Here is a 55,437-nt window from a genome sequence, read left to right on the forward strand (position 1 = left end):
GCTGTGTGGAACCACCCGATCCCATCCCGAACTCGGAAGTGAAACGCACATGCGCCGATGGTAGTGTGGCCTAAGCCATGCAAGAGTAGGTCATCGCCAGGGGCTTTACCCTAAAACGCCGCAACCATCAGGTTGCGGCGTTTTTCTTTGCGCGCGTTTTAACCCCGCAGTAAGCCGGCACTTAATCCCAGGCCATTAACTCCAGCGCCTGTTTCGATTCCGGACCTTAATCGCCGCCGCCGCCTCCGTAGGAGCGACGTCAGTCGCGACCGCGAGACCCGCCGAAACAACAACGCCGACACCGTCCATCCAAGCGGCGTCCTGTCGCAGGCATGCCGACATCCGCGGCTTCGCATTTCCGGACTCGAACCACCACACAGGCTTATCTCGTATTCTCCGAGCATTGAGGAGGTGCTGTTGCGCCATCTGCGACGCATCGATGCGAACATCGAATTTCCAGGCCGCCGTAACGGTCTCTTGCGGGAATATATGGATGGAGCGGTTAAGGTTTGTATCGCTAGATAGGCGTCTGATTCCGACGACTTTTCTATTCGGAATGTCGGTTGTGCTGTTGGGCATGAGCCTTTCGGTCCAAGCTGCGGCGGCCGTTGGTCAAGCTCCTGCCGTGACTTTGGCGCCTCTGGATTGCATGGCGCGCGGCCTGACACCGCCCGATGCTCAGAATCGCTTGGCGGTTTCCTTGCCGTTCTATCAGCCAAGCCTCGATCGTTCGCAGGTCGACAGTGTCGTTCGCAATTGGCAGCAAAACGCCATTGTTCCTCCCGAAAATGGCTTAACTCTTTGGAGCTATTGGAACGATCAGCCCGGCGCAGAAGGCCCTCTGTCGCCGGTCGGCTGGAACATCAGTGATTTCACTGGATTCGCTCCGCAAGGCCCTTTAGTCCAGGTGCAGCGAGGACGCCAGAATTCTTACGGAAAATCGGGCGTGCAGTTCGACGGCCGCCGCGCCGGAATGTGGATGAGCTCGCAAGATCCCGATTTCCGTTTGTTCAATGGGGCAGGGTCGATAAACGTCGGCTGCTGGTATTACTCCGCGCCGCTTCCTCGGTTATTTGCTTCTCCCGATCACCAACTCGATGTGTCTTTCGACATCGGCATAGGTTTCGATGATTCGACCCCAAATGAAGTAGCTCAGGCGTACTTCGCACTGATCGCACGCAACCGGCAGGCAGATTGCCAAGCGCCGAGGCAGTGCGAGTTCACCCTCGCAGTCGAGGTCTATACGCGCGATCCAAAGTACGCCACGGAGGAGAGGGTGCATTCCGATCACACCGGCACGCTGCAGAACCTAATCGCACAGACGGGGCTGGATTCGGCGAACTGGCTGACCCTCATGGGAGACTCGATCCATCATCAGACCCAGCCATTCGACTCCAATCGGGTGCATTTCAGGATTTCCCCGGCGCAATTTCGCAGAGTGTTGCAATCGGTCGCCACATCCGTGCACAACGATCCGAACCTGGTGCCTTCGCTGGAGCCGGCCGATTACGATCTGACCCTGTTGAACGTCATTGGCGAAATCAATGTTGTCTCTACGGCCGGCCATTCCCGGCTCGGTATGAACGTCAGCAATCTCCGCGTTACCTCAGTGATCGGACATCAAGCCATGGGTGCACCATGGGGGCATGTCGGTGAGGGTTCAGGGGTCGTATTCCGCAATAGCGACAACTCGATCCAACTGTTCAAGGGCGAGATCGGTCAAGGCGCAGCGAATAAGACCGTACTCTCGGCAGGCCCGGCGCTGGGCGATCCAGTGGGGCACTTCGCGGCCGCCGCACCGCGCGTGGTCTATCGCGATAACAATCGCGCTATCCGAGAAATCTTTCGCTACAACGGTCAATGGACTGAGTGGAATCTCTCGGCCGCGCTCGGCGCAGCGCAGGCCTATTCCGATCCGCGGACCTTCGTAGATAGCGAGGGCCTGCCGCATGTCGTCTATCGCGATATGGCTGGGGACATTCACGAGTTTTATATGGATGCCGGCGGCTGGCACCGGACGAATCTTTCGACCGAGAGCGTGCCTGCTCGGCCGCGGCCTGCATTGGGCGCGATGGCCTACGTCGCCAACGGAGCACCTCGAATCGTGTTTCGCACGGTCGACAATGGCATAGGTGAGCTCTATTACCAGAATGGACAATGGCGACAATGGGACATGACGGCGCTGGCCGGCCCAGGCGCATTCGTACAGTCCGATCCACAGGGTTTTGCCGATATTGGTGGTCTACCGCGTATCGTGTATCTGGATTCGGCGGGGCATCTGCACGAACTGAGAGGCGGCAGCGGTGGATGGACCCATACCGATATCTCTCAGTTGACCGGAGCTCCGAAAGGCATGGGCAACCCGATGGGGTTTGTCGCCGGTAATGCAGCGCGTGTGGTATATCGAGGCGAGGATGGTCGCATTCTCGAACTGGTCGACTGGAATGGCCAATGGTTGCTCAACGATCTCAGCGCCACCCGCGGTGCATTGAAAGCGAATGCGGATCCGATGGGCTTTGTCGACGCGAAAGGGGTCGCCCGGATCGTATATCGCGGCTATGACGACACGCGAAAAGTGCAGGACGATGAGAACATGCTGCATGAGCTGTTCTATAGCGGTCAATGGCTGCATCGTGATTTATAAAGGGGGCGGGCGCTTTGCGGATGGCGGCGCCCTCATGCACACGAGTACGCGATAGCCCACCGACTTTGGGCGGATGTCGCCGGCAACAAAAGCGCGTTAGACTTCGGCCGGGTCACCCATCAGCGATTCGCGCGTCGAGCCACACGTGCCCGGCGACGCCTCTGGATCGCAAGGAGAAGCACGATGAAGTTCACAATCACCGGCAAGGTCCGCCGCTAAGTCGGCGCTTGCGGTACCGGGCGATGCCCGGGCCGCCTCTGGCTGAACGACCGCCGTTCCGGGCCTTCATGGCCCTGGATCGCTCGCGTTCGTCCGCCGCCTAACTCCCGTCATCCGATCCGGCGCATCGGCGCCGCTCGTCCTCGCATCGCTGTTTCCGCGCCTGTCTCGGCTCGGAGAACGCGGCGCGCACGGGAGTCTTTCCAAGTTCAAACAAGGCTCAACGCCATGATGATTTTTCGTTGGTTCGAATCGTTGATCGACCCGTTCCGGCCGGCGCCGGAGACGATGCCGCCGAGCACCGTCACCGGGTTCTACCGGCATTTCATAAAACAGGCCTGGCCGGTGTTCGCAGTGCTGACGGTGGTCGGCTTCCTGGTCGCGATCGTCGAGGTCGCGATGTTCGACTACCTCGGTCGCGTCATCGACCTGGTCAACACCACGCCGAGCAAGGACCTGTTCGCGCAGCACGGCGGTGAGTTGCTGTGGATGGCCGTGGTAATGCTGTTGGCGCGGCCGCTGTTCCTCGGCTTGCACGATTTGCTGCTCAATCAGACCGTGCACCCGAGCATGACGAATCTGGTGCGTTGGCAGACCCACCGTTACATGCTCAAGCAAAGCCTCAGCTTCTTCCAGAACGACTTTGCCGGCCGTGTCGCGAATCGGATCATGCAGACCGGCCCGTCCTTGCGCGAGTCCACGACCCAGGCGTTCGACGCGATCTGGTACGTGATCGTGTACTCGGCGTCGGCGATCTACTTGTTCGCGCAGGCGGACGTTTGGCTGGTGTTGCCGTTGGCGGTGTGGATCGTGGCGTACATCGGTCTGCTGCGTTACTTCGTGCCTCGGGTGAAGCTGCGTTCGTGGCGGGCGTCGGATGCGCGTTCCAAGTTGATGGGGCGCATCGTCGACGGCTACTCGAACATCGCCACGCTCAAGCTGTTCGCACACTCGCGGCGCGAAGAGGAATACGTGGCCGAAGCGATGATCGAGCAGACCCAGCGGTCACGCGACATGACTCGCATGACCACGCTGATGGGCGTGAGCATCACCACACTCAACGGTCTGCTGATCGTCGGCACCACCGGTCTGGCCCTGTGGCTGTGGCACCAAGGCGCGATCACGGTCGGTGCGATCGCTTTGGCGACCGGTCTGGTGATCCGCATCCACAACATGTCGGGCTGGATCATGTGGACGATCAACGGCATCTTCGAAGACATCGGCACGGTACAGGACGGCATCGAGACGATCTCGCGGCCGCTGACCGTGGTCGATCGCAGCGATGCTGGCGCTCTGCAGGTTAGCGACGGCAGCGTGCGATTCGAGAACGTGCACTTCCACTACGGACAGAACAGCGGTTTGATCGCCGACCTGGACCTGATGGTGAAACCCGGCGAGAAGATCGGCCTGGTCGGGCCGTCGGGCGCGGGCAAGTCGACGTTGATGAATATCCTGCTGCGTCTGTACGACCTCGAAGGAGGCCGCATCCTGATCGATGGCCAGGACATCGCCGGCGTGACCCAGGAAAGCCTGCGTTCGCAGATCGGCGTGGTCACCCAGGACACCTCGCTGCTGCATCGTTCGATTCGCGACAACCTGCTGTACGGCCGTCCCGATGCGAGCGAAGCGGAGATGGCCGAGGCGGCGAGTCAGGCACGTGCGGACGAGTTCATTCCTCGCTTGGTCGATGGCGAGGGGCGGGTCGGTTACGAAGCCTTGGTCGGCGAACGCGGCGTCAAACTGTCGGGCGGTCAACGGCAGCGGATCGCGATCGCGCGCGTGCTGCTCAAGAACGCGCCGATCCTGATTCTCGATGAGGCGACTTCGGCGCTGGATTCCGAGGCCGAAGCGGCGATCCAGGACAGTCTGGACACCTTGATGACCGGCAAGACGGTGATAGCGATCGCCCATCGTTTGTCGACGATCGCGCGGATGGATCGGTTGGTGGTGATGGACAAGGGCCGCATCATCGAGACCGGTACGCATGAGGAACTGATTGCCCGCGACGGGTTGTATGCGCGCCTGTGGAAGCGGCAGACCGGCGGGTTCGTCGCGGTCGATTGATGATTGAGGTAAGAGGAGGCGCCCTCACCCCAAACCCTCTCCCGCTCGCGGGAGAGGGGCTGTCTTCGGCTGTACCTGCGCATTCGAGGCTTACGACGCACCCATGAACGTTCTAGCCGTTAGAACAACGATCCGGTGGTGCCTCGCCCGTCGTCGTCGCTCTGCTCGCGTGGTTTGCGGCCCCAGCCACCGACGCCGGAAGAGCGGTGCATCGGCGACGGGCCTGGCGGCGGCAAAGGTTTGCCGGGGTTTTCGCGCGCTTCGCGATGGGCGTGCTCGGCCATGACGTTGAACTCGCGCAGCCGTCGCAACCACAGCTCGTTCATGCTCGGATCGGGCACCAGGGCCGTGGCGCCGAGGTCGGCTTCGGCGGATTCTTCGGGAATATGGCTGAAGGGGATGCGCATCGGCGCCGCGCCCTGGGCGAGTGCGTCCTGCATCGCGCCGAAATACAGGCGGTTATTGCCGTAGCGCTGATTGACCTGGTCGAGCACGCGGGTCAGCGCCTGTCTGCGCCCGCGTTCGACGAACAGCGAGCCGCTGTCGGCGGCGTTGGGCTGCAGGTCGATCAAGGACACCGCGACCGACAAAGGCGGGAAACGTTTGACGTTCCACCGCCCGTTGGCGGCGCCGCGCATCAGCGGTTCCAGCGCTTCGGCCATGAGTTGCAGCAGGGTCGGGGTGTCGTCGAGCGCGGCGAACGACAGATTGCGGCTGAAGCGTTGTTCCCTGCCGGCGAAGCGCACGTGCAGGCTCATCCCGCGCGCCTGGCAACGCTCGCCGCGCATCCGCATCGCCGCCTTCGCGAGCAGTTTGAACAGCACCGAGCGCATGCTGTCGGCGCTGCGCATCTGCGGGTCCAGCACGTGCGAATGACCGACCGAACCGACCACCTTGCGCTGCCGCGACGTCGGTTCGATGCCGCGCAACTGCGCCCAGAAACGTTCGCCTTCGACCCCGCCCCAGACCGCGCGCAAATGTTCGCGCGGTGCGGCGGTCAGTTGCTCGACGGTGTCGATGCCGGCATCGCGCAGGCGCTGCAGCATCGACGGGCCGACACCGCACAGATCCTGCAGTTCCAGCCCGTGCAGCGCCTGCGGCAGATCGCCCAGCTCGACCACGGTCAGGCCGTCGACCTTCTGCATGTCGGAGGCGGTCTTGGCCAGGAAGGTGTTCGGGGCGATGCCGATCGAGCAGCGGATCGCCGGAGCGAGCCCGCGATCGATCAAGGTCTGCTTGATCCGGTGGGCGATCGCGATGGCGTTGTCGCGTTGGCGTTCGCGGCCGATCAGGCGGCAGGCGACTTCGTCGATCGACAGCGGTTCGCCGTCGATCGGAATGCAATCCTGGATCGCCGCGATCAAACGGTGATGCAGATCGACGTAGCGCGCCGGGCGCGCTTCGACGATGGCGATATCGGGGCAGCGCGCCATCGCTTCGTGCACCGGCGTGCCGGTCTTGATGCCGTGGACCTTGGCCTCGCGGCTGGCGGCGATGCAGCAGGTGGTGGCCGCCAATACCGGCACCACGCCGACCGGACGGCCGCGCAATTCCTCGCGGTCGAATTGCTCGACCGAGGCGAAGTAGGAATTGAAGTCGACGAACAGGCAGCGCAGGGTCATGGCGGCGGGCCGGCATGGGGGGCGGTATTGCGCCGCGCAAGCGACCGCCCGGGATGCGCCGGGCGGGCGGTGCGGACGACCTGCCGATTTTGGCGTCAGGTCGTCTCGTCTACTGAGAGACGTTCTAAATCAGTGATTTACAGAACGATCGGCGGCTCGCCGCCGACGATGACGATGTCGGCCGGGCGGCGCGCGAACAGGCCGACGCTGACCACGCCCGGGATCTGGTTGATCGCCGATTCCATCGCCACCGGGTCGGTGATCGCCAGGCCGTGGATGTCGAGGATGAGGTTGCCGTTGTCGGTGACCACGCCGGCGCCGTTGGCGTCCTGACGCCACACCGGCTGGCCGCGGGTCATCGCCAGGATCTCGCGCGCGACCAGGCTGCGTGCCATCGGCACGACCTCGACCGGCAGCGGGAACTTGCCGAGCACGTCGACGCGCTTGGCCGGATCGACGATGCAGACGAACTTCGCGCTGGCCTCGGCGATGATCTTCTCGCGGGTGAGCGCGGCGCCGCCGCCCTTGATCAGGCGTTTGTGCGGATCGCATTCGTCGGCGCCGTCGACGTACAACGACAGCGGGCCGGTCGCGTTGAGGTCGAGCACTTCGATGCCGAGCGCCTGCAGGCGCGCGGTGCTCTGTTCGGAGCTCGACACCGCGCCCTTGATGCGCTCCTTGTGCCGGCCCAGGGCCTCGATGAAAAAGGCGACGGTGGAACCGGTGCCTACGCCGACGATCATGCCGTCTTCGATGTAGTCGATGGCTTTTTCGCCGGCCAGGCGTTTGGCTTCAGTCATTGGGGTGGGAATCGGGAATGGGGAATAGGGAATCGGATAAGCAAGCAGTGCGAGGAGTCTGGGAGGAGCGAGGGACGCTTTTACGATTCCCTATTCTCCATTCCCGATTCCCGTCACTCCATCGACAACAACACCTTCCATTGCGCCGCCGTCACCGGCAGCACCGAGAGGCGGTTGCCGCGGCGGGTCAGGGCGAAGTCCTCGCCGAGGTCGTCGGCGCGGGCCTTGATTTCGTCGAGCGGGATGACCCGCTCGAACTTGCGTTCGAAGGCGACGTCGACCAGCAGCCAGCGCGGGTCTTCGCGCGAGCTCTTGCCGTCGTAGTAGTCGGACTTGGCGTCGAACTGGGTCGGGTCCGGGTAGGCTTCGCTGGCGATCGTGGCGAGGCCGGCGATGCCGGGCACGGCGGTGTTGGAGTGATAGAACAACACGCCATCGCCGACCTTCATGCCGTCGCGCATGAAATTGCGCGCCTGATAATTGCGCACGCCGTTCCAGGGTTCGGTACGGACGCGTTGCAGATCGTCGATGGAAAACGTGTCCGGTTCGGACTTCATCAGCCAGTAGCGGCGGCGTGCGGTCATGCGGTGCTCAACGGTCAGACGAACAGGGGGGAACGGCAGTCCAGAGTCTGGACTTCCGTACAGACCGCATCGAGCGCTACGTCCCAATCGGCGTTGTCGAGCGCATCGATGCGTTGCAGTTCGAACGCGGCGCCGGCCAGCCACGGCGGGGCCGGGCTGCGTTGGCGGAACGCGAAGCTGCGATCGTACCAGCCGCCTCCCATGCCGAGCCGGTGGCCGCGCGGATCGAAGCCGACCAGCGGCAGCACGACCAGACTCATCTGTTCAGGCTCGAGCAGCGAGCTGGGACTGACGTCGGGCTCGGGGATGCCGAAGCGGTTGCCGACCAGGGCATCGCCCGGGCGCCACGGGGCGAAGCGCAGGCGTTGGTCTTCGTGCAGCACCGGCAGGCAGTACACACAGCCCGGCGGCAGGCGCAGCTGCCAGGCATGCAGGGCGATTTCGCCGTCCATGGCCCAATAACCGGCGACATAGCCGGTGGCGGGCGCGAACGGCAGCGCCAACAGGCGGGCGGCCAGGGATTCGGCGGCGGCGATGCGCGCGGGGGCGGCGAGATTGCGGCGTTGCGCGCGCAGTTCGCGGCGCAGCGTCGTACGGTCAACCGTCATTCGGCGCGGGGTCCTGGGGGAAAACGGAAGCGCGGGCGCTCCGGACAAGGCAACGGGCGCGAATCACTTTCGTGACGTCGCGCCCGTTCCGGGATGAGTAGTCCTCCGCCAATGTCGATGCGTGCGAAACGACCTTGAACCCGGGGTTCAAGTGGGAACGCTTGGGGATCTTCGGGCTTCCCGCTGCGAGGCGGACTTGCACTCCGGATTCCCGTTGCGCCCCCGTGGTCGTAATTAAGGGACAAGGCGAATGTTTGCGCACGCCGTCGAGCACAGCAGAGGACGTGCGCGGAGTATAGCGCGCGCATCGCTCGCAGCGGGCCCGCTCGTCGGCGACGCTGCGTTGCGGTTCATGCGCTTGATCGATCCGCGAGCGCGGATGAACGGGGCTGGATGAGACAAACGCCAAGCGGCAACGCCCGATGCGACAATGCTCGAAGTCACAAAAAACCGCTTGCGCCAAGGCTTTTGCGGCGAAGGGCGAGCCGCCCAGATTCAGCGGTTCAGCGGATCGCGGCGTCGAACAGGCTGTCGAGCTTGCGATGCAGTTCGTCGAGGGTGCGCGAGATTTCGCGGTCGCGATGGTCGCCGTCGCCGCGCAGCTGTTGCAGTTCGTGGGCGAAGTTGAGCGCGGCGAGCACGGCGACGCGGTCGAGCGCGGCCATGCGGTTGCTGCCGCGGATTTCGCGCATCTTGCTGTCGAGCATGCGCGCGGCGGCGAGCAGGTCGTCGCGTTCGGACGGCTCGCAGCCGACGGTGTATTCGCGGTCGAGCAGGCGGATGCTGACGGCTTCGCTGGTCGTGCTCATCGGTTCGGATTCACGTGTGCTGCTCCAGCGACTTCAGTCGCGCGATCATGGCCTCGACGCGGGTGCGGGCCTGCTCGTTCTTGGCCAGCAGCGCCGAGCGCTCGCCGACCAGTTGTTCCTGCTGTTGACGCAGGCTGCGGTTCTCTTCGCTGAGACGACGCACGCGATCGCCGAGTTCGTCGACGCGGGTCAGCAGCGACTGCAATTCGGTGATGAGTTCGGTGCGATCCATCCCGGCACGATGGCAGGCCGGGGCGGGGGCGGTCAAGGCGCTACCGGGAATCGGCAATCGCGAGTCGGGAATCGGTCAGGCGTCGGGTCGATGGCGGCTCTGGGGGCGGGGTGAGGGCCTGCCGGGCGACGGCAGCGCGGAGGGGCGGTGCAGCGCGGTCGCGGCCTGCGCCGCCACTGCCCCACTGGCCAGGAAGCCCGCTCTTGCGCTCCCGCTCCCCGACTTCCGATTGCCGATTCCCGATTCCCGATTCCCGGCCGTCTCAGCGCGCCGCGCGCACGCTCAGCGGCGGCTGCCATTGCTGGATGAACGCCAGGCAGTCGTCGGCTTCGAGCGGCCGGGCCAGCCAATAGCCCTGGATCTCGTCGCAACCGTGGGCCAGCAGGAACTCCATCTGCTCTTCCAGCTCCACGCCCTCGGCGACCACGTTCAGGCCCAGCGAGTGGGCCATGGTGATGACCGTGCTGGTGATCGCCTCGTCGTCGGGGTCGCGGGTCAGGTCGCCGATGAATTCCTTGTCGATCTTCAAGGTATTGATCGGCAGGCGCTTGAGGTAGGCGAGCGAGGAGTAGCCGGTGCCGAAGTCGTCGACCGCCAGGGCCACGCCGAGCTCGCGCAGCGCCTGCATGGTGTTGGAGGTGTGCGCGGCGTTGGCCATGATCACGCTTTCGGTCAGCTCCAGCTCGAGCCGCCACGGCGGGATGCCGCTTTCGCTGAGGGCGCGCGCGACCATCTTGGGCAGGTCGCCGCGCAACAGCTGGATCGCCGAGACGTTGACCGAGATCGACAACTGGTCGAGCCCTTGCTGGCGCCACTGGCGCAGGCGGCTGCAGGCCTCGCGCATCGCCCATTCGCCGATTTCCAGGATCAGGCCGCTTTCCTCGGCCAGCGGAATGAACTGCGAGGGCGGGATGTTGCCGTACTCGGCGCTGTTCCAGCGCAGCAGGGCCTCGACCCCGGTGATGCGCGCCTCCGGCAGCGACAGGCGCGGCTGGAACACCAGGCGCAGTTCGTTGCGGTCCAGGACCTTGCGCAAGGCCGCCGAGATCGTCGCGCGTTGGCGGATCTCGATGTCCATCGCCTCGGTGTAGCGCATGAAGGTGCGCCGACCGGCGGCCTTGGCCTGATACATCGCGGTGTCGGCGTGCTTGAGCAGGTCGGTCGGGACCTGGGCGTGGTCCGGATAGAGGCTGATGCCGATCGACGGCGAGATCGCGACGTCGTGGCGTTCGTCGAAATCCAGCGGCGCCTCGAAGGCCTTGATCAGGCGGCGGGCGACGTCTTCGGCCTGTTCCGGCGTTTCCAGGTTTTCCAGCACGACGGTGAATTCGTCGCCGCCCAAGCGGGCGACGGTGTGCTCGGCGCCGACGGTTTCCTGCAGGCGCACCGCGGCGGCGCGCAGGATGCGGTCGCCGGCGGCGTGGCCGAGCGAGTCGTTGATGTCCTTGAAGCGGTCCAGATCGAGGAACAGCAAGGCGATGCGATGGCCGTGGCGGCGCGCCCGCACGATCGCCCGCGACAGCCGCTCCGACAGCAGGGTGCGGTTGGGCAGGCTGGTCAGGGTGTCGTAGTTGGCCAGGTAGCGCAGTTCCTGCTCGGCGCGCTTCTGGTCGGTGATGTCGGTCAGCACGGCGACGTAGTGGCCGCGCTGGCCGCTGCTGTCGAGCACGATGCTGGCCTGCAGCCAGCACAGGAATTCGTTGCCGTCCTTGCGCTGCTGCCAGATCTCGCCGGACCAGCGGCCGCTGCGCTGCAACTCGTCGCGCATGTCGCTGTAGAACTCGGGATCGTGCTGGCGGCTGTCGAGCAGGCCGGTGGTCTGGCCGATCACTTCGTTCTCGGGGTAGCCGGTCATGCGCGAGAACGCCGGGTTGATCGAGACGAACACGAAGTCGCGGTCGAACACCGCCACCGCCTCGGCCATCGAGCGCAGCACCTCGCTGGAAATGCGCCGTTCGCGTTCGGCGCTGCGCACCGCGGTGACGTCGCGGCCGGTGCCCGCGACGCGCACCGGCAGGCCCTCGGCGTCGCGTTCGACGACCCGGCCGCGGGCCCGGACCCAGCCCCACTCGCCCTTCGGCGTGCGCATGCGGTGTTCGGACAGGAACAGCGCGGCGTCGCCCTTGAGGTGCTTGCGCAGCAGTTCGGTGACGCGGCCGAGGTCGTCGGGATGGATCTCGTGGTCGTCGGCGATGTCGGCCTGCACGCCGATCTCCGGCGACTGCGGGTTGTGGTCGTCGACGCGCATGCGGTGCAGCTCGCGCCGCTTCAGGTCGTAGTCCCAGAACTGCTCGCCGGACGCCCACAGCGCCAGCTTGAGGCGTTCTTCGCGTTCGCGGATCTGGGCGAAGTAACCGCGTTCGCGCTGGCGGGCGACGTGCCAGCGCCAGCCGAAGCTCAGGGCCAGGCCGAGCGCGGCCAACGCCGCCAGTGCGATCGCCAGCGGATGCCGCCACAGCGGCGGCTCGACGTTGACCGGGATGCGCAGTTCCTGGGTATTCCAGACTCCGTCGCGGTTGGTCGATTGGGCGCGGAAGACATACCGGCCGGGCGGCAGGCGGGTGTAGGTGATGTCCTGGCGCGGGCCGTTGTCGATCCAGTCGCGGTCGAAACCGTCCATGCGGTAGCGATAGCGGATGCCGCTGTTCGGGCCGAAGTCGAGGGCGCCGATGCGCAGGCGCAGGATGCCGGCGTCGTTGGGAATCTCCAGCCGGGTCGACTGCCACAGCGTGCTCGAACCGGCGCTGGTGTCGGAACCGATCCAGGCCCCGAGCAGGCGCACCGGCGGGGTGTAGCGCGAGTCGGCGATGCGCGCCGGGTCGAACACGTTGAGGCCGCGCACGCCGCCGAAGGCGATGCGGCCGTCGGCGAGGATGTCGACCGCGCCGGCGTTGAACTCCAGGTCCTGCAGGCCGTCGGCCAGGCCGTAACGGCGCACCAGCGAGGCGCCGCTGTCGAAGCGCAGGATGCCGGCGTCGGTGCCGAGCCAGAGGCGGCCGGCCGGACGTTCGGCGATCGAGAACACCACCGGCACCGGGTGGTCGCCGAGCACTTCGGCCAGCGGGTGGTCGAAGCGGATGCGGCCGTCGCTGTGTTCGACCACCCGGCTCAGGCCGGCCTGGGTGCCGACCCAGATCGAGCCGTCGGCGGACTGGTGCACGGCACGGACGAAGTTGCCCGGCAGGCTGTCGGCCTCGTCGGTGGCATGGCGGTAGTGGCGCAGGTAGCCGGTGGCCGGGTCGAGCAAGTCCAGGCCGTCGCCGGTGCCGAACCAGACCCGGCCCTTGGTGTCTTCGAGCACGGCGTTGACGCGCGGATGGCTCAGGCCCTTTGAATCGCCTTCGCGATAGGCGTAGCGGACCAGGGCGCCGGTCTCGGGCAGGTAGTGCAGGGCGCCGATGTCGTCGCTGCCGAGCCAGAGGCTGCCGTCGCGGGCGAAGGCCAGCGAACGCAGGGCGACGTCGCGGTAGCCGCGCAGGTCGATGCTCTCGACCCGGCGGGTGGCCGGGTCCAGGCGCAGCAGGCCCTGGCCGGTGGCGAGCCAGAGCCGGGTCGGCGGCAGCGAGGCCGGCGGATTCGGGTTGTCGGCTTCGGGGCAGGGTTCGCGGGCGATCGCGGCGATGCGGCGGGCGCCGGCGTTGGCCGGCAGCAGCGCGGTCATGTCCTGGAAGCGGTCGGCGCCCAGGTCGTAGCGGCGCAGATGGCCGTTGTCGGTGCCGATCCAGATCGCGCCGAGGTCGTCCTGGGCCAGGCTGCGGATGCTGGCGTCGGAGGCGCCGGCGCCGGTGCGGTCCTCGTCGAGGTCGAGGACGTAGCTGAAGCGGGTGCCGCGCGGGTCGGCGACGGCGACGCCGCGGTATTGGCCGCCGGCCCAGAGCAGGCCGCCGTGGTCGATCATCAACGCTTCGATGGTGTCCTCGGGCAGGGTCGCCTCGACACCGGGCTCGGCATGCACACGCTGGGAGTGGCCGGTCTCGGGGTCGTGGCGGTACAGGCCGTTGCCGAAACCGGAGATCCAGATCCGCTGGTCCGGCGCTTCGATCAGGGCGCGCGCATCGCGCAGCGTCGCCAAGGCCTCGTCCTCGACCTTGACCAGGATGCCGGTGTGGCCGTCGAGCCGGTACAGGCCGTCGACGCCGCCGGCCCAAAGCCGGCCGCGCCGGTCGATCAACACGCTGCGCAGCACCTGGGCGGCGCCGATGCGTTCGATCTTGCCGCTCGGCAGGATCCGGTACAGGCCGGCCGCGCTGGCGAACCAGGCGGTGCCGTCGCGGGCGAGGGCGAGTTCCTGCCAGGGCGATTGCCGGCTTAGTTCGCCGGGCAGGGCCAGCAGCAGCTCGCGCGCGCCGCTGCGCGGGTCCATGCGCTCAAGGCCGGCCAGGGTGCCGATCAGCAGCGAGTCGCGCCATGGCAACAGCGAGACGATCTGGCGCCCGGCCTGCGAATCCGGCGGTTCGTAGCGGTGGATGGCGCCGCTGGCCAGGTCGAGCCGGGCCAGGTATTCGGAATGGGTGCCGATCCAGATCGCGCGCTGGCCGTCGAGGGCGAGCGCGGTGACGTAGCTGTCGGGCAGGCTGGCCGGATCGCGCGGGTCGTGCCGATAGGGCACGTAGCGCTGGCCGTCGTAGCGGTGCAGGCCGCCCTGGGTGCCGACCCAAATGAAGCCGTGCGCGTCCTGGGTGAAGGCGGTGACCGAGTTCTGGCTGAGCCCGAGCTCGCTGCCCAGGCGCGAGAAGTAGAAGTCGCGCGTGGCCGCATCGGCACGCTGGGGCAGCGCCGCCATGCACAGGAGCAGGGCGATCAGACCGGCAGTCAGCAGGGCGACAGGGGAAGAGGAACGCACGGACACCGTGGCGTGAAGCGCAACAGCCCGCAGTTTAGGCAGGCGCCCGTTGCGGCAACAAGCACTACGGACTCGAATCGCCAGACAGGACAGGATCCTGCGGGTTTCTTCACGCCGCCTGCATTCGCCCGGCATTGCTAAACTGCGGCAACCCTCACGACTTGATGCCTGTGGCCGCGATCGAACTGCCCCTGTTGTCCGATGTCGATGCCGAGAGCCGCACGCTCTCGCTCGGCGCTTCCGCTTCCGAACTGCACGGCGCCTTGTGCGGCTGGCTCGCCGGCGGCGGCGCCTCGGTGCGCGACTGGCCGGCGCGCGTGCTGGCCGACCCGACCGTCGCGACGCCGGCCGAGAACGGCGCGCTGGATCGCCTGCGCAGCGCCAGCGCCTCGCAGCTCGGCGATCGCAGCTTCGGTTTCGATCTGCTGCTGCCCGATAGCGAAGCGCCCTTGTCCGAGCGCAGCGGCGCCTTGTTCGACTGGTGCCGCGGTTTCCTCGGCGGTTTCGGCCTCGCCGCCGGCGAGGCCGCCTCGCTGTCGGAGGAAAGCCGCGAGGCGCTCGGCGACCTGGCCCGCCTGGCCGCGGCCTCGCCGCAGGACGACGGCGACGAGGACGACGAAGAGGCCTTGACCGAGATCGAGGAGTTCGTGCGCATCGTCGCGCTGTTGTTGCATGGCGACGTGGCGATGGCGGCGCAGCACCGCCACCGGTTGAACTGACATGAACGCCGCGTTGTCGATGCCGGCCAAGGCCTATGTGCGCCGGCGCAAGCAGTTGATGACGATGGCCGGCGACGACGCGATCGTGATCGTGCCGTCGGCCAACGAGCACATCCGCAGCCGCGATACCCACTACCCGTTCCGCCAGGACTCCGACCTCAGCTACCTGACCGGCTTCCCGGAACCCGAGTCGGTGCTGGTGCTGGTGCCGGGCCGGCGCCATGGCGAGACCTTGCTGTTCTGCCGCGAGCGCGACCGCGAACGCGAAGCCTGGGACGGCCCGCGCTACGGCCCGGAAGGCGCGGTCGAGGCCTTCGGTCTCGACGATGCCTATCCGATCGCCGACCTCGACGACATCCTGCCGGGCCTGCTCGAAGGGCGCTCGCGTGTGTATTACCACTTCGGCCGCGACGCCGAGTTCGATCTCAAGCTGATCGGCTGGCTCAACCGCGTGCGTGCGATGGTGCGCCAGGGCGCGCAGCCGCCGCACGAATTCCTCGAGCTGGGCCATCTGCTCGACGAGTTGCGTCTGTTCAAGGACCGCGACGAGGTGCGCTTCATGCAGCGCGCCGCCGACATCAGCGTGCTCGCCCACGAAGCGGCGATGCGCGCGGCGCAGCCCGGCGTGCGCGAGTACGAGCTGCAAGCCGAAATCGAATGCGTGTTCCGCCGCCACGACGCCGAGCCCGCCTATGGCAGCATCGTCGGCGCCGGCAGCAATGCCTGCGTGCTGCACTATCGCGCCAACAGTGCGGCTTCGCGGGACGGCGACCTGGTCTTGGTCGACGCCGGCGCCGAGTACCGCGGTTACGCCGCCGACATCACCCGTACGTTTCCGGTCAACGGCCGTTTCAGCGCGCCGCAACGCGCCTTGCACGATCTGGTCGGCGCCGCCCAGGCCGCGGCCCTGGCACAGGCGCGCCCCGGTGTGGCCTACGAGGCCGGGCACCTGGCTGCGGTCGAAACCCTGACCGAGGGCCTGCTGCAACTCGGCTTGCTCAAAGGCAAGCTGGAAAAGAACCTGGCCGAAGGTCATTACAAGCGCTTCTATCGGCACAAGACCGGGCACTGGCTGGGCATGGACGTGCACGACGTCGGCGAATACCGCCTCGACGGCGAGTCGCGCCTGCTCGAACCGGGCATGGTGTTCACCATCGAGCCCGGGCTGTACGTGTCGCCCGACGACAGCAGCGTCGACCCGAAGTGGCGCGGCATCGGCATCCGCACCGAAGACGACGTGCTGATCACCAAGGACGGCCATCAGGTGCTGACCGACCGGCTCGCGCGCAGCGCCGACGAGATCGAGGCCTTGATGGCGCGGTGAGCGCTGTCGCCACGAATCTATCCCTGTAGGAGCGACGTAAGTCGCGACAAGGGACGCGCAGAGATGACGTGGCCACCGTCATTCGTCGAAGCGGCGCTCGCTCGCCAGGGTAGGAGCGGCGCGAGACGCGACCGCCATGTCCCAATGTCGCGTCGTCTTCGGGTGTGCCCCTGTAGGGGCGACGTGAGTCGCAACCGCGACCTCGCACTATCGCGTCGATTCTGGCCGCACCCTGGTCAGGGTAGGAGCGGCGCAAGCCGCGACAACGTCGTGTCGGTCTCGCGACGCAATGCTCAAGCAGAATCAAGATCTGGATCAAACGCCAAAAGCTTCCGCCACTAAAGCGGCGGGTTACTTTCTTTTGTCATAAGCAACAAAAGTCCGTCTGGATTCCCTTCGGTCAAAGGTAACCAAAGAAGTTGCTTTGTTTTGAATCACGGGCCCGCACGATCGATGCATACGCAGGGCTCTACATGCGGGACATCCCTGTCCCGATGAAAAACGGCCCGCATCCATGCGGGCCGCCCTCCGGGTCTTCTGTTGCCTTCGCTAGTGCCAAGCTGCGCACAGCAATAGCAGCCACAGCTGGCTGTCGCGTGTTTTCAGTGCATCAGCCGCCGCCATACGCGCGGCATCGCAGTCGAAACGCCGGACGTTTGGTCAGCGGGCCCGGTCTTACGCCGCCGGGCCCATGCGCTCCAGCACCAGCTCGACGAAACGGCTGAGCTTGGGCAATGGCTGGCGGTCGCGCGGGTACAGCAGATGCACCGGACGCGGCGGCGGCAGCTGATCGGCGAACAGGGGCAGCAGCCGGCCCGCGGCGAGGTCGTCGGCCAGCAACACCTCGGGCTGCAGCAAGATGCCGCAGCCGGCCACCGCCGCGCGCCGCAGCGCCTCGCCGTTGTTGGAAGCGAAGCGCCCGCGCAGACGCAAGGGTTCGGCGGCGATGTGCTCGAAACGCCATCCGGCATCGTGATTCCACAGCAGATGGTTGAGGCAGCTGTGGCCGACCAACTCGCGCGGGTCGCTCGGCGTACCGTGCCTGCTTAGATACTCGGGGGAAGCGCAGACGATCATCCGGTACGGCCGCAGGGGGCGTGCGACCAGATGATCCGAATCCGGCAAGGGCCCGATCCGGATCGCGACGTCGAAGGCCTCGGCGATCAGGTCGGACATGCGGTCGCTGAGCACCAGTTCGACCGCGACCTCGGGATGGCGTTGCAGGAATTCGGTGACTACCGTGGCGACCGCATTGCCGCCGAGCGTGACCGGCGCGGTGATGCGCAAGCGCCCGCTCGGCTGGCCGTCGTGACGCAGGCGTTCGGCGACCGACTCGGCGTGGCGGACCTGGTCGAGGATGCGCCGGCAGTCCTCGAGAAAGCTCTCGCCGACCTCGGTCAGGCGCTGCTTGCGCGTATCGCGCTGCAGCAGGCGCGCGCCGAGATGCGCTTCCAACTGGTGCACATGTTTGCCGACCATCACCGCCGACAGGTTCTGGGCCTGGGCCGCGGCGGCGAAACTGCCGGTGTCGGCGACCGCGACGAATACGGCCATGCTGCGCAGCTTGTCCAAGGGCTAACCCGCAGTTAGGGGAGCCCGAAATCCTAGCGCATTCACCGTCGATGCCGCGGCGAGCAGACTGGCCATCTGTCTCTCATCACGGAGTTCCCATGAAGATCCTCATCGTCGGCGCCAGCGGCACCCTCGGCCGTGCCGTGGCCGAACGCCTCGCCCCGCAGCACGAGATCCTGGCCGCCGGCCGCAGCAGCGCCGATTACCCGGTCGACATCACCGACGACGCCAGCGTCGAAGCCTTGTTCCGTCGTACCGGCAAGCTCGACGCCATCGTCTCGACCGCCGGCGTGCTGCACTTCGGCCCGCTCGAAACGATGCGCCCGGCCGACTTCGCGCTGGGCCTCAACGACAAACTGCTCGGCCAGGTGCGCCTGGCCCTGCTGGGCCAGCACCACCTCAACGACGGCGGTTCGATCACCCTGACCACCGGCATCGTCGCCGAAGAACCGATCCGTGCCGGCGCCAACGCCAGCGCCGTCAACAACGCCATCGAGGGCTTCGTGCGTGGCGCCGCCTTCGAATTGCAGCGCGGCCTGCGCATCAATGCCGTCAGCCCGAACGTATTGACGGAGTCGTGGGAGGCCTACGGCGCGTTCTTCCCCGGCTTCGAACCGGTCACCGCCGCGCGCGCGGCGCTGGCGTATCAGCGCAGCGTGGAGGGGATTCAGAGTGGGCGGGTGTTCAAGGTTTGGTGAGGGATGGGCGGTCGTGTGAGTTGCAAGGCCGATGAGGCATTTTGCGGTCGCAGTTCGCAGTTCGCAGTTCGCCGTTTCCGTTGCCGTAAAGATTCTGCTGTGGCTGTGGCTGTGGCTGTGGCTGTGGTTGTTGCTGTGCGCAGCCTTGCACTCGCGAAGGCAATCGAAGACCCGGAGGGCGGCCCGCATGGATGCGGGCCGTTTTTCATCGGGACAAGGATGTCCCGTATGAAAAATCCCTGCGTCGGCATCGAGCGTGCGGGCCTGTGATTCAAAGAAAAGCATTTTTCTTTGGTTACCGTTCTTTTGTTGCTTATGACAAAAGAAAGTAACCCGCCGCTTTAGTGGCGGAAGCTCTTAGCGTTTGATCCTGATCTTGCTTGGTCGCTTCGAAGCGAGACCATGACAGCGCGGTCGCGGCTTGCGCCGCTCCTACTCTTTGAAGCGGCGACCACGGCGCCCTGATCTCGCGTCGCTTCCGACTGGAGCCCAGGGTAGGAGCGACGCAAGTCGCGACCACGTCCTGCCGGCCTCCGGCGCTCCCTTGAAGCAAGTGCAGAGCTTCCGTCCGCTCACGCGGCCGGGTTACTTTCTTTTGCTAAGCCCAAAAGTCCGTCTGGATTCCCTTCGGTCAAAGGTAACCAAAGAAAAGGGCTCTCCTTGCAAGGGCACAGGCCATGAGTTCGTAGCTAGCACCGGGATTTTTCGATAGGACATCCTTGTCCTATCGAAAAACGGCGCACGTCCTGTGCGCCGCCCTCCGGGTCTACTGTTGACCGGCAAAGCGGCAAAGCAGAAAGGCAGAAAAGCAGAAAAGCAGAAAAGCAGAAAAGCAGATCAAAATCTCGGCAACGGCAACGGCAACGGCAACGGCAACGGCAACGGCAACGGCAACGGGGCGCCGGGCCGGCAGCACACTCATCACAAATGCCGCGGCACCCGCGCCCGCAACAAGGCGACCAATTCCGGTGCCATGTACTCGTACTCGTCCGGAATATCCAGACAAACCACGCGCTTGCCGCGCAGCTGCGCCCGGAACTTGCGCTGCAGCTTGCTGCGCTGCGCCTTTTCCATCACGAAGATCAGCTCGGCCCACTCGACCTGTTCGGCGCCGAGCGGCTGCTCGGCGTCGTGGTTGAGGCCGGCCGAGGCGACGTCGAGGTCGTCGCGAGCGGCGAATACCTGTTCGGCGGTCGGGCTGCGCAGTTTGTTCTGGCTGCAGACGAACAGGATGCGCCGCACGCGGGGGTCAGGCCGCTTCCGCGAAGCCGTCGCGGGTCAGGTTGACCGGCGCGGCGTCGGTGCAGACCACGTCGTCTTCGATGCGGATGCCGCCGAAGGGGCGGAACTGTTCGATGCGGTCCCAGTCGACGCTGCCGGCGTGTTCGCCCTGCTTCAGGCCGTCGAGCAACAAGTCGACGAAGTACAGGCCGGGTTCGATCGTCACCGCCATGCCGGCTTCGAGCACGCGGGTCATGCGCAGGTAGGGATGGCCGGCGGGCTTGTCGATGCGGCCGCCGCGGTCGGAGGCGGCGAAGCCGGCGACCTCGTGCACCTGCAGGCCGATGCCGTGGCCGATGCCGTGTGGGAAGAACACGCCGCTGACGCCGGTCGCCACCGCCGCTTCCGGCGAGACCTTGAGCACGCCGACGTCTTTGAGGATGCCGGCCAGGGCCAGGTGGGCGTCGAGGTGGATGCGTTTGTAGTCGGTACCGGCGCGGACCTGGTCGCACATCTTCCGCTGCGCGGCGTCGACGGCGTCGATCAGGGCCTGGAATTCGCCGCCGCCGTCGCTGGCGTAGGTGCGGGTGATGTCGCAGGCGTAGCCGTGGTGGCTGGCGCCGGCGTCGATCAGGAAGCTGCGCGATTGCGCCGGGGCTTCGCGATCGAGTTCCATGTAGTGCAGCACCGCGCCGTTCTGGTTGAGGGCAACGATGTTGCCGTAGGGCAGTTCGTTGGCGTCCTGGCGCGCGGCGCCGCAATAGGCGAGGTGGATGTCGAACTCGCTCTTGCCGGCGCGGAACGCGGCCTCGGCGGCGCGATGCGCGCGCACGCCCTTGCGCGTGGCTTCGCGCATCATCGCCACTTCGTACGGGGTCTTGTAGGCGCGGTGGTATTCGAGATAGTCGATGACCGCCGGCGGATTGTTCGGCACGAAGGCGCGGTCGCTGCCGACGCCGAGCGCGCTCTGCGCTTCGCCGAGAATCGCGCAGCGGGCCGGGTCCTTGGGCAGGTGGGCCAGCGCTTGCTCGGGCTGGCGGATCACGATCACCTCGAAGTGATCGACCCACCAGCCGTTCGGCGCCTGCGGCACGACGTGCCAGTAGTCGAACGGCTGCAGATAGATCAGCTTGGGCTTATGACCCGGCGTCGCCACCAGCCAACTGCCGGGGTTGCGGGTCAGCGGCACCCAGGCCTTGAACTGCGGGTTCACCGCATAGGGGTAATCGCGATCGTCGAAGACCTGGTAGTGCAAGGTGCCGCTCGGCACCACCAGGTGATCGAACCCGCCGCGTTCCAGCGCCTGCTCGCAGCGGCGCTGCAATTCGGCGAAGTGCTGCCGGTACAGGGCGTGGGTGTCGAGGGCGGACGGATCGGCGGTGCGGGCGGAAGCGTTCATTGCGGGCCTGGCCTGGAGGAAACCGGCCCATTTTGCCGTAATTCGCCGGGGCAGGATTTGCGCCGGCGGGGGGCAGTACCTTCGCTTCGGCCCTCTCGCCTTGCATGGCCCACGCTCGCCGCAGGCGCGACAGGGAGAACAGCCTGGTGCGGGAACCGCTTACTCGTAGCTGCCGCCGGGCAGGTCCAGCCACTGGCGCAGGTGCTGCATGCCGTCTTCGGGCATGGCGATGAAACGGAAGCCGGTCCAGGTCTGGCCGGGCACGCTGGCGCGGTCCTGCCACAGCAGGTGCGCGCCGACTTCGATCGGCGAGGTGTGCTGGGGGGCGTCGCGCAGGTTGAAGCGCAGTTGGTACAGCGCGTCGTCGACCAGCGGCGTGTTGGCGATCAGCATCATCCCGGTCTCGGACAAATTGCCCAGATGGCCGATCACGGTCTCGGTCATGGTGTCGACGACCTGCACCGTTTCGGCGAGTCGGCGACGACGGGTGCGGCGGAATTCTTCGTTCATGGGCCTGCTCTCATGCACCGGCCGGATCGGCCGGGCGTTTGCCGCCGAAACCGCGCAGCACGTCGAGCGCGGCATGCCAGGCGCGATCGACCAGGCGGCTGCGTTCTTCGACGACCACCCGCGCCTGGCCGCGCGCCATCATCCGGGCGAGGCTGTCCAGCGACTGTTCGCCGGCGCGCTGGCCGCGTTGATTGACGAACAAGGCGTTGTCGGTGACCGGGCTGAACCACGACAGGCGCCGACGCACCGCGTCGCCTTGTTGGTTCTGCACGAACTCGAACCAGGTGCCGAACGGCAGGCTGCGGATCTGTTCCCAACAGCGTTGTTCGTCGTCGTTGCGCGCGGGCAGGGTCGAGCGGGCCGGGCCTGCGTCTTCGCCGAGGCGGCTGCGCGAACGCAGTTTCATCGCAAGTTCCGTGCGCGAGGCGGCGTCGTCTTCGTGCGCGGGGCCGACCGTGAGCTGGCGCGAAATCGCGCGGGCGTCGTCGCCGTGATAGCCCACCTGGGTCAACGCGTGTTCGATGTCGGCGTCGAGCCCGCAGGGCATCGGCGCATCGGCGCCGGTGAGGTTGGCCGAGACGATCTGACGTGTCGTTTCCAACTGCCGCTGCCAGGCTTCGGACTCTTCGCCGTGGCGCAGCAGGGTCAGGGTGAGCACGTCGGCCCAGGCCTGGTTGAGCAGAGCCTGGACGAAGCGCGGCAGGCGCTGCTCGGCGGTGTGCTGCTCGATCGCCTCGCTGGCCAGGCGCTTGGCCATCTCGAGCTTTTCTTTGCCGCGCGCGGCCTCGACGTGGCGCCGTTCGGAAACTTCGGCCTTGCGCGCGAGGTTCTGCAACTGTTCCTGCAGCCGCAGGTTGGCGGTATCGAACACGTCGGCGCCGGTGTCGTAGTGCTCGACCACGTGGTCGACGGCCTGGCGCAGCGGCTCGTGCAACTGCGGGTCGACGTCTTCGCTCGGCGTCCAGCGCGCGCCGGCTTCGGCGACCGTGTTGAGCAACTGCAGCGCCGGATGCTCGGTTTGCTCGAGCAGGCTGCGATCCCGCAGCGCGGCGTTCAGCAAGGGCGCCTGCAGGCGGTTGAGCAGGGTCGAGATGGTCGCGTCGCCGCGCAGGCGCTGCTCGATCTCGTCATAGAGCATGTCGAGCAGATCGAACACGTCGCCGTCGTCGCGCGACAATGTGGCGACCGTGCCCGGCGGAGGCTCGCTGTGTTCCAGCAGCGACTGGCGCAGCTCGGCGATCTTGCGCAGCGGCTGCGGGCCGCGCGGCAGTTCGTCCTTGAGCCGGTTCAGCACCGACAACACTTCGGCGGTATCCATGGCCGCGCCCGGCACGGCGATGCCGCCGCGCGGACGCAGCTTGTCGACCAGTTCGCGGCGTTCGCCGAGCCATTGCTGCAGGGTCGCGAAATCGGTTGCGTCCGGTGCCCGCGGCACCGTTTGCTGGCCGGGCCAGGCGGTGTGCGGACGCTCGTCGCCGGGCCGTGCCGAGGGCGACGGCCCCGCCTGCGGACCGTGGTTCTTGTCGGGCGCCGGTTCGCGCCGCGGGGCGTCGACGGCCGCGGCTTCGCCCTGGGGCGTGGCGTTGGGGCGCGCGCGCAGCGGCACGAACGACAGGCCCGGCAGCACGTTTTCGCGTGCGAGCAGGGCGTTCATGGCCTCGACCATCTGCGCGTAGCCCAGCATCACCTGCTGGTCGAATACGCGGAACAGATCCAGGCGCGACTCCTGGCCGATCTGCAGAGGCAGGCAGACGTCGGCGAAGATCCGGATCAGGCGGTGCGGGCCGACCGGCAGGCGTTCGGCATCGAAGGCCGGCGCGCCGGCGAGCACGCCGAAGCGTTGGCCGAGCAGCAACAGGCCGAGGCCGGCGCGCGATTCGTGGCGGCTGGCGATGCTGCGCAGCACCGTGTTCTCGTCGATCTCGCTGTCGTCGACCAGGCGCAACTCGCTGAAATTGGGCACGACCGTCGCTTGCGAACGCGGCGCGACCGGCTGGCGCACACGGGTCAGCGCGGTTTCCAGCGCGACCAGATAGCGCGGGATCAGGTCGGCGCGGCGCAGCCGGACCAGGCGCAGGGTTTCCAGATAGCCCGATTGCAGGCTCGGATTGCGGGCCTGGTCGGCCTGGCGGAACAGCTGCTGCTCGAACTCGGCGAGCATCCGTTCCAGTTGCGGCGCGGTTTCGTCGGAGATCAGGGCGTACAACTGCTCCAGCAATCGGCGCACGCGATGAGGCAGCGCGGCCGTGGCCAGGGTGGCCCGCGGCAGCGAGGCGTCCAGAGGATCAAACGTGGCGGACATGTGGATTCGGTACTGACGACCTCAAGATATAACCACGCCTCCCCGGCGCTCGCCAACTCGAAACGGTCCGACGACGACCGCGCGTGGGCGTGCAGCCGACAGGAGGCGGCCAATGGCACTAACGCGAACGACCCGCACGGGCGGCCATAGGCGAGTGTCCACCGGGGCCGGTCGCGGGCTTGTGAGGCCCGGCATCTGCCGCGGCCCCCGGTTTACGAGCGGCGCAAGCCGCTCAGTCGGCCATCGAGCGGCCCTCAGTCGGGCAGGAACAGCGCCACCACGTCGTTGGTGAAGCGGCGCCCCAGCTCGGTCGGACGAACCCGGTCGCCGTTTTGTTCCAGCCAGCCGGCGTCGAAGGCGGCCTGCAGTTGCGTGGCGATGGCGGCGCGGGCCAGGCCGGTGCGGGCCTCGTAGTCGGCCAGCGAGAAACCCTCGACCAGGCGCAGCACATTGAGCATGTATTCGAACGGTCGCCGCTCCGGCGCGATGCGGTCGTCGCCGCCGATGCCGGCTTCGGTGCCGGCCTTGGCCAGGTATTCGGTCGGGTGCTTGTGCTTCCAGCGCCGCAGGATGGCCTGCTCGGCGCCGAGGGTGATCTTGCCGTGGGCGCCGGCGCCGATGCCGAGGTAGTCGCCGTAGCGCCAATAATTGAGGTTGTGCGCGCAACGGCGCTGCGGCCGCGCATAGGCGCTGACCTCGTAATGCTCGTAGCCGCGCGCGGCGATCAAGGCCTGGCAGTGCTCCTGGATGTCCCAGGCGCTGTCCTCGTCGGGGATGCCCTGCGGCGGCCGCGCCGCGAACACGGTATTGGGTTCCAGGGTCAGCTGGTAATGCGAGAGGTGGGCCGGGTCGAGGGCGAAGGCCCGCTCCAGGTCGCGCTCGGCCATCGCCAGGGTCTGGCCGGGCAGGGCGTACATCAGGTCGAGGTTGAGGTTGTCGAAACCGGCGTCCTGCGCCAGTTTGACCGCGGCCTCGGCCTCCTGGCTGTCGTGGATGCGGCCCAGGCGCTGCAGGCAGCCGTCGTCGAAGCTCTGGATGCCGAAGCTGAGCCGATTCACCCCGGCGGCGCGATAGAGCTCGAAACGGCCGTGCTCGGCGGTGCCGGGGTTGGTTTCAAGAGTGATTTCGCAACCCGGCGCGAAGCGCAGGCGGGCGCTGGCGCCCTGCAGAAAACGGTCGATGAACTCGGGCGGGAACAGGCTCGGGGTGCCGCCGCCGAAGAACACGCTGTGCACCGGCCGGCCCCAGACCAAGGGCAGGTCGTGCTCCAGGTCGGCCAGCAGGGCGTCGACGTAGGCGTCGTAGGGCAGGGCGCTGCCCTTGCCGCCCTTGTATTCGTGCGAGTTGAAATCGCAGTACGGGCATTTGCGCACGCACCAGGGCAGGTGGACGTACAGCGACAACGGCGGGGTGGTCAGGGTATCGCTCAAACAGCGCTCGACCGGACCCGAGGGCCCGGAAACAGTCGGAAGGGGCCGACAGCTTACCGGTCGCGCGTCGCGCCGTAGCGGGTGACGGCGAGCAGGGCGCGCAGATTGGCGTCGATGGCCACGTCCGGGCGGGCCTGGACGACCAGCCGCATGATCGTGGCCAGGGGCTCGGCGCTGCCGTCGCCGGAGGTTTCGCCGTCGAAAATGCTGGCGGTGTTCCAGCGCCGGTGCGGGGCCGGGGACAGGCGCAGTTCCAGGGTCGAGGTCAGGCGCAGGCGCCCGTCCTTGGCCCGGTGCAGGGACATGCCCACCACCTCGCCCGGGGCGAAGCGGCGGGTGCGATGGGCGGTGGTGATGTTGGCGTAGCCGATGGTGTGGCCGGGGCTGGCCTGCAGGCTGACCCGTTGGATGGCGGCCAGGGCGACCAGCCCGACCAGGGTCGCCAGCAGCCACAGCGCCAGCTCGATCTCCGAGCTGAAGCTGTTGGTCTGGTGGGTGCCGGCGCTGAGGCCGTCCTGGCGGATCCAGATCGCGATCGGCATCGCCAGCAGGTACAGCACGGCCACCGACAGCACGGTGTGGCCGCCGGTGCGGAAGGCGCGTCGGGGCGGAGCGGCGGCGCGCATCATCCGGTTCACCTGGCGACCTCCGGCAGGCGCTCGCGCAGCGCCGCCAGGGCGCGGGCGCGGTGGCTGACTCGGTTCTTGAGGGCGTCGTCGATCTCGCCGGCGGACACGTCGTACTCGGTGTCGTAGAACACCGGCTGATAGCCGAAACCGCGTTCGCCCTGGCGTTGGTGCAGGATGCGGCCGTGCCAGATGCCTTCGGCGATGACCGGGCGCGGGTCGCCGGCATGGCGCAGCAGCACGATCACCGCATAGAAGTGCGCGCCGCGCTGGGCGTCCGGCACGTCCTTGAGGGCGGCGAGCAGTTTGTCGATATTGGCCTGGGCGTCGCCGTGCTGGCCGGCGTAGCGGGCCGAGTACAGGCCGGGGGCGCCGCCGAGCGCGTCGACGCAGATGCCGGAATCGTCGGCCAGCGCCGGCAGCCCGGTGACCGCGGCCGCATGACGGGCCTTGAGCAGCGCATTCTCGACGAACGTACTGCCGGTTTCCTCGATGTCCTCGACCCCCAGATCCGTTTGCGCCACCAGTTCGATGCCGGTGTCGCCGAGCAGGTCGCGCAGTTCCGCCAGCTTCCCGGCGTTGCTGCTGGCCAGCACTAATCTCATGCTTTCAGTTCCAGCAAATCCCAGCGATTACCGTACAGGTCTTCGAACACGGCGACCGTGCCGTAGGTCTCGACGCGCGGAGTTTCCATGAAGCGCACGCCGTGCCCGACCATCGCAGCGTGGTCGCGCCAGAAGTCGTCGGTGTGCAGGAAAAAGCCGACCCGGCCGCCGGTTTGGTTGCCGATGCGCGAGCCTTGTTCCTCGCCGACGGCCTGGGCCAGCAACAGCGCGGTCTGGGCGCCGCCGGCGGGCGCGACCCGGACCCAGCGTTTGCCGCCGCCCTGGTCGACGTCCTCGAGCAGGACGAATCCCAGTGCCTGGGTGTAGTAAGCGATGGCTTCGTCGTAATCGGCGACGACGAGGGCGATGCTGCCGATGCTGCGATTCATGGCGGACCTTGCTGAGGGGCCGTCGCCATCGCCTTCGGTAGGAGGGCGGGCGAAGCCGGCCGAATGGAGGGGAGGGAGGACGCGACGGTCCGGCAGAAAGCACAATCCCTGGCCGTCGCGATGATGCGCGTGCTCGTGCGTGTCGCCATCGAGCCCGTTGCAGATTGGCACGCCGGCGCCGATATCCGAAGCCCGGCTTCGTGCATCCGTGAAGCGTTTCGTGGTTCTGATTGCGTGCTCGTGCTTGAACTGCATGTACGGCGACGCGATGCGCGTCGAGCGTACGCGTCGCGTTCAGTTCGATGCTGCGGGTGTGTCTTCAACGCTGCGCGTATATCGCGTGTTGATTCGTTGGGTATCGATCAAGCGCATTGCGCCTGATGCGCGACGGGTAGCGCACAGTCTTTGCCCGTGCGGTGCGCGGTCGTGTCGTGCATTCGTCGGCAATCGTCATCGCCGGAGAAGGTCGGCACTCGTCTCGATCGGTGCCCACGCTCGGCGCGACCGCCGAAAGTCAGGGGAAATCCGATGGTTTTCGGCTTTCGCCACGAGCGCAAGACCGGCGCGGATGCCGCGAGCGGATGGGTGCAGGAAGGGCTCGCAGTGCTGTCCCGTCGCGCCGGAACGACGGGCGTATCGCAGCGAGAGGCCAACACGCGAGCGGAAGAGCGAGACGGCGGCAACGGCTTCGAGTCCGCATCGGGACTCGAAGCCGTTCGCGGCGATCAGACCGCCAACGCCTCGCGCTGCTTGAGGATCAGCTCGGCGATGCCGGCCTCGGCCAGGGCCAGCAAGCCGTCGAGCTCTTCGCGGCGGAAGGCGTGGCCTTCGGCGGTGCCCTGCAGCTCGATGAAACCGCCGCCGTCGTTCATGACCACGTTCATGTCGGTGTCGCAATCGCTGTCTTCTGCGTAATCCAGATCCAGCACCGGCACGCCGCGGTAGACGCCGACCGAGACCGCGGCGACCGCGCCGAAAATCGGGTCGCGGGCGATCTCGCGGCGCGACTGCAGCCAGCGCACCGCGTCGACCAGGGCCACGTAGGCGCCGGTGATGGCCGCGGTGCGAGTGCCGCCGTCGGCCTGCAGGACGTCGCAGTCCAGGGTGATGGTGCGCTCGCCGAGCGCCTTGCGGTCGATGCAGGCGCGCAGGGCGCGGCCGATCAGGCGCTGGATTTCCAGGGTGCGGCCGCCTTGCTTGCCGCGTGCGGCCTCGCGATCGCTGCGGGTGTGGGTCGCGCGCGGCAACATGCCGTACTCGGCCGTAACCCAGCCTTCGCCCTTGCCGCGCAGGAACGAGGGCACCTTGTTTTCGACGCTGGCTGTGCACAGCACCCGGGTCTCGCCGAAGCTGACCAGCACCGAGCCCTCGGCGTGGCGGGTGAAGCTGCGCTCGATGCGGACTTCGCGCATTTGGCCCGCGGTACGGCCGCTGGGACGGGCGAGGGGGCCGGTCGGGGCCTCGTTGGGGGCGGCGTTGGGACCGGTCATGGGCGCGAAGTTACCGTTTTGATGGCCGGCGAGTTTACCATTCGCTCCCTGTAGGCTTGGGATTCGCGAATGATTCGCAGCATGACTGCCTTCGCCAGCGGCGAACGCGTGACACCCTGGGGCACGCTCGGCTGCGAGTTGCGCTCGGTCAACCATCGTTTCCTCGAGCTCGGGGTGCGCCTGGCCGACGAGCTGCGCGTGCTCGAACCGGCCCTGCGCGAGCGCATTTCCGCGCGCATCAGCCGCGGCAAGCTCGACCTGACCCTGCGCCTGCGCGCGCCGGAAGGCGGCGACGCGCTGCAGCTCAACCCGACCCGGCTGCGCGAACTCAGCGATCTGGCGATCGACCTGTCGGCACGGTTCCCGGCGCTGCGCACCGAATTCACCGATCTGCTGCAGTTCCCCGGCGTGCTGCAGGCGCCGAGCACCGATCCGGCCGAATTGCAGGCCGCGGCGCTGGCGCTGCTGGACAGCGTGCTCGACGAATTCGTCGCCGCGCGCGAACGCGAAGGCGGCAAGCTCGCGACCGTCATCAGCGAGCGCGTCGACGGCATCGCCGCGATCGCCGCCGAGGTGCGCACGTTGATGCCGGCGATCCGCACCGGCCAGCGCGCCAAGCTCGAGGCGCGGCTCGCCGATCTGGCCCAGCCGGCCGACAACGGCCGCGTCGAGCAGGAGCTCGTGCTGTGGCTGCAGAAGCTCGATGTCGACGAAGAACTCGACCGTCTCGATTCGCACGTGGTCGAAGCGCGGCGCGTGCTCAAGCTGCGCGAAGCGGTCGGCCGCCGCCTCGATTTCCTGCTCCAGGAATTCAATCGCGAAGCCAACACCCTGGGCTCCAAGTCGGTCGACGCGCGCAGCTCGGCGGCCGCGGTCGAACTCAAGGTGCTGATCGACCAGGTCCGCGAGCAGATCCAGAACATCGAGTAACCGGGAATAGAAAATAGGGAATAGGGAATCGTAAGAGCGGCGATCGTCGCCTGGTCCCATTCTCTCTTCTCACCTATTCACGATTCCCCATTCCCCATTCCCGAGACTTATGCGCGGAACCCTTTACATCGTCGCGGCCCCGTCCGGGGCCGGAAAATCCAGCATCGTCAACGCCGTGCTGGCGCGCGATCCCAACATCCGCCTGTCGATCTCGTTCACCTCGCGCCAGCCGCGTCCGGGCGAGCGCCACGCCGAGCACTACCACTTCGTCAGCGCGCAGGAATTCGAGGCGATGGTCGAGGCCGGCGATTTCTTCGAATACGCCCGCGTCCACGGCGACTGGAAAGGCTCGGCGCGGCAGTCGGTCGAGCCCTTCCTGGCCGCCGGCAAGGACGTGCTGCTGGAAATCGACTGGCAGGGCGCGCGCCAGGTCCGGTCCAAGGTGCCGGATGCGGTCAGCGTGTTCATCCTGCCGCCGTCGCGGCAGGCGCTGGAGTCGCGGATGCGCACGCGCGGCCAGGACAGCGAGGCGACGATCCGCCAGCGCCTGGACGCCGCACGCGAGGAAATGTCGCATTACGGCGAGTTCGACTACGTCATCGTCAACGAAGTGTTCGACACCGCGGTCGAGGAAATGTGCGCGATCTTCCTGGCCAGCCGCTTGCGTCGCGAACCGCAGGTCGCCCGCCATTCCCGCCTGATCACCGCGCTGCTGGCCGACGAGGGCTGAGGGCCGGGAATCGGGAATCGGGAATCGGGAGTCGGGAGTCGGGAATCGGGAATCGGGAATCGGGAATCGGGAATCGGGAGTCGGGAGTCGGAGTCCGGAGTCGGCGCTCGGAATCGAACCCCGGCGAGACTCGCGTCCCTCCAAGCCCGCCGCCTCCGCCGTTCCCCCCTTTGAAAAAGGGGGGCAGGGGGGATTTGCTCTTGGCCGTTCCCATCCCCCGTGCAAAGCCATCGTCACGAACCCCGATCCCGCCCGTATCTGTCTGATTCATAAGAGCTTGGTGCAGGAAACCTTGCCCCGGCCCGGCAAACGGTCTAAACTCCCCGGTCCCCAACCGCTTGTAAAGACGGCCCACCGGCCGCCAGGAGCCCCATGGCCCGCATTACCGTCGAAGATTGCCTGGAAGTGGTCGATAACCGCTTCGAACTCGTCATGTTGGCCGCCAAGCGTGCGCGTCAGCTGGCCAACGGCGTCGAGCCGCAGCTGGACAACAGCGAAGCCAACGACAAGCCCACCGTGCTGGCACTGCGCGAAATCGCCGCGCGCCAGATCAACCCCGAATACATCGATGCGGTCGAAAAGGCCGAGCGCGAGCGCAAAGAGCGCGAAGCCCTGGAATGGGCCGCCGCCGAAGTGGTCGCCGACGACGATCTGTCGAAGAGCGACGACTGAGTGCATCCGGCCCCGCGCTCCGGCGCGGGGAGTCGATTGCGGCCCCGCCTTGGCGGGGCCGCTACGTTTACGGCTCCGCCCAGGCGGGGCCGTTTTCGTTTGTGCCGCCGCCGCGGGACGCTCGACGCCGTGCGCCTGGCCGCGCCGGCCGCGAGCGCGATCACGCGCCAGCCGCGGTATTCGCCGCCTTCCGACTGCGACCGTCGGCGCATTCCTGAACGAATGTCTCGTCCTTGCGCCGCAATCGGGGCCCGCCGCTTGCCTGCGCTGCCTGCGTGCCGCACCCAATATCAATGGATGCGTTGCACCTTGAGCCATCGCCCGCGTAAATTTCCGTTATGACCCCTGCCGAGCCCGCGCTGAGCACCTATCCCGCCGTTCTGGACGACACGGAGCTGCCGGACTATGTGCGCGAGCTCGAACTGGCCGCGCACTACCTGCCCGAAGCGCAGCGCCTGCAACTGCGTCGCGCCTGGTCGGTCGGCGCCGCCGCGCACGTGGGCCAGACCCGCAAGTCGGGCGAGCCCTACATCACTCACCCGGTCGCGGTCGCCAAGGTGCTGGCCGAGCAGGGGCTGGACGTCGAGACCTTGGTCGCGGCGATCCTGCACGACACCATCGAAGACACGCCGCTGACCCGCGAATGCCTGGCGACCGAATTCGGGCCGACCGTGGCCGAACTCGTCGACGGCGTCACCAAGCTCGACAAGCTGCAGTTCCGCGATCGCCAGGAAGCGGCGGCCGAGAGCTTCCGCAAGATGCTGCTGGCGATGGCGCGCGACCTGCGCGTGATCCTGATCAAGCTCGCCGACCGCCTGCACAACATGCGCACGCTCGGCGCGCAGAGCGCCGAGGCGCGTGAGCGCATCGCCCGCGAGACGCTGGAGATCTACGCACCGATCGCCCAGCGCCTGGGCATGAATCTGATCAAGGCCGAGCTGCAGGACCTGGGTTTCCGCGCCCTGCATCCCTGGCGCCACGCGGTCATCGAAAAACGCATCCGCACCCAGCCGGTGGTGCGGCGCGAGTCGCTGGTCCAGATCGAAGCGCACCTGGCCCAGCGCCTGGCGAAGGAGAAACTTCAACACCGCTTGATCAGCCGGGTGAAATCGCCGTGGAGCATCTACATGAAGATGCACCACGAGCATAAGAGCTTCAACCAGGTCATGGACGTGTTCGGTTTCCGCGTCGTCGTGCGCAGCGTGCCGGACTGTTACCACGCTCTCGGCGTGGTGCATTCGGCCTACAAACCGCTGGATGCGCGCTTCCGCGATTTCATCGCCATCCCCAAGGCCAACGGTTACCAGTCGCTGCACACGGTGTTGTTCGGCCCCTACGGCTCGCCCGTGGAAGTGCAGATCCGCACCGAGGACATGGACCTGATCGCCGAGCGCGGCATCGCCGCGCACTGGTCGTACAAACACGGCGGCGAAGGCCCGAACAGCGCGCAGTCGCGTGCGCACAGCTGGATCGCCAGCCTGGTCGAGTCGCAGCGTTCGACCGGTTCGTCGCTGGAATTCCTCGAGAACGTCAAGGTCGACCTGTTCCCGGACGAGGTCTACCTGTTCACGCCGAAGGGCGACATCATGTCGCTGCCGCGCAATTCGACCGCGCTGGATTTCGCCTACGCAGTGCATACCGACGTCGGCAATCGCGCGGTCGCCGCGCGCGTCGACGGCAAGCTGGTGCCGTTGCGCACCAAGCTGGCCAGCGGCCAGCGCGTGGAGATCATCACCGCCAAGTCGTCGACGCCGAAGCCGCAGTGGCTGGAGTTCGTTGTCTCGGGCAAGGCGCGCACCTCGATCCGCCAGCAGCTCAAGCAGCTCGAACACGAGGATGCGGTCCAGCTCGGCCACCGCATGCTCGACCGCGCGCTGGAAGTGCTGGAGACCTCGCTGGACCGCACTCCGGCGCTGCGCCTGGAAAGCTATCTCGCCGAGTATCGCTATCCGCGCCTGGAGGCCTTGCTGGCCGATATCGCCCTGGGCAACCGCATGCCGAACCAGGTCGCCCTGGCGCTGGCGCGCGAAGTGCCGGGCAAGACCCGCGGCCGCGCGATCGACCGCCCGCGGCTGCCCGAGGACAAGATCCTGATCACCGGCGCCGAGCGCGGCGTGATCAGTTTCGCCAACTGTTGCCTGCCGTTGCCGGGCGACGAAATCATGGGCTACCACACCGCCGGCAAGGGCATCGTGGTCCATCGCCTGGACTGCCCGAACGTCGCCGACTACCGCAAGTCGCCCGATCGCTGGGTCGCGATCGGTTGGGACCGCCAGGTGTCCGGCGACTTCGCCGCCGCCTTGCGCATCGAAGTCGACAACCGCCCCGGCTCGCTGGCCCAGGTCGCCGCGGCGATCGCCGAGGCCGAATCCAACATCGACCGCGTCGAATACCTGGAGCGCGACGCCAACATCGCGATCATGCGTTTCGCCATCGAAGTCAGCGATCGTCGCCATCTGGCCGACGTCATGCGCCGCGTGCGCAGGCTGGCGGTGGTGCTGGGCGTGCAGCGAATGTAGGTGCGGCGGCTTTGCCGCCGCCGCCGGGAATCGGGAATGGGGAGTCGGGAATCGCAAGGCCCAGACGGACCGCCTCGCTTTTACGATTCCCGACTCCCCATTCCCGATTCCCGGCTTTAAGATCCCGACTCCCAATTCCCGATTCCCGGCCCCCAAATGTCTCGCGAAATCATCCACACCGACCAAGCTCCGGCCGCCATCGGCCCGTACTCGCAGGCCGTGCGCGTCGGCGATACGGTCTATCTGTCCGGCCAGATCCCGCTCGACCCGGCCAGCGGCCTGGTCATCGAGGGCGACATCGAAGCCCAGGCGCATCGCGCGTTCCGCAATCTGCAGGCGGTCTGCGAAGCCGCGGGCGGCTCGCTCGCCGACATCGCCCGCTTGGGCTTGTTCCTCACCGACCTCGGCGCGTTCGGCAAAGTCAACGCGGTGATGGGCGAGTACTTCAACCCGCCGTATCCGGCGCGCTCGACCGTCGAAGTGTCGGCACTGCCGCGCGGCGTGGCGTTCGAAGTCGATGCGGTGATGGTGCTGCGCTAAACCGCGACGCCCAGTGTTTCCAGCAACGGCCGCCCCGTCACGAGGCGGCCGTTTGCGTTTGCGCCGGCATGGTCAGGGCATGAACTCCAGAGTAGGAACTGCGCGAGCTGCGACCGCGAATCCGCAATAGCGACGAGCCTTGACCGGGCGACGCAAGCTCGCAAATCATCGCCCCGATTCCCGATTCCCGATTCCCGATTCCCGATTCCCGATTCCCGATTCCCGAGCCAAGCCCTACCTGCGCTCGCGCGCAATCTCGGCCGACAAGCGTTCGCGCAGCGCGCGCGGCGTTTCGCCGGTGAGGCGCTTGAAGGCGCGGCGGAAATCGCGCGGGTCCTTGTAGCCGATGGCGGCGCCGACGCTGGCGATGGTGAGATTGCGTTCGCGCAGCAGCGCATAGGCGTGGTCGATGCGCAGACGGTCGTGGATCTCGTGGAAGCTGGTGCCTTCGCCGGTCAGTTGCCGGCGCAGGGTGCGCTCGCTGACGTGCAATTGCGCGGCGATGCCGGCGAGCTTGGGGTCCTGCGGCAATTGCGCGCGCAGCAGGCGCTCGACCGCGGCGGTGACCTCGCCGGGCACCGCGCCTTCCGGCATCTGCGCCTCGCACAGGGCCAGCACCTGGCGCGAGGCGATCGGGTTGTGGGTCGGCAGCGGCGCCGCCAGCCATTGCGCGTCGAGCACCAGCCGGTTCTGCGGTTGTTCGAACGCGACCGGGCAGTCGAACACGTCGCGATAGTGGGAGGCGTAGTCCGGCGCGGGATAACTGAACTCGATGCGCAAGGGCCGCAGGCCTTCGCCGACCAAACCGCGGGCGAGGGCGAGGCAACTGCTGAAGAACTCCTCGCAGACGAAACGGTGGATCGAGGGATAGGTCAGGGTCATTTGCCCGGCCAGGGCGACCGTGCCGGATTCCGAGGCGCTTTCGACGAAACGCATCAGGCTGCCGACCACCGGAGTGAAGCGCAGGCCGATCTGCAGGGCCTCGCCGAAGGTCGCCGCGGTCGTCATCGCCAGGCCGAGCAGGCCGAAGTTGCCGACATGCTGGCTGCGGCCGATGTCCAGGCCGATGGTGTCGGGCAGCACGCGCAGGGCGCGGTCGATCACGATCGCGGTCGGCCGGTTGGGCAGGCGCACGCCCGGGTCGCTGACCTGGGCGCGGCTCAGGCCGGTGCCGGCGAACCAATCGTCGCTGGGCGCGCCGATCCGGTCCGCGGTCTCGAGCAAGCCCCACAGCAGGTTCGGCGACATCAAGGCGATGTCGGATTTGGCGCTGTCCTGGTCGGATGGCTGACGCATCGCCCCTCACGATCGTGGCCGCACGGTTGACCGCTAATGCCCCCTTAGTGTGCCGCATTCGCCCTCACGCGCGCTCACATCGGCGGCGGAGACTCGTCGCATAGCCACGAGGGACGCCCAACGCGAGCATTCGCGCCGCGCCCCGGTCGCCAATCACGGGGAGATCCATGAGCAAACAGATTCCGGCGTTCGCCCTTGCCGCCGCCGCGGCCCTGACCGCCGGCTGCGGTCCCGAGCAGCCCCGGCACACCGCGACCGCGCAGGTCGCCGCCGGCGACGCCGCCTTCGCCGAGAGCTTTCGCACCCGTCTGCTCGACGCCAAGCCGGGCGAGGTGATCGAGGTGCCTGCCGGGCGCTACACCTTCGACCGCAGCCTGACCCTGCGCGTGGACGGCGTGACCATCCGCGGCGCCGGGCCGGACAAGTCGGTGCTGAGTTTCAAGGGCCAGAAGGCCGGCGCCGAAGGCCTGCTGGTCAACGCCAGCCAGTTCACCATCGAGAATCTGGCGATCGAGGACAGCAAGGGCGACGGCCTCAAGATCAACGAGGCGCAGGACATCACCATCCGCAACGTGCGGGTCGAGTGGACCGGCGGGCCGAGCACCAAGAACGGCGCCTACGGTCTGTACCCGGTCAAGACCCGCAACGTGCTGATCGAGAACTCGGTGGCCATCGGCGCTTCCGATGCCGGCATCTACGTCGGCCAGTCGCGCGACGTGATCGTGCGCAACAGCCGCGCCGAGTTCAACGTCGCCGGCATCGAGATCGAAAACACGATCAACGCCGACGTTTACGACAACGTCGCCACCAACAACACCGGCGGCATCCTGGTGTTCAACATGCCGGCGCTGTCGCAGCAGGGCGGGGCGATCCGCGTGTTCAAGAACAAGGTGTTCAAGAACAACACCGCCAACTTCGGCGCCAAGGGCACGCCGGTGGCCAGCGTGCCGGCCGGCAGCGGCATGGTGGTGAATTCCAACGACGACGTCGAGATTTTCGACAACGACATCAGCGACAACGCCACCACCAACATCATCGTCTCCAGCGTGTATTCGACCGGTTACAAGGACGACAAGGCGGCGAAAGACTTCGATCCCTATCCGGAGCGGATCTCGATCTACGGCAATCGCCTGTCCGGCGGCGGCGACTCGCCCGACGGTTTCGACCTCAAGGCCCTGAAGACGGCGATCTACGGCCTCAGCGGCCGCTTCCCCGACGTGCTGTGGGACGGGTATGCGAACAAGGCGCTCAAGGACGGGCCGCAGATCTGCATCCGCGACGTCTCCGGCGTGATCAACGCCGATGGTCCCGGCGGCTACAAGAGCCCGAGCCAAGACCTCAAGTCCTACGCCTGCACCCTGCCGAAGCTGCCGGCGATCGACCTCAAGCGCGGTTGATCGATGCGCAGGACGATGATGCGCTCGGTCGTTGCCGTATGGCTGTCGATGCTGCTGGCCGGATGCGCGCGCGAGTCGGCGCCGGCGCCGGTGCATTTCTTCGCCGACGGCCAGCCGCCGACCCTGGCCGAATGGAACCTGGTGCGCGTCGCCGACGGCCGCTTGAAGCTCAATGCCGGGGTCGTGCCCTACGACTTGAACACGCCGCTGTTCTCCGACTACGCGCACAAGCTGCGCACGGTATGGATGCCGAAGGGCCAGGCCGCGCAGTACCGGGCCGACGAGGCCTTCGATTTCCCGGTCGGAACCATCTTCAGCAAGACCTTCTACTACCCGCGCAGCCAGGCCGGCGGCGATGCGGTGCTGCGCAGCGCCGACGATGGCCCGGAGCTGCGCGGCGGCGGCCTGGCCTTGAACCAGGTTCGATTGATCGAGACCCGTCTGTTGATACGGCGCGAGGACGGCTGGGTTGCCTTGCCTTATGTTTGGAACGCCGAACAGACCGAGGCCAGGTTGATGCGCAGCGGCGCCTTGATTTCGCTGAGTCTGGTCGCGGCCGACGGCCAACGCGAAGCGGCCGAATACCAAGTGCCGGACCAGAACCAATGCGCCGGCTGCCACGGCGTCGACATGAAGAGCAAGGCGCTGCAGCCGATCGGGCCGAAGGCACGCCATCTCAATCGCGACTTCGCCTACGACGATGGGCTGAGCAATCAGATCGCGCGCTGGACTCGCACCGGCTATCTGCACGGCGCGCCCACCGCGGCTGCCGCGCCGCGCGATGCGAACTGGCGCGACGCCAAGGCGGGACTGGACGCGCGTGCGCGTGCCTACCTCGACATCAATTGCGGCCATTGCCACAGCCCGAAAGGGCCGGGCAATACCTCGGGACTGTGGCTCGATGCGGCGACCCAAGAGCCCATGCGGCTGGGTCGCTGCAAGCTGCCGATCGCCGCCGGCAAGGGCACCGGCGATTTCCGCCACGACATCGTGCCGGGCAAACCCGATCAATCGATCCTGCTCTATCGCATGCGCAGCGACGATCCTTCGGTGATGATGCCGGAGCTGGGTCGCAGTGTCGTGCACACCGAAGGGGTAAGACTGATCCGCGACTGGATCGCCGCGCAACAGGGGCAGTGCGGCTGATACCTGCGGGTCGGGGAAGGCAGGGAGGGGAACGCGCCGCCGTGCGCGTTCGTGTCTACGACGAACGAGAGGGGAGCTTTCCGATGCCGTTGCGCAAACACCGTTTGGTCACCGCGACCACCGCCGCACTCGCCGCGCTTTGCGGCGGCGCCTTCGCCCTGGCCGCGCCGGTCGCCTACGCCCAGGAGGCGGCGCCGAAGGAGCTGGAGAAGATCACCGTCACCGCGCAGAGCCGCGAGCAGGAACTGCAGGACGTGCCGATCGCGCTGCAGGTGGTGACCGACGAGCTCATCGACGACATCGCTGCGCAGGACATGGGCGACCTGGACAGCTTCGTGCCGGGCCTGGTGGTCGACAGCCAGCAGCCGACCCAGCCGGGCTTCCAGTTGCGCGGCATCAGCACCGACGACTTCGGCATCGGCACCGATCCGGCCGTCGGCGTGTACGTCGACGGTGTGTATGCCGGGCGTGGCGGCGGCGTGCTGTTGCCGTTCACCGATGTCGAGCGCATCGAAGTGCTGAAGGGGCCGCAGGGCACCTTGTTCGGCCGCAACACCGCCGCCGGCGCGGTCTCGATCATCACCCGCAAGCCCGACTTCAGCGCCACCGAGGTCAAGGCGCGTTTGCGCTTGGGCAGCGACGGCAAGCAATACGTCGACGGCATGCTCAACCTGCCGACCGGCGAGCATTCGGCGTTCCGCTTCAATGCCCTGGTCAATCACGCCGATGGTTGGATTCAGGACGCGGTGACCGGCGAAGACCTCGGCCCGGAAAACAACTGGGCGACGCGCGCGGCCTTCAAGGCCCGCTTCGGCGAGCGCACCAGTGCCTTGCTGAGCTGGGACCACGAAAGCCTGGACCAGAACGGCCAGGTCACCACCGGCATCGTCGCCTTGCCGCCCGCGCCGGGCTTGCCGACTCTGCCGGTCGACGAATCGGCTTACCTCGACCCGCGCAAGATCCCGACGGCGGTCGACATCGAGGGCAACGAAGAGTCGCGGCGTTTCGACGGCGTCACCCTGATCGTCGACCACGGTTTCGACTGGGGCGGTTTCACCTCGACCACCTCGTGGCGCGACTACGACTCGGTCAACCGGGTCGAGGAAGACGGCACCAACCGCAAGTATCTGTACGTCGATTCGACCAATACCGAGAGCAACCGCAGCTTCTATCAGGAGTTCAAGTTCAGCGGCAGCACCGACACGCTCGACTGGATCGCCGGCGCCAGCTATTTCGACGAGAAGGCCCGGCAGACCAGCGAGGTCAATGCGCTGACCGATTCGGTCGACACCATCGTGCGCAACCTTGGTCTGGCGCCGACTCCGGACGGGCGTCTGTTCGGTTTCTTCGACGACCTGCTGCAGGCCAACGGCATTCCGCTGACCCTGCTCGGCCACCGCTGGAACGAGACTTTCCACAACACCCTCGATACCAAGGCCTATGCGGTGTTCGGCGACGTGATCTGGCACGCGACCGACAAGCTCAACCTGACCGTCGGCCTGCGCTACACCCGCGACGAGAAGAAGTTCTCGTGGTTGAACACGCCGCGTACCGCACCGACCCTCGACGCGACCTTGAACCAATTGCAGGCCTTCGGTTTCTTCGACATGGTCGGCCTGCCGCGCGAGGCCTTCGTGTTCGACGTCGCCTTCATCGACCCGCCGGCGATGCTCAACAAGGGCGTGCTCAACCGCACTTCGAACAGTTGGAGCGATTTCAGCCCGCGTTTCGTCGTCGACTACCACTTCAGCGACGACACCATGGTGTTCGCTTCGCTGGCCAAGGGCTACAAGGCCGGCGGCTTCAACTCGCTGCAGATCGGCAGCGGTTTCGAGAACGAGGACGTGTGGAACTTCGAGACCGGCATCAAGCAGGTCTTCCCCGAGCAGCGCGTGCAGCTCAATGCCTCGGCTTACTACTATGTCTACGACAACCGCCAGGCGGTGCGGCTGGACAGCAGCACCGACATTCCGCGTTTCGTCGTCGATACCTCGGACCTGGAAGCCTACGGCCTCGACCTCGACCTGCGCTGGCAGGCCACCGATAACTTCGGCCTCGACTTCAACGCCGGTTTCATCGATTCGACCTACAAGAACTACGTGACCTCCGACGGCATCGACGCCAGCGGCGATCCCACCGGCCTGCCGTACTGGTCGATGGCCGGCGGCGCGCATTACGTCTGGAACCTCGGCGCGCACGGCGACCTGCGCTTCTCCCTGCGCCATGCCTATCGCGGCAAGGTCCGTTGCAGCGAGGAATCGCAGGCGCAGAACCGCTGCGGCGTCAGCCCCGCCTTGAACCTCGGCGAGGCGCAGAACCGCACCGACCTGCGCGTGGGCTGGACCTCGCCGCAGGGGCGCTGGGGTCTGGCCGCCTACGGCAATAATCTGTTCGACAATCAGTACATCAACGCGCTCGGCACCTACGGCAAGAACGTGCTCGGCACGGTCGGCGCGCGGGTCAGCGAACCGCGCAGCTACGGCGTGGAGTTCAGCGCGAGGTTCTGAGGCCGGGCCGGTCGTTTCGTTGTTCCGTCGCTCCCGCTTCGGCGGGATCACGGCAGAATCCAGCCTCGACGGCGGCAGCGGTTTCGTTCGCCGTCGCGATGCGTCGGGGTTCACGCTTAAGACCCGGCACAGGGACGCGCCGGGGTTTAGCTTTGCCGCCGTTCCCGGCATCCTTATGCGATGCCGAGCCGTCAGGACGGGCCCTCCGTCGATCTCCACACACAGCCGTTGCCGCGGATGCCCGGGGTGGGGCCGCGCGTGGCCGAGAAGCTCGCCGCACGCGGCCTGACTACGCTGCAGGATTTCTGGCTGCAACTGCCGCGGCAATACGAAGACCGCACCCAGATCACCCCGATCCGGCTGCTCCAGCCCGGCGTCGCCGCCCAGGTCGAAGGCCGGGTCGAGGCGGTCGACCGCGGCTTCCGTTACCGGCCGATGCTGCGCGTTGCGGTCGGCGACGATTCGCGCTCGGTGCTGGTGCTGCGCTTCTTCCATTTTCGCGCCGCCCAGGTCGCGCAGTTCCGCATCGGTGCGCGCGTGCGCCTGTACGGCACGCCGAAGCCGGGCCAGCATGGGCTCGAGATCGTTCATCCCAGCTATCGCGTGCTCGACGACGAGGGCGAGGTCGCGCTGGGCGAACAGCTCGACCCGGTCTATCCGGCGATCGAAGGCATCGGCCCGGCGACCTTGCGCCGGCTGATCGGCTATGCCCTCGACCGCCTGCCCGACGATGCTTCGCTGGAGCTGCTGCCGCGCGAGCTGCGCGAGCGCCTGCAACTGCCGACCTTGCGCGAAGCGCTGCTGACCGTGCACCGGCCGGCGGTCGACGCCGACGTGGCCGCCTTGATCGCCGGCCGCCACCCGGCGCAGCGCCGGCTCGCACTCGAAGAATTGCTCGCCCACCACCTCAGCCTGCGCCGCCAGCGCATCAGCCAGCAGGCGCACAAGTCGCGCCCGCTCAAGCAGATGCCGCTGGCCGAGAAACTGCGCAAGGCGTTGCCGTTCAAACTCACCGGCGCGCAGCGGCGGGTGTTCGACGAGATCCGCGCCGATCTGGCCAAACCCTCGCCGATGCTGCGCCTGGTCCAGGGCGACGTCGGCAGCGGCAAGACCGTGGTCGCCGCGCTCGCGGCGATGCTGGCCGTGCAGCACGGCCGCCAGGCCGCGCTGATGGCGCCGACCGAATTGTTGGCCGAGCAGCACCTCAATAATCTGCGCCGCTGGCTCGAACCCTTGGGCGTGCGCGTGGCCTGGCTGGCCGGCAAGGTCACCGGCCGCGCACGCAAGGCGGTGCTCGAACAGGTGGCCAACGGCGAAGCGCAGGTGGTGGTCGGCACCCATGCGCTGATGCAGGAAGGCGTGGCGTTCCGCGACCTGGCCCTGGCGATCGTCGACGAGCAGCACCGCTTCGGCGTCCACCAGCGCCTGGCCTTGAGGGACAAAGGCGCCGGCGGCGCGGTCGGCGACGATGCGATCGTGCCGCACCAGTTGGTGATGACCGCGACCCCGATCCCGCGCACCCTGGCGATGACCGCCTACGCCGATCTCGACGTTTCGGCGATCGACGAACTGCCGCCCGGGCGCACGCCGGTGCAGACCGTCGCACTCGGCGAAGAGCGCCGGCCGGAACTGGTGCAGCGCATCCGCACCGCCTGCGCCGAAGGCCGGCAGGCGTACTGGGTCTGCACCCTGATCGACGATTCCGACGAGGTGATCGCCCAGGCCGCGCAGACCACGTTCGAGGAACTGTCGCAGCAGCTCGCGCCCTTGCGCGTCGGCCTAGTGCACGGGCGCATGAAGGCCAAGGAAAAGCAGGAAACGATGCGCGCGTTCAAGGACGGCGAACTCGACCTGCTGGTTGCGACCACGGTGATCGAAGTCGGCGTCGACGTGCCCAACGCTTCGTTGATGATCATCGAAAACGCCGAGCGCCTCGGCCTGGCCCAGTTGCATCAGCTGCGCGGACGCGTCGGTCGCGGCAGCGCCGCGTCGAGTTGCGTGCTGCTGTATCGCTCGCCGCTGTCGGGCCTGGCGCGGCAGCGCCTGGACACCATGCGCAAGACCCACGACGGATTCGTGATCGCCGAGAAGGATTTGGAACTGCGCGGCCCCGGCGAACTGCTCGGCACCCGCCAGACCGGCCTGGCCGGTTTCCGCGTCGCCGATCTGGCCCGCGATGCCGACCTGCTGCCGCTGGTGCAGGAATTGGGCGAGCGCCTGCTGAAGACCTCGCCGGAGCTGGCCGAACGCATCGTCTCGCGCTGGGTCGGCGGTGCGGCGAGATACGCTTCGGCCTGATCGCCTCGGCCTGATCGCTTCGGCCTGATCGTCGAGGGCTGTCGCGGCGGCGCCTGAGCGCCATCGCCAAGACCGCAAGCCGGGCACAATCGAACACTCCCCGCGACGGCAAACAATGGCATAGTGTCCCGCCAGCTGGAGCGCCCCACCCGGATGCCGGGAGCCCTTCAAAACGCGGCCACGCAATGGTTCGGCCCGGCTTTCGACCGGCTGCACCCCTTGCTGCAGGCGCTGCATCGCAGCGGCGGGACCCTGGGCGGGCAGGTCGCCCTTTCCACCGGAACCGGTCTGGCCGGGTACATCGGCCGCCGTCTAGCCCGACGCCTCGGCATTCCGATCGATCGCGCACGTCGCGGCTTCCGCGTCGAGATCGTCCATGACGCGCAGGCCATGCAGTGGCGCCGCCGTTTCGACGACGGCAGCGAACTGATCTCGGTGTTCCGTCCGGTCGGCCGTTATCCCGATGGCCATTGGCTGGAAAGCACCGGCCCGGCGCGGATGAAACTCGGTGTCGAGCTCGAGGACGGCGGCTGGCGCTGGCGTTTGCGCGGCGTCGTAGTGCGCGGCGTGCCGCTGCCGTTGTTCCTGTTTCCCCGCACCGATGCCTACAAGCGCATCGAAGACGGCGAGCATTACCGCTTCGCCGTCGCTTTCTCCCTGTTTCCCTTCGGCGAGCTGTTGCGCTACGAAGGCGCGCTGCACGCTGTCCCGGCCGACGCGGCCGTTACCGACGAACGAGTGGCTTCATGACTGATCGCATTCCCCTGCTTATCGATACCGACCCCGGCGTGGACGACGCGCTGGCGCTGCTGATGGCGTTCAACGATCCGCGCCACGAACTGGTCGGGCTGACCATCGCCGCCGGCAACGTCGGCCTCAAGCACACCGTCGCCAACGCGCTCAAGTTGTGCGAAGTGGCCGGCGTCGACGTGCCGGTGTTCGCCGGCGCCGATGCGCCCTTGCTGCATCCCTCGCCGGACGCGGGCTATGTGCACGGCCAGGACGGTTTCGGCGACGTCGGCTACGAAGCCGCCCAGCGCCAGGTCGAAGCCGAACACGCCGCGCTCGCGATCATCCGCCTGTCGCACGAACACGCCGGCAAGCTGTTGCTGGTGGCGTTGGGGCCGCTGACCAACGTCGCGCTGGCGCTCAAGCTCGATCCGACCCTGCCGCAGCGCATCGCGCGCCTGGTGGTGATGGGCGGCGCGGTGACCTGCCAGGGCAACATTACCCCGGCGGCGGAGTTCAACATCTACTTCGATCCGGAAGCGGCGCACATCGTGTTCGAAGCCTTCGAACACATCGACCTGGCCGACTGGGAGGCGGTGATTGCCCACGGCCTGCATCACGAACGCGTGCTCACCTGGTTCCAGACCGATTCGGCGCGCGGCAAGTTCTACGAGCGCATTTCCGAGAAGACGCGGATGTGGTCGATCGACCGTCGCGGCGATCACTGGCATGCCGCCGACGCCCTGGCGATGGCGTTCGCGCTCGAGCCCGAGGGTGCGCAGGACGTGCAATCGCGGCCGGTCTCGATCGAACTCGAAGGCAGCCACAGCCGCGGTGCGACCGTGGTCGACTGGCGTCGCCAGGAAGGCCGCCCCGACAAAGTCGCGATTCTCATGAAATATGATCACCAGCGCTTCGAAACCCTGATTCAGAAGGCACTGGCCGCACACCCTCGCAGAGGAGAGTAGGCGTACGGCGAAAGTCGCAGGAGCGCGCAAGGTGATCTTCCCGGTGGCGGAACCAGCGGTGCAAGAACGCGGAAGACCCCCCTCAGCCCGGCGCGAGCCGCCTGTTCCAAGCTTGGAAGCAGGGAATCATCAGCCGGCGATGCCCCTAGGTCTCGCCGGCCAAGTGCCGGCCAATCAGGCAGGAAGCGGGGTGAGCGCAGCTCCCCCCGCCTCATTCAGCCTGGACCACAACCAATTGGTTTTCCGGCGCCAAATGGACTTGCACTCCCCCCAATCCGGCCGCTATACTGCCCGACTTTCCCGCATACCTAAGGTTGAGTGCCATGAAGGCAGGCATCCATCCCGAATACCGTAACGTCGTGTTCCAGGACGTCACCACCGACTTCCAGATCCTGACCCGTTCGACCCTGTCGAGCAAGGAAACGATCAAGCTCGACGGCACCGAGTATCCGCTGATCAAGGTCGACATCTCGTCGGCGTCGCACCCGTTCTATACGGGCAAGCACAAGATCATGGACACCAGCGGTCGCGTCGACAAGTTCCGCAAGCGTTACGCGCAGAAGTAATCGCGTCGCAATCGCTGTGCGCACAACGGCTGCCCGAAAGGGCGGCCGTTTGCGTTTGCGTCGCCACCGGTTCCGCTGAGCGACGGGTGTGGCCGCGGCGGTTCGCGCTGCCGCATCCCGGCGATGTCTGCGCCGCTGTCGGGCCGCGGTGCTCGCGTCTCCCCGTATGCCTTCGTCGCGCTGGGTCCGGGCCGGCGACCGCCTCGCGACAGGCTTTCCGCCAAGCTGCGACAAGCCCGCCCGCGTGCGCCGGCGCGAGGCCTTCCGGGGCCTGCCTGCGGGCCGAAAACCGGCCTCGGCGATGAAACGCTGCGTGGCCGCCATGCGCCCCTCCCGACCAAAGTCCGAGCTTGGGCTCAAGAAGCGTTGTGCGATAATTCAGCATCGCAGTTCAAATGCGACCCCCGTCCCCCTCCTGCCGCGGCCTTCCCTGCGGCAGGCAGATTGAGGAGTGTTTCGTGTCCGATGATTCCAAAAAAGCTGGCCTCGATCAGGTCACCCTGACCGCCGGCGACAAGAGCGTGGTCTTGCCGGTGCAGCACCCGGTGTTGGGCGCTTCCTGCGTCGACATCGCCAAGCTGCCGAAAGAAACCGGGATGTTCACCTACGACCCCGGCTTCACCGCGACCGCCAGCTGCAAGTCGGCGATCACCTACATCGACGGCGATGAGGGCGTGCTGCTGTACCGCGGCTACCCGATCGAACAGCTCGCCGAGAAGTCGAACTTCCTCGAAGTCGCCTATCTGCTGATGAACGGCGAACTGCCGACTGCCGGCGAGTTCAGCAAGTTCGAGCACGAAGTCACGCATCACACGATGATGCACGAAGCGTTTCGTACCTTCCTGTACGGCTTCCGTCACGACGCCCACCCGATGGCGATGCTGGTCGGCATGCTCGGCTCGATGGCGAGCTTCTATCACAACGAACTCGACCTGGAAGATCCGGAACAGCGCCGCCTGGCCGCGATCCGCCTGATCGCCAAGGTGCCGACGATCGCCGCCGCCTGCCATCGTTATTCGATCGGCTGGCCGATCCGCTATCCGAAGAACAGCCTCGACTACACCACGCGCTTCCTGCACATGCTGTTCGAAGTGCCGAGCGAGCCGCTGGAGCTCAACCCGGTCGCCGCCAAGGCGATGGACCTGCTGTTCATCCTGCACGCCGATCACGAGCAGAACGCGTCGACCTCGACCGTGCGCCTGGTCGGTTCGACCGGCGCCAACCCCTACGTCAGCGTCGCTTCCGGCGTCGCCGCGTTGTGGGGACCGGCGCACGGCGGCGCCAACGAGGCCGTGCTCAAGATGCTCAACGAGATCGGCCGCCCCGAGAACGTCAAGGGCGCGATCGACAAGGCCAAGGACAAGGAATCGGGCTTCCGCCTGATGGGCTTCGGCCACCGCGTCTACAAGAACTACGATCCGCGCGCCGCGCTGGTCCGCAAGATGACCCACGACGTGCTCGGCGAGCTCGGCGTCAACGATCCGCTGCTCGAAGTGGCGATGAAGCTCGAAGAAGCGGCGCTCAAGGACGAGTACTTCGTTCAGCGCAAGCTCTACCCGAACGTCGATTTCTACTCGGGCATCATCTACAAGGCGCTCGGCATTCCGGTCGAGATGTTCACGGTCATGTTCGCGATCGCGCGCACCGCCGGTTGGGTCTCGCATTGGCTGGAACAGCAGAACGACCCCGAGAACAAGATCGGCCGTCCGCGCCAGATCTACACCGGTCACGCGACGCGCGACTACGTCGGCGCCGACCAGCGCTGATCCGCGTCCGCATCCCGGATGCGAAAACGCCCCGCTTCGGCGGGGCGTTTTCGTTTGCGCTCCGGATCGGCATCGCGCGGCGATGCCGATCCGAGCGGGTCGCGCTTTACTCGACCTCGCAGTCGGTCAGACTCAGGTACTCGGTGCCGGACGTGAAGCCGACCGTGCAGGTCGCGGTGAAGGCGGTGCCTGGCGGAAGTGCGGCCAGCTTGCCGTCCTCGCTGGTCAGGCGTGCGTATTCGACCTCGCCGTCGGCGTCGGTCGCGGAGGTGAGCGCGGTGTCGGCCATCGAGGTGCTCTGTTCCAGCACCACCGCGGTGAAGCGCACGGCCTGATCGTACTCGGGCATCGACAGCGCGCTGTGGCCGGCCTCTTCGTAGCTTTGGTAGAGCTTGGACAGGCTGATCGCCGGTTTGTCGGCGGCGAGGGCGGCCGACGAAAGCGTCGCCAGGCACAGCAGTAGGGTTCCATGAAATCGCATGATGCTTCCTTGGGTGGCTGCGTAAAGAATCGTCATTGTGCCGTTGGTTCGTGGCGGCGTCTCGTTCGTCATCGGGCAGATTTCACGGAAACCTCGACCCGGCCGGACGAGGGGCTGCCGTGGAGCCCGGAGGGCGTTGCGCGGCGTGCGCTTACTTGAGGTCGGGAAAGCGTTGCAGCGCGCAGTGCGTCAGCCGCTCGGACAGCTGCGGATCGCGTTCCTCGAAATAGCCGGCCATATCGCGTTGCGCGCCCGGGTCGCCGGCTTGCGCGGCGCGCCAACGCAGCGCCGTGGCCAGATCCCGCTCGGCGGACGAGGCTTGGCCGTCTTCGTAGCTGGCGATGGTGCCGTGCAGCTCGGCGAGCTTGTTGTAGCCGGCCGGCGCGCCGCGTTGCAGCAGCCAGGCGACCAATGGCTGGGCCGATTCCCAGTCTTCGCCATGCATCGCCACGTTGAACAGGGTCGCGACCGCGCGCCAGTTGCCCAACTCGGCGGCTTCGATCAGCAAGGGCTCGCCCTCGGCGGCGTACGCACCGATGCTACGGGCCTGGGCGTATTTTTCCCGCGCAGCGGCGGTGATTTTCGGAAGCCCCGCATTGCCGGCATCGCAGGCGAAGTTGTCGGCGACCAGGCGCGCGGCGGGCGTGCGCATCCACGCCTGCTGGTCGCGCATCGCCTTGGTGAGGATCGAGACGACGCGCTTCGGGCTCATCGCCGGGCGTATCCAGGCCGTGCGCGCGGCCAACCGGCGCTTGCGTTCGCGTTCCTTGCGTTCCTCTTCGGCGCTCTGTTCTTTCTGCGCCCGGGTGTCCTCGCGCCGCCCGATTTCGGCGCAGGCCTCGAACCGCGCCGGCGGCAGCAGCCAACAGGCGGCGGCGACCTTGACCGGGAACCGGCCCCAGAGCATTTCCAGAGCGTACTGCTCCTGGCCGGCCCGCTCGGTCACCGTCACTCGCGCGGAGTCGTCGGCCAAGCCTTGGGCCAGGACGGTTCCGTCGGCCAGTTCCCAGCGATAAGGCTCGCCTTGCAGGCGCGCTTCGAGTTGCAGTTGGCGCGCGCCGGCAGCGGGAGGCTGTTGCGCGAATGCGGCCGATACCACGCCCAGCGAACACAGCGCGACCGCCATGGCAGACAAGCACGGACGGCCGAGGCGATGGGTCATGGTAGGGCGCTTCCTGCTAAGGATCGATGCGGATTTATACGCGTTACGGCAGCGGCGGGGTGGGGCCGGCGGTCGTCGCTATGGAGTCTTTGCGGCCGCTTGCAGGTCGCGGATGAAATGCGCATATGCGCTGCGGTCGTCGGCGGCGCCGGGCGCGATGCGTTCGCGTTGCGCTTGCGCCTGGCGCATGGCCTGGTCGGCACTGAGGCTGCCGTCGAGCACGCCGTCGCGCAGTTGCCGCATGCGCTGCAGGCTCAGGCCGGAGGCGCGGGCGTATTTGTCGTTCTGGGCCAGAAAGAAGCCGATCAGCGCTTGCGGCAGGCGCGCATCGTCGACGATGTCGCGACGGCCGTATTCGTAGATTGTCGCCTGCTTCCACGGGTCGAAGCCGCGGGTGCCGAAGCTGTCGTACTGGCTCAGGAAAATCTGCGTGGTCGGAACCACGATGCGGGTTTCGCCTGGCGTCGTGGGAATGCGCCAGACCGCGACGGTGTGGTTCGCCGTCGGCCAGAACAGGCCGACATTGCGCACGCCACCGCGGCGGGCGAGGAAGGCGTACAGCGCGGACAGCTCGTCGCATTCGGCGGTGGCGGTGATGCCGGTCGGGGTCGCGCTGCGCCGGGCGCGCCATTGGGCCCAGATCGCGTCCGAATTGGGTTCGCGATCGGTGATCGCCCAATGCAGGTTCCAGTAACCGCCGTCGCGAGTGGCTTCGAACAGCAGGCGCAGATAGGCGTAATCGGCGTAGGGCAGTTGTGCGGCACTCAAGCTCTGGGTGGCGCGCAGGGCGTCGTAGTCGGCGCGCACGGCGGGGCTGGATTGCGATGCCGCGGCCTGCGTACGCAAGCGGGCGACCAAACCGGCGACGGTGTTCGGTTCGGTCGGTGTGCTTGTGTTCGATGCGGTGCGTTGCGCCGGCGGCGTCGCTGCTGCGACGAACGACACGGCCGACAGGATCAATCCGCCGAAGAGCAGGCGAATGCCGGACGCGATGACTTGCATCGCTGCGGGGCCGCGTCGGGGGCGTTGTCGCATGGGTTCGGTCCTTCGAACGGTTTTGTCGGGCTGATACGGTTTCGTATTCGTTGGATCGTATTCGTTTGATGCGCACACGGCCGCATGGCGCTTGGCTCATCTCGTGCCGCTATCCCGCGAAGGCGTGGCCCCTGGGGCTCGGTCGCGACGTGGCTCTGAAGTCTCCGGATCCCCGCCTTCGCGGGGATGACGGCTAGGTAGCGTCGCGAGGGCGTTCAGGCGCGCGGCGATGACCGGGCCGCCTGGTCGGGCGTTCTGTGGGCCGAGGCGAGCCGGAGGGTTCTGCCCGCATCGGCATCGGCGCTACGGCGCGTTATCCTCGCTCGAAGTCGGAAATTTCCTCGTCGGCCAGCAACTGCCGCAACTGCGACGCCGTGGCGCGTTTCATCGGTTTCTCGTCGACGTTCGACAACGGCGCCTGACGCAGCACGTCGAGCGGCAGCACGGTCAGGTCGAAGGTCAGGTCCTCGGCACCGAACACCCACACCGGGAAGTCTTCGCTGCGTTCGCGGTCCAGGCGCAGGCGGCGTTCGCGGGCTTCGGCCGGGATCAGATGGTGATCCAGGAACATCGACACGGCCTCGGGATCGTCGCTGTACAGGTGCAGGGCGACCGGACTGCGAGCGTCGGCGGTGCCGTCCAGCACCGGTCCGACCAGGCGCGGCTCGAATTCGGCGAAGAACTCCAGCGCGCGCAGCGCGGCCTCGCGGCGTTGGCGCAGGCCGTTGAGGTTGTCGCGTTGGAACAGGCGCTGGTACTCGCGCAAGGCGTCCTCGATCTCGCGGTTACGCGGCAGCGAAGCGTCGTCGAAGATGCCCAGGCGTTCGGCGGCCTTGAGCTTGGCCTGGTGGTAGTCGCGGATGCCGCTCTCGGCGATCAGGCGGGCCGCTTCGTGGGCGAGGCGATGGCGACGCTCGCGAATGCGGGTCTGCGCATGCTGATGTGCGTGCTGTCGGGCCTGGTGCATCTCGACCTCCGGGCTGGCACGTCACGGCGAGGGCGCTCGCCGCGGCCGGGTAGGGCTGGCATGACCAAACCTAGCACGTTCGTCGGTCGGGGCAATGTCCATGCGGCCCGTCGTCGCCGCGGCAGGGCGCGAGGCGCCTGATTCAGCAAGATACGACCTGGCAAACGCGACCGGGCAAGACGCCAGGCCAGGCGCGGACGATCCGAGCCGCGCGATGGCGCAAAGAAAAGGCCGCACGCGCTGCGTGCGGCCTTGGCCGGGGCCTTGCCTGGGACAGGCGATCAGAAGATGTCGTAGGACTCTTCCGACGGCGCCGATTCTTCGTTGCCGTAATCGGTATAGGTTTGCATGCGCTCGAGGTCTTCGGCCTTGACCCACTCGATCACGCCGCCGGCGCCGTCGGGAATCAGTGCGCCGTTGCCGGCGACGGAGACCTTGACCATGCCCTGCGGCGGTTCGTTGACGGCGAGCGGCTGATCCTTCAGCGCCACCCGCATGTAGTCGATCCAGATCGGCAGGGCGGCCTTACCGCCGTATTCGCGGTAACCCAGCGACTTGTAGTTGTCGCGGCCGACCCAGACCGTGGTGACGTAAGGGCCGCCGAAGCCGGAGAACCAGGCGTCGCGGTGGTCGTTGGTCGAACCGGTCTTGCCGCCGACGTCTTCGCGGCCGAGCACCTTGGCCGCGGTGCCGGTGCCGCGCTTGACCACGTCGCGCAGCATCGAAACGATCTGGTAGGCGATGCGGTCGTCGATCGCGCGCGGCGCCAGGTTCATGCTCGCCTTCTCGGCCGCAGTCAGCTCCTTCTTCGGCGCGGCCGGCTTGTCCTCGGCCTTCTTGGCCTTCGGATCGGGCTTCTTCGGGTCGGGCTTGGCCGTGTCGCCGGTGCCGCCGGCGGGACCCAGGTCGAAACCGTCGACCACCGTGCTGACCGGTACTGCGACCGAGGTGCCGCCGCGGCCGCCGCATTCGGGGCAGGCGGTGGCCGGCTTTTCCTTGAACACCACGGCGCCGGCGCGATCCTTGACCTCGTCGATGAACCACGGGGTGATGCGGAAACCGCCGTTGGCGAACACCGAATAGCCTCGTGCGACCGACAGCGGCGTCAGCGAGGCGGTGCCGAGCGACATCGACAGGTTGGGCGGCAACTGCTCCGGGTCGAAGCCGAAGTGGCTGATGTACTTGCGGGCGAAGTCGACACCCATGGCGTCGAGCAGGCGCACCGAGACCAGGTTGCGCGACTGCACCATCGCTTCGCGCACGCGCATCGGGCCGGCGAAATTGCCGCCGTCGTTCTGCGGGCGCCACAGGTGGCCGCGGCGGTCCTTGAACACCACCGGGGCGTCGAGGACGATCGAGGCCGGGTTGTAGCCGCGCTCGAATGCCGCCGCATACACGAACGGCTTGAAGCTCGAGCCGGGCTGGCGGCGCGCCTGGGTGGCGCGGTTGAACTTGGCGCCAGCGAAGCTGTAGCCACCGGAGAGCGCGCGCAAGGCGCCGTTGCTCGGCTCCAGCGACACCAGCGCGGCCTGCGCCTGCGGCAGTTGGTCGAGGCGGTAGCTCACCACCGGCGGCTTGGCCGGCGCGGCGGGTACGACCGGTGCGGCCGCCGCGGTGCCGGTTTGAGCGGCCGGAGCGACTACCGGTTCGGTCACGGTCTCGGTGCGCTGGATGCGCACCACGTCGCCACGCTTGACCAGGCTGCCGGGGCTGCGGCCGCCGAAGCCCTGCTTCTCGGTGAGGGTCAGCTCGGTGCCGTCGCCGAGCACGACGTTGGCCTGGCCGCCGCTGCTGCCGAGCACGACCGCCGGCAATAGATTGGCCTGGGCCGGGATGCTGCGCAGGCGCTGGCGCGCGGTCGCGGCGTCCTCGCCCGCGGCGAGGTCGAAGTGCTGCTCGACCCCGTGCCAGCCATGGCGGCGGTCGTAGACCGACAGCCCGTCGCGCACGGCCTTGTCGGCGGCGACCTGCAAAGTCGGGTCGATGGTGGTGGTGACGTGATAGCCCTTGGTCAGCGCCTCGGCGCCGTAGCGGGCGATCATTTCCTGGCGCACCATCTCGGCCACGTAGGGCGCGTAGACCTCGACCGGGCGCTCGTGCGGGCTGGCGTGCATCGGCACGGCCTTGGCCTGCGCGGCTTCGTCGGCGCTGATGAAGCGCTGCTCGGCCATGCGGTCGAGGATGTAGTCGCGGCGCAGCTTGGCGCGGTCGGGATTGCTGAGCGGGTTGCCGCTGGACGGGAACTTCGGGATGCCGGCCAGCGAGGCCATCTCGTCGAGCGAGAGCTCGCTCATCTTCTTGCCGTAGTAGAACTCGGCGGCGGCGCCGACGCCGTAGGCGCGGTTGCCGAAGAAGCTTTTGTTCAAGTACAGCTCGAAGATCTCGTCCTTGCTGAGCTCGCGCTCCATGCGCATGGCCAGCAGCATCTCGCCGAGCTTGCGCTTGTAGCTGTATTCCGAGCTCAGGAAGAACTGGCGCGCGACCTGCTGGGTGATGGTCGAGCCGCCCGGGACGCGCTTGTCGTCGGTGGTCGCCAGCAGCCAGATCGCCCGGCCGATGCCCTTGTAGTCGATGCCGTGGTGCTTGTAGAAGCGGGCGTCCTCGATCGCGATGAACGCCTGCTTGAGCCGCTCGGGCACGTCCTCGATGGCGATCGGGTAGCGCCGGGTCTCGCCGAACAGCGCCATCAGGCGGCCGTCGCGGGCATAGACGTACATAGGCTCCTGCAGCTCGACCGTGCGCAGGGTCTCGACGTCGGGAAGCTTGGGGACGATCAGGTAGTACAGGGTGCCGAGCGCGATGGCGCCCAGCAGGACTGCGCCGATGAACGCATAGAGCGCCCAACGCAGCCAACGGCGAATACGGGACATCGAATCGGATTCCGGAGTCGGTGGTCGTGACGGGCAAGTATAGAGGAGCGCGGATGGCGGCCCCGGTTCCGGCGCCAGCCGACCGGCGGTGGGCGACGGAACCCGCCCGGGCGAGTAGGGTGGTGGCGCGACCACGCGCCGCAGGGCGGCCGCGATGGGGGCGATTGGGGGCAATCGGCACGGAACGGGATGACGGGTAGTCGGGCTGGGGAGGGCCCGTGGTGTTGCGCCGTCTTGCACGCAGTCGACAGACTGACGGTGGGGGTCACGTGACGTTGCGGGTCAAAAAAGCACGACTGGGTTGGCAATCGTGAAAGAAGTGGTTGCCAGCCTGTGAAAAGTCCGTTATCTAAGCCGGGGCCACACGAAGTGCGCGTAAGCGCTTGTGGCATGGGGAGATAACTGTGGGACTCATCACGAAAAGCCAGCCGGCATTGGTCGGCGTGGACATCAGTTCGACGGCGGTGAAGCTGTTGCAACTCTCACGAGTCGGCAATCGCTACCGCGTTGAGCACTATGCTGTGGAACCGCTGCCGCCGAATGCGGTGGTGGAGAAGAACATCGTCGAGGTCGAGGCGGTGGGCGAGGCGATCAAACGTGCGGTCGCGAGGTCGGGGACCCGCGTCAGGCATGCCGCTGCGGCCGTCGCCGGTTCCTCGGTGATCACCCGCGTGATCGGCATGCCGAACGACCTGGAAGGGGACGAGTTGGAGTCGCAGATCGAGCTGGAGGCGGCCAACTACGTGCCGTACCCGATCGACGAGGTGAACCACGACTTCGAGGTGCTCGGCCCGATGCCCGGCAGCCCGGACATGGTCCAGGTATTGCTCGCGGCGTCACGTTCGGAGAATGTCGAGGTTCGCGCTTCGGCGCTGGAGCTCGGCGGACTGACGCCCCGCGTCATGGACGTGGAGGCGTTCGCGATCGAGAACGCCTTCGCGCTGCTGGCCGACACCTTGAGCAGCCCGCGCGACGGCCTGGTCGCCCTGGTCGACTCCGGCGCGACCATGACCACCCTCAACGTACTGCGTAACGGCCGCAGCCTGTACCACCGCGAGCAGGTCTTCGGCGGCAAGCAGCTGACCGACGAGGTCATGCGCCGCTACGGTCTGAGCTACGAGGAAGCCGGTCTGGCCAAGCGCCAGGGCGGGCTGCCCGAGAGCTACCAGGCCGAGGTGCTGGAGCCGTTCAAGGAAGCGATGGTCCAGCAGGTCAGCCGTCTGTTGCAGTTCTTCTACGCCGGCAGCGAATTCAACCGTGTCGACCAGATCGTACTGGCCGGCGGCGGCGCTTCGATCCCGCGCATCGCCGAGATGGTCGAGGAGCAACTCGGCGTCCCGACCACGGTGGCCAACCCGCTCGCGCACATGACCCTCGGACCGCGCGTCCAGGCGCATGCGCTCGCACAGGACGCCCCCGCGCTGATGATCGCCTGCGGCCTGGCCCTGAGGAGCTTCGACTGATGGCACGCATCAACCTGCTCCCGTGGCGCGCCGAACGGCGCAAGGCTCGACAGAAGGAATTCGGCGCCATCCTCGGCCTGTCGGCCCTGGTCGCCGTCGCGCTTTCGGTGCTGATCGTTTTCTACTACAGCAGCGAAATCAGCGGTCAACGCAAGCGTAATGCCTTCCTCGATGCGCAGATCGTCGAGGTCGACAAGAAGATCACCGAGATCGAAGAGCTCGACAAGAAGAAGGCCAAGCTGCTCGCCCGCAAGGAAGTGATCGAAAAGCTGCAGTCCAACCGTTCGCAGATGGTCCATCTGTTCGATTCGCTGGTGCGCACCATCCCCGATGGCGCCGTGCTCACCGCGATCAAGCAGGATGCGGAAATTCTGACGCTCGAAGGCCGGGCCCAGTCCAATGCGCGCGTCAGTACCTATATGCGCACGCTGGAAACCTCCGGCTGGATGACCAAGCCCGACCTGACCATCATCGAAGCCAAGGGCAACGAGAAGGGGCTGCCGTACGAGTTCAAGCTCCGGGTCACGCTGGCGAATCCGAACGCGCCGAAGGACGAGGACGGCGACGGCGTGCCGGATGCGCCGGTCGCTACGGCCGAGGCTGCCGATGCGACCGCCGGAACGGCGCCAGCGGGTGCCGCGCCTGCCGCTGCGGCTACGCCGCCTGCCGCCGCGCCTGCGGGGGC

The 55,437-nt window shown here is 67.1% G+C and carries 44 protein-coding genes, 1 rRNA gene and 1 other RNA gene; 21 read left to right on the forward strand and 25 right to left on the reverse strand.

What is annotated here, in order from left to right; translation table 11 throughout:
* The 3 genes from rrf to LC490_RS23685 form a co-directional block, all read left to right on the forward strand.
* Positions 1 to 102, forward strand: a 5S ribosomal RNA gene (gene rrf / locus LC490_RS23675); the annotation flags it as partial.
* 454 nt (positions 103 to 556) lie between these two features.
* Positions 557 to 2,644: a hypothetical protein gene (locus tag LC490_RS23680; protein ID WP_223621840.1), complete on the forward strand. Its 2,088-nt coding sequence runs from the start codon at positions 557 to 559 to the stop codon at positions 2,642 to 2,644.
* 453 nt (positions 2,645 to 3,097) lie between these two features.
* Complete coding sequence (locus LC490_RS23685; RefSeq protein ID WP_223621862.1) at positions 3,098 to 4,927, forward strand: ABC transporter ATP-binding protein; 1,830 nt, start codon at positions 3,098 to 3,100, stop codon at positions 4,925 to 4,927.
* Positions 4,928 to 5,046: 119 nt separating this feature from the next.
* Here the strand turns inward: LC490_RS23685 and LC490_RS23690 are convergent, their stop codons facing one another.
* From LC490_RS23690 to LC490_RS23725, 8 genes are all read right to left on the reverse strand, one after another.
* On the reverse strand, positions 5,047 to 6,549 hold the full coding sequence (locus LC490_RS23690) for a hypothetical protein (protein ID WP_223621841.1): 1,503 nt from the start codon (positions 6,547 to 6,549) through the stop codon (positions 5,047 to 5,049).
* 137 nt (positions 6,550 to 6,686) lie between these two features.
* The gene (gene rpiA, locus LC490_RS23695) at positions 6,687 to 7,349 is read right to left on the reverse strand and encodes a ribose-5-phosphate isomerase RpiA (RefSeq protein WP_031373967.1); all 663 of its coding nucleotides are present in this window, start codon (positions 7,347 to 7,349) and stop codon (positions 6,687 to 6,689) included.
* A gap of 113 nt (positions 7,350 to 7,462) precedes the next feature.
* Positions 7,463 to 7,933: an EVE domain-containing protein gene (locus LC490_RS23700; protein WP_031373968.1), complete on the reverse strand. Its 471-nt coding sequence runs from the start codon at positions 7,931 to 7,933 to the stop codon at positions 7,463 to 7,465.
* 14 nt (positions 7,934 to 7,947) lie between these two features.
* Positions 7,948 to 8,541, reverse strand: coding sequence for a 5-formyltetrahydrofolate cyclo-ligase (locus LC490_RS23705; protein WP_223621842.1), 594 nt, complete (start codon positions 8,539 to 8,541; stop codon positions 7,948 to 7,950).
* A gap of 98 nt (positions 8,542 to 8,639) precedes the next feature.
* A non-coding RNA gene (ssrS, locus tag LC490_RS23710) (6S RNA) lies at positions 8,640 to 8,826 on the reverse strand.
* Between the two features lie 218 nt (positions 8,827 to 9,044).
* Entirely contained in the window at positions 9,045 to 9,350 is a 306-nt protein-coding gene (locus LC490_RS23715) for a cell division protein ZapA (protein ID WP_031373970.1), read from the reverse strand.
* Between the two features lie 10 nt (positions 9,351 to 9,360).
* Positions 9,361 to 9,582 carry a TIGR02449 family protein gene (locus tag LC490_RS23720; protein ID WP_031373971.1) on the reverse strand — a complete coding sequence of 74 codons (222 nt, stop codon included), beginning with the start codon at positions 9,580 to 9,582 and terminating at the stop codon, positions 9,361 to 9,363.
* 262 nt (positions 9,583 to 9,844) lie between these two features.
* A complete protein-coding gene (locus tag LC490_RS23725) occupies positions 9,845 to 14,425 on the reverse strand; it encodes an EAL domain-containing protein (RefSeq protein WP_161786159.1) in 4,581 nt (1,526 codons plus the stop codon).
* Between the two features lie 179 nt (positions 14,426 to 14,604).
* Here LC490_RS23725 and LC490_RS23730 point away from each other — a divergent pair, with 179 nt between their 5' ends.
* A complete protein-coding gene (locus LC490_RS23730; RefSeq protein WP_031373973.1) occupies positions 14,605 to 15,144 on the forward strand; it encodes a UPF0149 family protein in 540 nt (179 codons plus the stop codon).
* Position 15,145: 1 nt separating this feature from the next.
* A complete protein-coding gene (locus LC490_RS23735) occupies positions 15,146 to 16,468 on the forward strand; it encodes an aminopeptidase P N-terminal domain-containing protein (RefSeq protein WP_223621843.1) in 1,323 nt (440 codons plus the stop codon).
* Positions 16,469 to 17,143: 675 nt separating this feature from the next.
* Here LC490_RS23735 and LC490_RS23740 read toward each other — a convergent pair.
* The gene (locus LC490_RS23740) at positions 17,144 to 18,022 is read right to left on the reverse strand and encodes a LysR family transcriptional regulator (protein WP_305067593.1); all 879 of its coding nucleotides are present in this window, start codon (positions 18,020 to 18,022) and stop codon (positions 17,144 to 17,146) included.
* Positions 18,023 to 18,138: 116 nt separating this feature from the next.
* On the opposite strand from LC490_RS23740, the gene LC490_RS23745 reads away from it, so the two are divergent.
* Positions 18,139 to 18,738, forward strand: a complete 600-nt coding sequence (locus tag LC490_RS23745; protein ID WP_031373976.1) for a short chain dehydrogenase — start codon at positions 18,139 to 18,141, stop codon at positions 18,736 to 18,738.
* 766 nt (positions 18,739 to 19,504) lie between these two features.
* Here LC490_RS23745 and LC490_RS23750 read toward each other — a convergent pair.
* The 10 genes from LC490_RS23750 to rph all read right to left on the reverse strand — a co-directional run bounded on the left by LC490_RS23750 (position 19,505) and on the right by rph (position 28,710).
* Positions 19,505 to 19,660 (reverse strand): hypothetical protein, encoded by a 156-nt coding sequence (locus tag LC490_RS23750; RefSeq protein ID WP_223621845.1) that lies wholly within the window; start codon positions 19,658 to 19,660, stop codon positions 19,505 to 19,507.
* Positions 19,660 to 19,980 (reverse strand): low molecular weight protein tyrosine phosphatase family protein, encoded by a 321-nt coding sequence (locus LC490_RS23755; RefSeq protein WP_223621846.1) that lies wholly within the window; start codon positions 19,978 to 19,980, stop codon positions 19,660 to 19,662. The genes LC490_RS23750 and LC490_RS23755 overlap by 1 nt, the downstream gene beginning before the upstream one ends.
* A 7-nt stretch (positions 19,981 to 19,987) precedes the next feature.
* Positions 19,988 to 21,358 carry a Xaa-Pro dipeptidase gene (pepQ, locus tag LC490_RS23760; protein WP_223621847.1) on the reverse strand — a complete coding sequence of 457 codons (1,371 nt, stop codon included), beginning with the start codon at positions 21,356 to 21,358 and terminating at the stop codon, positions 19,988 to 19,990.
* A gap of 159 nt (positions 21,359 to 21,517) precedes the next feature.
* Entirely contained in the window at positions 21,518 to 21,868 is a 351-nt protein-coding gene (locus LC490_RS23765) for a PilZ domain-containing protein (protein WP_031372655.1), read from the reverse strand.
* A gap of 10 nt (positions 21,869 to 21,878) precedes the next feature.
* Positions 21,879 to 24,170, reverse strand: coding sequence for a DUF1631 family protein (locus LC490_RS23770; RefSeq protein WP_223621848.1), 2,292 nt, complete (start codon positions 24,168 to 24,170; stop codon positions 21,879 to 21,881).
* Between the two features lie 254 nt (positions 24,171 to 24,424).
* A complete protein-coding gene (gene hemW / locus LC490_RS23775) occupies positions 24,425 to 25,600 on the reverse strand; it encodes a radical SAM family heme chaperone HemW (RefSeq protein WP_081930990.1) in 1,176 nt (391 codons plus the stop codon).
* Positions 25,601 to 25,653: 53 nt separating this feature from the next.
* A complete protein-coding gene (locus LC490_RS23780) occupies positions 25,654 to 26,238 on the reverse strand; it encodes a hypothetical protein (protein WP_152566272.1) in 585 nt (194 codons plus the stop codon).
* Complete coding sequence (gene rdgB, locus LC490_RS23785) at positions 26,235 to 26,831, reverse strand: RdgB/HAM1 family non-canonical purine NTP pyrophosphatase (protein ID WP_031372651.1); 597 nt, start codon at positions 26,829 to 26,831, stop codon at positions 26,235 to 26,237. The genes LC490_RS23780 and rdgB overlap by 4 nt, the downstream gene beginning before the upstream one ends.
* Positions 26,828 to 27,220 (reverse strand): VOC family protein, encoded by a 393-nt coding sequence (locus LC490_RS23790; RefSeq protein WP_031372650.1) that lies wholly within the window; start codon positions 27,218 to 27,220, stop codon positions 26,828 to 26,830. Before LC490_RS23790 ends, rdgB begins: the two co-directional genes overlap by 4 nt.
* 725 nt (positions 27,221 to 27,945) lie before the next feature.
* Positions 27,946 to 28,710, reverse strand: a complete 765-nt coding sequence (rph, locus tag LC490_RS23795; protein ID WP_051885115.1) for a ribonuclease PH — start codon at positions 28,708 to 28,710, stop codon at positions 27,946 to 27,948.
* Positions 28,711 to 28,779: 69 nt separating this feature from the next.
* Between rph and LC490_RS23800 the strand changes: the two genes are divergently transcribed.
* From LC490_RS23800 to LC490_RS23820, 5 genes are all read left to right on the forward strand, one after another.
* Positions 28,780 to 29,640, forward strand: a complete 861-nt coding sequence (locus LC490_RS23800) for a YicC/YloC family endoribonuclease (protein ID WP_057919065.1) — start codon at positions 28,780 to 28,782, stop codon at positions 29,638 to 29,640.
* Between the two features lie 109 nt (positions 29,641 to 29,749).
* Positions 29,750 to 30,370 (forward strand): guanylate kinase, encoded by a 621-nt coding sequence (gene gmk / locus LC490_RS23805; RefSeq protein ID WP_057919064.1) that lies wholly within the window; start codon positions 29,750 to 29,752, stop codon positions 30,368 to 30,370.
* 372 nt (positions 30,371 to 30,742) lie between these two features.
* On the forward strand, positions 30,743 to 31,042 hold the full coding sequence (gene rpoZ / locus LC490_RS23810; RefSeq protein ID WP_031372646.1) for a DNA-directed RNA polymerase subunit omega: 300 nt from the start codon (positions 30,743 to 30,745) through the stop codon (positions 31,040 to 31,042).
* A gap of 338 nt (positions 31,043 to 31,380) precedes the next feature.
* Complete coding sequence (locus LC490_RS23815) at positions 31,381 to 33,561, forward strand: bifunctional (p)ppGpp synthetase/guanosine-3',5'-bis(diphosphate) 3'-pyrophosphohydrolase (RefSeq protein WP_031372645.1); 2,181 nt, start codon at positions 31,381 to 31,383, stop codon at positions 33,559 to 33,561.
* 156 nt (positions 33,562 to 33,717) lie between these two features.
* Entirely contained in the window at positions 33,718 to 34,101 is a 384-nt protein-coding gene (locus LC490_RS23820) for a RidA family protein (protein WP_031372644.1), read from the forward strand.
* Positions 34,102 to 34,335: 234 nt separating this feature from the next.
* Here LC490_RS23820 and LC490_RS23825 read toward each other — a convergent pair whose 3' ends face one another.
* Positions 34,336 to 35,397, reverse strand: coding sequence for an AraC family transcriptional regulator (locus LC490_RS23825; RefSeq protein ID WP_223621849.1), 1,062 nt, complete (start codon positions 35,395 to 35,397; stop codon positions 34,336 to 34,338).
* Between the two features lie 167 nt (positions 35,398 to 35,564).
* Here LC490_RS23825 and LC490_RS23830 point away from each other — a divergent pair, with 167 nt between their 5' ends.
* The 8 genes from LC490_RS23830 (at position 35,565) to LC490_RS23865 (ending at position 46,774) form a co-directional block, all read left to right on the forward strand.
* Positions 35,565 to 36,794: a parallel beta-helix domain-containing protein gene (locus LC490_RS23830; protein ID WP_031372642.1), complete on the forward strand. Its 1,230-nt coding sequence runs from the start codon at positions 35,565 to 35,567 to the stop codon at positions 36,792 to 36,794.
* Positions 36,795 to 36,812: 18 nt separating this feature from the next.
* On the forward strand, positions 36,813 to 37,940 hold the full coding sequence (locus LC490_RS23835; protein ID WP_223621850.1) for an SO2930 family diheme c-type cytochrome: 1,128 nt from the start codon (positions 36,813 to 36,815) through the stop codon (positions 37,938 to 37,940).
* An 83-nt stretch (positions 37,941 to 38,023) separates the two neighbouring features.
* A complete protein-coding gene (locus LC490_RS23840; protein ID WP_223621851.1) occupies positions 38,024 to 40,447 on the forward strand; it encodes a TonB-dependent receptor in 2,424 nt (807 codons plus the stop codon).
* 180 nt (positions 40,448 to 40,627) lie between these two features.
* A complete protein-coding gene (gene recG, locus LC490_RS23845) occupies positions 40,628 to 42,745 on the forward strand; it encodes an ATP-dependent DNA helicase RecG (RefSeq protein WP_223621852.1) in 2,118 nt (705 codons plus the stop codon).
* A gap of 123 nt (positions 42,746 to 42,868) precedes the next feature.
* The gene (locus LC490_RS23850) at positions 42,869 to 43,495 is read left to right on the forward strand and encodes a DUF4166 domain-containing protein (RefSeq protein ID WP_223621853.1); all 627 of its coding nucleotides are present in this window, start codon (positions 42,869 to 42,871) and stop codon (positions 43,493 to 43,495) included.
* A complete protein-coding gene (locus tag LC490_RS23855; protein WP_223621854.1) occupies positions 43,492 to 44,442 on the forward strand; it encodes a nucleoside hydrolase in 951 nt (316 codons plus the stop codon). Before LC490_RS23850 ends, LC490_RS23855 begins: the two co-directional genes overlap by 4 nt.
* Positions 44,443 to 44,765: 323 nt before the next feature.
* A complete protein-coding gene (locus LC490_RS23860; protein WP_031372636.1) occupies positions 44,766 to 45,008 on the forward strand; it encodes a type B 50S ribosomal protein L31 in 243 nt (80 codons plus the stop codon).
* Positions 45,009 to 45,466: 458 nt separating this feature from the next.
* Positions 45,467 to 46,774: a citrate synthase gene (locus LC490_RS23865; protein WP_223621855.1), complete on the forward strand. Its 1,308-nt coding sequence runs from the start codon at positions 45,467 to 45,469 to the stop codon at positions 46,772 to 46,774.
* 106 nt (positions 46,775 to 46,880) lie between these two features.
* On the opposite strand, the gene LC490_RS23870 is transcribed toward LC490_RS23865, so the two are convergent.
* From LC490_RS23870 to LC490_RS23890, 5 genes are all read right to left on the reverse strand, one after another.
* Entirely contained in the window at positions 46,881 to 47,255 is a 375-nt protein-coding gene (locus LC490_RS23870; RefSeq protein WP_223621856.1) for a hypothetical protein, read from the reverse strand.
* Between the two features lie 151 nt (positions 47,256 to 47,406).
* Positions 47,407 to 48,417 carry a hypothetical protein gene (locus LC490_RS23875; protein ID WP_223621857.1) on the reverse strand — a complete coding sequence of 337 codons (1,011 nt, stop codon included), beginning with the start codon at positions 48,415 to 48,417 and terminating at the stop codon, positions 47,407 to 47,409.
* 78 nt (positions 48,418 to 48,495) lie between these two features.
* A complete protein-coding gene (locus tag LC490_RS23880; protein ID WP_223621858.1) occupies positions 48,496 to 49,452 on the reverse strand; it encodes a hypothetical protein in 957 nt (318 codons plus the stop codon).
* Between the two features lie 313 nt (positions 49,453 to 49,765).
* Positions 49,766 to 50,419: a hypothetical protein gene (locus tag LC490_RS23885; RefSeq protein ID WP_223621859.1), complete on the reverse strand. Its 654-nt coding sequence runs from the start codon at positions 50,417 to 50,419 to the stop codon at positions 49,766 to 49,768.
* Between the two features lie 281 nt (positions 50,420 to 50,700).
* Positions 50,701 to 53,289, reverse strand: a complete 2,589-nt coding sequence (locus tag LC490_RS23890) for a penicillin-binding protein 1A (protein WP_223621860.1) — start codon at positions 53,287 to 53,289, stop codon at positions 50,701 to 50,703.
* A gap of 404 nt (positions 53,290 to 53,693) precedes the next feature.
* On the opposite strand from LC490_RS23890, the gene LC490_RS23895 reads away from it, so the two are divergent.
* Both LC490_RS23895 and LC490_RS23900 read left to right on the forward strand, forming a co-directional pair.
* Entirely contained in the window at positions 53,694 to 54,752 is a 1,059-nt protein-coding gene (locus LC490_RS23895; RefSeq protein ID WP_031372629.1) for a pilus assembly protein PilM, read from the forward strand.
* A partial coding sequence (locus LC490_RS23900) for a PilN domain-containing protein (protein ID WP_223621861.1) occupies positions 54,752 to 55,437 on the forward strand: 686 nt, incomplete at its 3' end. The genes LC490_RS23895 and LC490_RS23900, both read left to right, overlap by 1 nt.

The sequence above is a fragment of the Lysobacter sp. ESA13C genome (assembly GCF_019970005.1).
Taxonomy (GTDB): domain Bacteria; phylum Pseudomonadota; class Gammaproteobacteria; order Xanthomonadales; family Xanthomonadaceae; genus Lysobacter; species Lysobacter antibioticus_B.

Bases quoted from the DNA above. Each gene is read 5' to 3' on its own strand.
- LC490_RS23680 (WP_223621840.1), top strand. From the start codon at position 557: ATGTCGGTTGTGCTGTTGGGCATGAGCCTTTCGGTCCAAGCTGCGGCG.
- LC490_RS23690 (WP_223621841.1), bottom strand. From the start codon at position 6,549: ATGACCCTGCGCTGCCTGTTCGTCGACTTCAATTCCTACTTCGCCTCG.
- rpiA (WP_031373967.1), bottom strand. From the start codon at position 7,349: ATGACTGAAGCCAAACGCCTGGCCGGCGAAAAAGCCATCGACTACATC.
- LC490_RS23700 (WP_031373968.1), bottom strand. From the start codon at position 7,933: ATGACCGCACGCCGCCGCTACTGGCTGATGAAGTCCGAACCGGACACG.
- LC490_RS23705 (WP_223621842.1), bottom strand. From the start codon at position 8,541: ATGACGGTTGACCGTACGACGCTGCGCCGCGAACTGCGCGCGCAACGC.
- LC490_RS23715 (WP_031373970.1), bottom strand. From the start codon at position 9,350: ATGAGCACGACCAGCGAAGCCGTCAGCATCCGCCTGCTCGACCGCGAA.
- LC490_RS23720 (WP_031373971.1), bottom strand. From the start codon at position 9,582: ATGGATCGCACCGAACTCATCACCGAATTGCAGTCGCTGCTGACCCGC.
- LC490_RS23735 (WP_223621843.1), top strand. From the start codon at position 15,146: ATGAACGCCGCGTTGTCGATGCCGGCCAAGGCCTATGTGCGCCGGCGC.
- LC490_RS23740 (WP_305067593.1), bottom strand. From the start codon at position 18,022: ATGGCCGTATTCGTCGCGGTCGCCGACACCGGCAGTTTCGCCGCCGCG.
- LC490_RS23745 (WP_031373976.1), top strand. From the start codon at position 18,139: ATGAAGATCCTCATCGTCGGCGCCAGCGGCACCCTCGGCCGTGCCGTG.
- LC490_RS23750 (WP_223621845.1), bottom strand. From the start codon at position 19,660: ATGAGTGTGCTGCCGGCCCGGCGCCCCGTTGCCGTTGCCGTTGCCGTT.
- pepQ (WP_223621847.1), bottom strand. From the start codon at position 21,358: ATGAACGCTTCCGCCCGCACCGCCGATCCGTCCGCCCTCGACACCCAC.
- LC490_RS23765 (WP_031372655.1), bottom strand. From the start codon at position 21,868: ATGAACGAAGAATTCCGCCGCACCCGTCGTCGCCGACTCGCCGAAACG.
- LC490_RS23770 (WP_223621848.1), bottom strand. From the start codon at position 24,170: ATGTCCGCCACGTTTGATCCTCTGGACGCCTCGCTGCCGCGGGCCACC.
- rdgB (WP_031372651.1), bottom strand. From the start codon at position 26,831: ATGAGATTAGTGCTGGCCAGCAGCAACGCCGGGAAGCTGGCGGAACTG.
- LC490_RS23790 (WP_031372650.1), bottom strand. From the start codon at position 27,220: ATGAATCGCAGCATCGGCAGCATCGCCCTCGTCGTCGCCGATTACGAC.
- rph (WP_051885115.1), bottom strand. From the start codon at position 28,710: ATGACCGGTCCCAACGCCGCCCCCAACGAGGCCCCGACCGGCCCCCTC.
- LC490_RS23800 (WP_057919065.1), top strand. From the start codon at position 28,780: ATGATTCGCAGCATGACTGCCTTCGCCAGCGGCGAACGCGTGACACCC.
- gmk (WP_057919064.1), top strand. From the start codon at position 29,750: ATGCGCGGAACCCTTTACATCGTCGCGGCCCCGTCCGGGGCCGGAAAA.
- rpoZ (WP_031372646.1), top strand. From the start codon at position 30,743: ATGGCCCGCATTACCGTCGAAGATTGCCTGGAAGTGGTCGATAACCGC.
- LC490_RS23815 (WP_031372645.1), top strand. From the start codon at position 31,381: ATGACCCCTGCCGAGCCCGCGCTGAGCACCTATCCCGCCGTTCTGGAC.
- LC490_RS23820 (WP_031372644.1), top strand. From the start codon at position 33,718: ATGTCTCGCGAAATCATCCACACCGACCAAGCTCCGGCCGCCATCGGC.
- LC490_RS23825 (WP_223621849.1), bottom strand. From the start codon at position 35,397: ATGCGTCAGCCATCCGACCAGGACAGCGCCAAATCCGACATCGCCTTG.
- LC490_RS23830 (WP_031372642.1), top strand. From the start codon at position 35,565: ATGAGCAAACAGATTCCGGCGTTCGCCCTTGCCGCCGCCGCGGCCCTG.
- LC490_RS23835 (WP_223621850.1), top strand. From the start codon at position 36,813: ATGCGCTCGGTCGTTGCCGTATGGCTGTCGATGCTGCTGGCCGGATGC.
- LC490_RS23840 (WP_223621851.1), top strand. From the start codon at position 38,024: ATGCCGTTGCGCAAACACCGTTTGGTCACCGCGACCACCGCCGCACTC.
- recG (WP_223621852.1), top strand. From the start codon at position 40,628: ATGCCGAGCCGTCAGGACGGGCCCTCCGTCGATCTCCACACACAGCCG.
- LC490_RS23855 (WP_223621854.1), top strand. From the start codon at position 43,492: ATGACTGATCGCATTCCCCTGCTTATCGATACCGACCCCGGCGTGGAC.
- LC490_RS23860 (WP_031372636.1), top strand. From the start codon at position 44,766: ATGAAGGCAGGCATCCATCCCGAATACCGTAACGTCGTGTTCCAGGAC.
- LC490_RS23870 (WP_223621856.1), bottom strand. From the start codon at position 47,255: ATGCGATTTCATGGAACCCTACTGCTGTGCCTGGCGACGCTTTCGTCG.
- LC490_RS23875 (WP_223621857.1), bottom strand. From the start codon at position 48,417: ATGACCCATCGCCTCGGCCGTCCGTGCTTGTCTGCCATGGCGGTCGCG.
- LC490_RS23880 (WP_223621858.1), bottom strand. From the start codon at position 49,452: ATGCGACAACGCCCCCGACGCGGCCCCGCAGCGATGCAAGTCATCGCG.
- LC490_RS23885 (WP_223621859.1), bottom strand. From the start codon at position 50,419: ATGCACCAGGCCCGACAGCACGCACATCAGCATGCGCAGACCCGCATT.
- LC490_RS23890 (WP_223621860.1), bottom strand. From the start codon at position 53,289: ATGTCCCGTATTCGCCGTTGGCTGCGTTGGGCGCTCTATGCGTTCATC.